Below are 57,671 nucleotides of genomic sequence, written 5' to 3'. Positions count from 1 at the left end.
GAACCTTCTGTCCAGCGCACCCGCCCGTCCTGCATTGTGGCGGATAAATGTGGCGGTTGCCAATGGCAACATCTGGATTATCAATTCCAGGTAGAAAGTAAGCAACAACAAATTATTGACGCCCTGGAGCGTATTGGTGGTTTCACCACTTTGCCCCTGGAGCCTCTATTACAGTCCCCCGCTAGCTTGGGTTATCGCAACAAAGCCACCTATCCCCTAAGTCGCTCCAAAACCGGCCAGGTGCAAGCTGGTTATTACCGCAAGGGTAGCCATCGTTTGGTAAATATTAACCAATGCCCTGTGCAGGATGATCGCCTAAATTTATTGCTGACCGAGGTGAAGAAAGATATTGAAAATCGGGGTTGGTCTATCTATGACGAAGAGAAAAAGCAGGGCAAATTACGTCACCTAAGCCTACGCATTGGCCAACGTACGGGGGAAATGTTACTGACCCTGATTTCGGCCCATAAAGGTTTACCGGATTTGGAAGAACAGGCTGGGGAATGGTTGGAGCGCTATCCCGATTTGGGCGGCATTTGTTTAAATATTCAGCCCGAACCCAACAATCGCATTTTTGGCGATGAGACCGTGGTGATTGCAGGGCGGGGTATTTGTCGAGAAAAGTTTGCTGATCTGAGCTTTAGCCTGGGGGCTAATACGTTTTTCCAAGTTAACAGCGGGGCGGCAGAGCTACTGTTAACCAGGCTTCAGCAAGCATTAAATTTGCAAGGCGCCGAATTGTTGGTGGACGCCTATGCTGGGGTGGGCACTTTCACCCTCCCCCTCGCCCGCCAAGTCCGCCAGGCGATCGCCATTGAGGTCAACCAAGATTCGGTGCACCAGGGACAGCGCAACGCTGAGATCAATCAGATTGCCAATGTGGATTTTTTGGCTGGTACCGTAGAGACCGTTTTACCCACCCTGTCAGAGATTCCCGATGTTTTACTCCTTGATCCTCCCCGTAAGGGTTGTGCACCAGAAGTGCTCAGGGAAATTATCCGACAGCGCCCCGAAAAAATTGCCTACATTAGTTGCCAGCCCCCCACCCTAGCGAGGGACTTGAAATTTCTCTGTGCCGAGGGCTTCTATGGAATTACCTGGGTTCAGGGTTGTGATTTCTTTCCCCAAACAGCCCATGTGGAGTGTGCAGTAATTCTCAAAGCGGTCAATGGTTAAGCAAAGGATTCCTCAGGGTTATGGTAGCGGCCAGCACATTCAGGCCTCCCAGGCGATCGAGTATAATGGTTGCCATCAGTACTGTTAGATTGCTACTAGTCCGGTGTGAGGTGGAGCGCTTGCTAAACATTAATTTTCCCCACAGGCAATCCCATTGGCAAAAAGTCAGTTTTTCTTCGACCCTTTACCTTTATCCCATCCTTGATCTATTACTCAACTCTGTCCCCAAACCTCTGCACAACGAGGTCAGGTTGGGTTTACAGGAAGCCTTAGTCAATGCAGCTACCCATGGCAATGCTCTCAATCCAGGGAAATGCATCACAGTGGAATACCGCCAGTCGCCCCAGGGTTATTGTTGGATCATCACCGATCAGGGTATGGGGTTTGACCGTCCCTGTCCTTGTCCCCAGGTGGTACTTGATTGCCCCAATTGTGTTAGTCCCTGGTTTCCCCCGGATGAGTCGGAAAATGGTCGAGGTTTGGGTATTCTCATGCAAGTTTTTGACCAAGTTCATTGGAATGAAGATGGCACCCGTCTCCGCCTCAGCAAGAAAATTAAGCGCCGGCCCCAGGTAGATAGTCAAAATGTAGTCAAACGCTTTTTCAGCGAAAGTTACCGTTTGCTGAGTTTGTAGAACCTAGTGGTAGCAGAATTTCCGGACCGTCATCCTGTTGTGTTAGTCCATGGCATTTACGACACCAGGGCTAAATTTGCCACCATGGTGGATTTTTTGACCAAGGGCGGCTGGTCAGTTCATTGTTTAGACCTAGTGCCCAACGATGGCAGTACTTCCCTAGCATTGTTGGCGGAGCAAGTGAAGCAATATATTGATCAAAAATTTGCGCCCCAGCAACCAGTGGATTTAATTGGTTTTAGTATGGGAGGGTTAGTAACCCGTTATTATTTACAACGACTGGGGGGGGGGGAACGGGTTAGGCGCTACATCACCATTTCAGCCCCCAACCAAGGTACTCTCCTGGGTTATAGTTTGCCCCACCAAGGAGTGAGGGAAATGGCCTGGCAGAGTGACTTTTTGAGGGATTTAAACCGAGATTGTTGTCAGTTATTAGCGGGACTCCAGGTGACGGTGATTTGGACCCCCTTCGACTTGATGATTCTGCCCCCCAGTAGTTCCCATTTAGAAATTGGACAAGAAATTATTTTGCCTGTGCTGGTCCATGCCTGGATGGTGTCGGATGCCCGTTGTTTGGCAGAGGTGGCTTCGGCTTTGGCTAAACCGTTGCCCTGAGTGGATTGGAAAGGGATTAGTCTTCAGTTTGGGGTGATCCTATTCGTACAAACACTCTTCCCCTACTTCCGCCAATTGTCTGGCGATCGCCTGGTTGGTTTCCGACTGTTGCACAAGCTTGGTAAATTCTGCCAGGGAATATTTTTGCTTGAACTTATTAATTGTGCAGTTGCACATTTCCTGAGCCGCCGCCCCCTTAATGCCAGCCTGTTCCACCCGACGCAGGCATTGCTGACGGTAATTTTCAAAACTATTTTGCCCCTGGGCTTCCACTGGAACGGCGATCGCCAAGTAGGTGAATAGCCCCAGGCAAGCAGTTAACCCCAAAGATTGTGAATAATTATTGGCAAGGAATTTAAACATCTTGGTAAATACTTCCGCAGATTAACAAAATATCTCTTTTCCCATCTAAACCCAAAAATTCCAGCCGTAACCTATGCACAAGCCAGAAATTGGCCCTGTACACTGTAATGTTTACGGACAAAAATTTGTGTATTAATGAGAGAATCCCCTGGCGGCAATGGGCCTAGCTAGCCCTCAAAACGGGATAGTAGTCCTGGCGAGTAAATTGGGTCATATCGCTGAAATAGCGCAGCTCAATGCTATGAATATCTAAAATCTCTGGGTCATGGCCAATCCAGCGGTCATTGACAGCAGCCAACTGTTCACTAACTCCGATCGAATCTGCCAACTTCTCGATCGCCGGGTCGAAGTAACCAAGGGTGATGTGGGCCGTGTAACGGTACTGTTGCTCAATGCCTAAACCAATCAGGGTGGGATTTTGGAAAATGGCCCGTCGTACCTTAAGTATCGGTTCATAATCCGCTTCCCGTTGGGGCACCAAAACCACCCCCAAGGAACGGGGTAAAACCAACAATCCCAGGACCTGCCATTGGCAGCCGGAGTATGGCCCCGACTGATGTTGGTGATCCGCAAAGGAATGTTGCAAACAGTTACAAAGTTGTTTTTCAAAGTCAGGATTATGACGACGTAGGGCCTGGTAGGGGCCATCCCAAATCAAGTCTGCTACGGTGAGGTGCAAGCTTTCCGGGGGCACCGCCACAAAACTCTCCCCCAAAATTTCTCCCACCTGGCCCTGTACAGTAGTCAGATGGCCATAAAAGCTCTGGTTAGTGGGATCATCAGCGGCAATAGGAGTTACCACACTGAAACCGGGAAAAGGCACCGGCTGTCCTTGGTCAAACTTGGGAGAACCTTGAGCATTAATCAATTGTTGCTCGTAGGCGATCGCCAAGGTTTGGGGCGCCACCCGATTGATATAGCCTTGGTAAGTATCGTCCACACTCGCCTCCCTGACACAGATTGAAAAAGTTCCTATGGCAAGTTTACTGTTTGGGTGGAGTCTCCGGACATTTAGCACCAATCTTTAGCCGGTTCTTCATTCCCTCAGTTGGGCAAACATTGGCAATTGACTGCAACTCGAAAGCCAGAACTCCAGCAAAATTAACTAACCTCCGAAACGAATTTGGCCGTGTGGCCACGCCACGATTGCGCATAATGTTTTAGAGTGCCCACGACACCAATAGCCCCGACTTTCCCTCCATGCACTCACAAAAATTGGTCACAGCCATGAAAATCTTGGTGCTAGCTTGGGAATTTCCCCCCCGCATTGTCGGCGGCATTGCTCGCCATGTGGCAGAACTCTACCCAGAATTAGTTCAACAGGGCTATGAGATCCATTTAATTACCGTGGCCACAGAGGAAAGTCCGTCCCAGGAAATGGTCGATGGCATCCACATTTACCGAGTGCCAGTGCCCCCCAGCAATGACTTTTTCCAATGGGTAGATAACATGAACCGTGCCATGGAACAGAGAGGGCAAGCCCTATTCCAGGAACAGAAAAAATTTGATGTTATCCACGCCCACGATTGGCTGGTGGGAGATGTGGCCATTAACCTTAAGCACCACGGTAAAATTCCCCTGGTGGTGACTATCCACGCCACGGAATACGGCCGCTATAACGGTCTTTACAACGATACTCAACGCTACATTGCCGGCAAAGAAGGAATTTTAATCTACAACGGTTGGCGGGTAATTGTTTGCAGCAACTACATGCGCCATGAACTGGAAAGAGCCTTTGGCACCCCCTGGGACAAAATTGACGTTATCTATAACGGCATTCGTCCGGAAAAAAAGCACCGTCGTCCAGACTTTGATTACCGTAATTTTCGCCGCAAATTTGCCGAAGATGGAGAAAAAATCGTTTACTACGTTGGTCGCATGACCTATGAAAAAGGAATTTCCGTTCTGTTAACCGCTGCCCCCCAGGTACTGGAAGCCCTCAATGATCAAGTGAAATTTGTCATTATTGGCGGAGGCAACACTGATCGCCTGAAGCAATTAGCATGGAACCTGGGAATTTGGGAACACTGTTTTTTCACCGGCTTCATGTCCGACGAAGATTTAGACAAATTCCAAACCATTGCCGACTGTGCCGTTTTTCCCAGTTTGTACGAACCCTTTGGCATTGTCGCCCTGGAAAGTTTTGCTGCCCGGGTACCCGTAGTAGTATCTAATACTGGTGGACTAGCGGAGGTGGTACGTCACCATAGCACAGGCATTGTCACCCAAACCAATAATCCCGATTCCCTAGCCCACGGCATTTTGGAAATTCTTTCTAATCCATCCCTGGCCAAACAGCTGGTGGAAGCAGCCTACAAAGATTTGGGCATCCGCTTTAATTGGTCTAAGTTGGCAAAAGAAACCGCCGCTATTTACGAAAGGGTGGTGGAGGAAAGACAAACGGTGGAGTGGTAGAAAGTAGTAGGAAAATAGTAAAAGGCTTTCAACGTCCCTTGTCCCAGGTTGTGGAGCCAAAGCCCCCATCAAATTCCCAATAAAGAGCGGGCAATGAGCAAATAAATGGCCACCCCCAACACATCCACCGCCGTGGTGATAAAAGGGGCCGACATCAAAGCTGGGTCCAACTTCATCGACTTAAACAAAAACGGTAAACCCCCTCCAGCAAAAGCCGCCAACAGGGAAATAATGAACAGGCTACTACCCACCGTGATGGCCACCAGCCAATCTCCTTGGAGAAAATAGGCCCACACCGTCACCACAATGCCCAGCATTAAACCCAATAAAGCTCCGGCTCCCCCTTCCCTAGCAATGACCGGTAACACTTGGGTGAGCCGCACATCCTCCGTATTCAAACCCCGGATCACCACAGTGGAAGACTGGGCCCCCACATTGCCCCCCGCATCGATTAACAAAGGTATGAAGGCAGCCAAAGCAATGGTTTTTTGTAGCACATCTTCCTGGGAGTGAATCACCTGACTGGTGAGGGTATTGGTGACTAAAAGAATAAATAACCACACCACCCGCTTACGGGCCACTGTCATCAAACTACTTTTGAAATAGTCATCTCCTTGGGACTGCACTCCTCCAGCGGTATAAATATCTTCCGTGGCTTCTTCCTCCAAAATGTCGATCACATCGTCCACAGTGACAATGCCCACCAATCTTTGTTCTGAATCCACCACGGGCACCGCCAAAAAATCGTAGTGCTGAATGGTGCGGGCCACTTCTTCCTGGTCTGTGTTGGTGTGGACGGATACCACATCAGGCACCATAATTTGTCCGATATATTCCTCCGGCTTGGCCATAACCAAATTACGCAGGGAAAGAGTTCCCGTTAGGCGTCGGGATTCGTTGGTAACGTAGAGGACGTAAATAGTTTCAAAGCTGGTGGCAATGTGGCGGATGTGGTCTAGGGCTTGGCTGGCGGTGTAATCTTCCTTGAGGGAAACATATTCCGTGGTCATAATCCGGCCAGCGGTTTCCGGTTTATAGCCCAACAGTAGGGAAGTAGCTTTGCGTTCTTCGTTGCTGAGGTGTTTGAATAGTTGCCGCACCACCTTGGCCGGAAGTTCGTCCAATAGCCTGACCCGGTCATCGGGGGACATTTGGTTAAAAATTTCCAGTACTTCAGGATGCTTAAAATCTTCTAGCAGGGATTCCTGCACTGGTGGAGCTAAATGCTCATAAACATCGATCGCCTCATTTTTGGAAAGTAAACGAAAGGCTAGCACCTGTAAACGACTGGGCAGAGACTCGATCACATCAGCAATATCCGCCGGTTGCACAGGGGTGAGAATGGTTTTAGCGGCATCGAATTGGGAGGTTTCTAGCAGAGTTTCAATCTGGGCCCGCACTAATTTTTGTAGCTCCTCTCGGTCGGGATTTAGTCGAACAGTCGTAGTGACCTCTGTCATGGCAACCTCCGGGGCGAAACGACACCCCCCAATATACGGTATCCCTATGCTGTTCCAACCACTTCCAGAAGGGAAAAATCGGTGCTTTATCGTTGGGATTGGCCCAAAATCGGTGGATCTCTGTCCGAAAAAATTGTGTTAGGCTGTTCCCATGGGCTAAAAATAAATTTCCCTAGCCCCCTCATACATTCTGAGCCTTGGCCGAATAAGGTTTGAACTGGAATCACTGCCGGGGGGTTTGTCCCAACGGTTGTGGCTATCACGTTAGACTGTGACTTTATTGAACAGATTCAGTTTTAGTTATTCCGTCCGGGTTCGGTTAGACATCATCACAGGAGTCGTCCTTGGTAATGGACTATTTAGAAAAACTGCTCGATAAACTCAGAGAACTGGCCCAGAAGCTGATTGAGGGTTTGCTCGGCCCCCAGGGGGAACCGGAGCCAGAACTAATTCCCATTCCCGTTAACGATCGCCGTTCCCGTCGTTAATCAGGGCTGTTTGGTTTAGTATGACAACGGTGTGGAAAGTATTGGTGCTCCACGGTCCCAATTTGAATTTGCTGGGCCAGCGGGAACCGGGTATTTATGGATCCCTAACCCTAGGGGAAATTGACGCCTGCCTGCGGGAAGATGGCGTCGATTTAGAGGCAGAGGTGAGTACTTTCCAATCCAATAGTGAAGGGCAATTGGTCACCGCCATCCATGGAGCCCTAGGAAATTACCACGGCATTGTTTTTAATGCGGCGGCCTATACTCACACTAGTATTGCCCTGCGAGATGCTTTAGCAGCTGTGCAACTACCCTGTGTGGAAGTGCATTTAAGTAATATCCATAAGCGGGAATCATTTCGGCATATTTCCCACATTGCCCCAGTGGCGATCGGACAAATTTGTGGCTTTGGGTTGAATAGTTATCGTTTGGGATTGAGGGCTTTGGTGGATTATCTCAACGGTCAGGCTGATAGTTAAAGCCCGTTTTAATACCTACAAATATTCACTAAATCCGGTAGGTTTAGCGTTTTTTCTCCCAAAATGCTCGACCAGAGGCAATGAACAAGGTCTTAGGATATTTGGTCTTTGACTACAAAATTGGGACGGATACTTAAATAAGCTAAAGCGCCAAATAGCGGAACTGTACTGCCCAAAACGAGAAGCAAAGAGGGAGAAGCTTTTTGATGCTTCAATTCCTGGGCTAATACCAGCGGAAAAGCCAGGGTCAAGCAGAGAAAATCACTGCTCATCACGGCGATGAATTGGTTTGTTTGCAATTGTTGTCCATAATCAGCCCAATCCCCCCTAAACACAGCACCGGATACACAGGCGATCGCCAACAGGAATAAAACTCGCCCTAACCAGGGAGAGCGCCAGAATTTAGTCAGTTTTGATGATCCCAAGTTCGATGGTGCGGGATCAGTTGGTGCCGTCGGTGGCCAGAAAACCAAATAGGGCAGTAGGGCAAAGGCTCCCAAAAAGAACGACCCCGCCACAAAGGGCCAAGCAGGAAATTTTCTTCCTTGGCGATCGCCTAATAGCATAGCGGCATAGGTCATGGGCCAAATACCCATCAGATTAAACAGGGCAATAATCACCGGGTTAATGTCCTGCCACTGCCCCAGGGAAAGGGATTTTATCAAAACTAAAGTTTGGGGATTGCTGGGGGGAGCAAAACCAAAGGCAAAAATTACCAATGCCAACCACAGGCAAGCCAACGCTAAACGGTTTAAGACCACAGCAACAGGCCCCAGACAAATTTGGAATCACTCAATCACAATAAAATCTACCACAGATTACAAAGTTCCCTCTAGGGACAAAGAACAGGGACAGAATCTAAATAGTTTTTTCTGACTTGCAGTAATTCCTGGGATAAAAACTGTTTATTGATCTGTCCGGAGGCTTTCGCTAACCGCCCTTGAATTTGCTCCATTACCCCGTCATTTTGGTTGAGTAAAATAATGGGAGTTTCCCTCACAGCAGAAGATTTTCGCAACAAACGGCAAAGCTCATAACCACTGATCTCCGGCATCTCAGCGTCAATTAGAATCAATTGGGGATTATGGCTGATGGCGGCCGCCAAAGCGTGGCAGGGATCGTCAATGCAAACCACTTTAAAACCCCGCTGACCTAAAATTTCTCGCACAATTTTCTGTACAGAAGGACGATTGTTGACGGAAATCACCACGGGGAAGTTGGCATCGTCAACTGAAATTTCTTGATAGGGCAACATTTTGATTTCTCCCGATTTAACCCGTGGATAAAATAACAAAGCCAACTCTAAAACACTGCTGTTAGTTTTTCGGGCCAGCTCATACAAACAAGACAAGTTTCCCAAGCCTTCCAATAAATGCTCACACCACTGTTCACTGCGGCGATAGCTCAAATTCAGCATCGTTTTCACTTCCTGCCAATCCTCCACCAAGGGACGCTGGAAAGGTGAATTGATCTGGGGATATAACTCTCCCCAATATCTAATTTTATGTTCCACCGATTGGGTGGTTTTAGCTAATTCTAAATTCAGAAATAGGTCTTTAATGCTATCTTCTTGCTCAAAGTGACATTGGGTCATAGGAATAGACAAAAAGTGCACCAATGCTTCCTGGGTAAACTGGGTTAAAATTGAGCGAGTTTGCTGAAAAGAAATCAGTTCTTGTTTCCAAAGATCACAGATATATTTATAGTCATCTGAGATTTGGGAAGGCAGGCTAATTTTATTTTCGTTCAGGTAATTACCCAGGAGATATCTGACTCTTTGCATTCCCCCTACACCACTGTTGGCAAAATTGATTTTCCCTTTGCCAAGATAGACCTGCCAGGTGACCAACTCATCGAGGGGATTGGATACCGTTAGTCTCCCGGTAGCTTTTTCCTTAATTAAGGTTTGCAGGAATTGGCCAGGAATTTGGCGGGTGATCACAGCAGTCATGGGAAACTCCTTTGCATGTTTGGAAAGATAAACTTTAACAGTGTTCGGTTAATGCTGTTGTCAGTGGGATAAGGAGACCTAGGGCCGAGTAATTCCCTTGTTTTAACTGTCAGTTGTGATTGACATGGGAGGAAATGCTCAATGCCCCAGGCATTGCTCCAAACAGTGACCCGTAGGACTGACCAGAGAAGGATTCAAGGAAGATGACTGGTGTTTGCTGCTAGTTGGGGTACCAAAAGGCATCGACTTAGCCAAGGTTTGGTGGCCAAGGGTAACTCTCGCTATCCAAGGCCTAGAAGCAAAAATGTCGGTTAGGATTCAAACCTGCAAGAACTTGCCTAAAAATAAGCGGGTAGGAGTAGGTCTAATCCTTGGCAAGGTTGGGATTTGAGCCAATGGCATTCGCAGCCCGTCGCTCACCAGCACAGTCCCATCCTAGGAAAAATTCCCAACCCTGTCCTGGTCGATTTTTGACAAACTAGTTGATTTTTGACATCGATTTTATTTTTTCGCCCGGATCTTGCTTGGAAACTGCTAGCGACTACGATATTCTTTCGGGGTAATGCCCAAGAGATTACGAAAATGGTGGTTAAGTTGACTGTGGGAACTGAAGCCGCATCTCAAAGCTACTTCGCTAATGGACAATTCTCTTTCCAGTAGTATGGCTTTGGCCCGCTCAACCCGTTGTTGGATAATAAATTGATAGGGGGAACATCCCATTTCCTTTTGGAAAAAGCGACAAAAGTAGGCTGTGCTCATGCCGATCGCCCCGGCCAGAAATTCAACGGTAATTCCTTGGTCGAGATGCTCTTCGATATAGTCCAAAGTCGGTTGCAGGCGATAATGGCCCGTTGACGTGGAGAGGGTATCTTCCTCAGGTTTTCGTTGCTGTTGATGATTGGCTATGGCGATCGCCACGGTGGATAATAGTTGTTCCCGCCGAAAAGGCTTAATCACATAGCCCTGGGGATTGGTTTTCTGGGCCCGCTCCAGGGTTTCCCCATCAGAAAAAGCTGTGAGATAAACAATGGGGATGGAGTAAAGAGATTTTATCCGTTCCGCCACCTCTATCCCGTCGATCTCTCCTTTAATACGAATATCTAGTAAAACTAGATCTGGATAAAACTCAGCAATTTTTTTCAGCGCCGTTGCTCCATCACTGGCGATCACACAAATTTCATAGCCATCACTTTTTAATAATTGGGCAATGTGTTGGGCCACTAGCCTTTCATCCTCTACAATCAGTATTTTGGTTACCATGGTTGCAGTCAAATAATGTTGATTTTCGTTGATTTTTGATGGAGCTAGCTAAAGTGAAAATTCCAACCCAAATTGAGCGCCACCGACATATTCATAGTGCAATTCTCCCTGGAGTTGTTCAGTTAGGCTGTAGATAAGTTGCATGCCCAAACTATCTGTATTTTCCAAATCTATATCCCTGGAAATTCCAACTCCGTTATCCCACACCTGTAAACTATAGTGACTGTTCATTGAAGTGAATTTAATCGAAATTTCCCCTTCCGTCGTTGGGAAAGCATGTTTTAAAGCATTGGAAACTAATTCCTGAATAATTAATCCCAAAGGAATGGACTGCTCTAAAGGAACTTTAACTTGTTCAACCAACAATTTAATTTTAATACTATCAGTATTACAGCCGTAACTTTGGCAGATATTGTGAGTCAAATTTTTAAGATATTGACTAAAATCAATATTAGCTAAGTCTTCACTACGATATAACTGCTCATGAATCAATGCCATGGATTGAATGCGATTCTGGTATTCCTCACTCAATTGCTGGATGGCTGGAGAAGCCTTACTAAATTGCAAATAAAGTAAACTAGACATAATTTGCAAATTGTTTTTAACTCGATGATGAATTTCCTTAAGCAATACTTTTTTTTGCTCTAATTCGTTGGTTAATTGTACAAAAAGCTGATTTTTAGAAGCCAATTCTTGTTGAGCCTGCTCGTACAAAGTAGCCTGTTGGATGGCAATTTCAAACTGATTAGTGATCTGCTTGAGCAGATCAATTTCTGTTTGTTCCCAAACTCTAGAACTGTCACATTGATGAATACACAATAAGCCCCACAAAATGGCATCATTAATTAGTGGTAGCACTAGGTTTGCCCTGACCTGTAGCCTGGCAAGAAAGTCAATGTGGCATTGCCTAAGATGGGACTGGTGAATATCCTCAATGACCTGAATTCTGCCCTGCTGATACCTTTGGGCATAGTTATTACTAAAACAAGTTTCTTCAATTGCACTATTAATGATTGGCTTAAATGGAGCCAATACCGACTCTGCCACAATATTACCAACGGAAAAGTCAGAGTCGGGTGAAAACTGAAAAATAACTACCCGATCTGCTTCCAAAAACTGACGAATTTCCTGCACTACTGTGTTAAAAATAGTTGGCAGATCTAAAGACTGACGGATACGCTGGGTAATTTCCCTTAATAATGATTCGCGGCGGCCTTGCTCATAAAGTCTTTGTTCCTGTTCTTTGCTATCACTAATATCCTGGGCTGTGCCCAAAACCTTAGTAACTTGCCCATAATCATCCCTAGCAAAAACCACTTCCCGAGAACGTAGCCACCGCCAAGAACCATTTTTGTGGCGCATTCGATATTCAGTGGTCAACACTTGGCCTTCCTGGGACTTTTGCCAAAAATTCTTATTTTCGTAAAGGGTTGGGATGTCATCGGGATGCACAATATTTAACAACAGCTCCGTTCCCCCATTTTTAAATTCTTCTGGAGTGTAGCCTAGGATTTCGAAGGATTGATAATTGACATAAATATTTTTCCAAGCAATGGGGTCTAAAATATAAAGAATCTGGGGAGAATAATTAGCTAATTTTTCAATAAAATATTGACTTTCCCGTAGGGCATTTTCCACATCCAATCTGGCGGTAATATCCCTAACAATTTTGGAGGCTCCCACTACATTTTTGTGTTCATCTCGAATGGGAGAAATGGTCAGGGCAACATCAATTTTAGTACCATCTTTACGCTGTCTTTGAGTTTCGTAGGTGTTAATTCTCTGACCTTGGCGGATGCATTCAGCAATAAGGTCTTCTTCCAAGATTAATTCCTCAGGAATAAGTTTGGTGATATGACTTCCAATCATTTCTTCTGCTGTGTAGCCAAATAATCTTTCCGCAGACTCGTTCCAACTGGTGATGTTACCATCTAGGGTTTTACTAATAATTGCGTCCTGGGAAGATTCGACAATAGCAGCCAATTGCGCCAATTGATCTTTATTTTTTTCTAGATCTTCTTTTGCCCGGGTTTTATCTTCAATTTCCTGTTCTAATTGTTGATTTATTTTTGCTAATTGGGTAGTGCGGTCTTCCACTCTTTTTTCAAGATTATTGTTTAACTCCTGCAATGCTATTTCCGCTGTTTGCCTTTCTTTAATTTCTTGATTTAGAGCCAGATTGAGGGTAGCTAATTCCGTGGGGGATTTTAAATTTAGGGCATTGGGTACAATTTGAATTAATTCAAACACAGTGATAATAGAGACGATCGCCATGGAGGCTTTGACTGTACCGGATATCCAATAAATAGGGTACCAAAGGGTGATAATGTCAAAAAAGTGACTGGTGCCACAGCATAAAATAAAAGTACTAAACAGGAAAATAATATTAGGAAAAGGAATATCTTGGCGCTTCCGCAAAAAGTAGAGCAGAGTTAAGGGAATAGAGTAGTAGGCGATCGCCGTGAAAAAATCAGCGCTGACGTGGAGCCAGACCAGGGGAGTTTGCCAAAGGTAGCAATGGCCGTGGGGTATATAGCTGTTGGCTTGGAAAAAATCCCCCAGGGTAAATGCGGTGATTGCCATGGACGTACCTTTAGTTAAATTACTTGAGCAGATTAGGCTGATCAAATACTAAACAATGGTGACTATTTACACCATTCAATATCTAACTAATTTATTTCAGCTTTTCTTGTCTAGGGTAAATTTGACTATTTTCCAAAATTTCTTCCGCACCATGGGCGATCGCCCGCAGTTGATCTAGTAGTTGGGGGTCAACATTGCTCCAGAGTTGTCTTTGCTCTGCTTCCAATAATCTTTCCGCCATGTCCCTTAACGCCCAAGGATTGTGCTGTTGCACAAATTTCTGCACTTCTTCATCCAGTAGGTATGCCTGAGCTATTCCCGTATACATAAAATCCTCCACACAATGGGCAGTGGCATCGTAGGCAAAGAGATAATCTAACGTGGCGGCCATTTCAAACGCCCCCTTATAGCCATGGCGCATTACCCCAGCGATCCATTTAGGATTTACCACCCGAGAACGATAAACCTTGGCAATTTCTTGGGTCAATAACTTCACTTTTGGTTGGGCAGGATTAGAATTATCACCAAAATAAACGGTGGGATTTTTCCCAGTTAATGACCGCACCGCCGCTGTTAATCCCCCCTGAAACTGATAATAATCATCGGAGTCGAGCAAGTCATGTTCTCGATTGTCTTGGTTATGTAAAACAATTTGTAAATTTTGCAGGCGCTGGGCAAATACTTCCGGTTGATTGTGGCCAACGCCCTGGCGATCGTAGGCATAGCAACTCCAATTAAGATAGGCTCGGGCTAAGTCACTATCATCTTGCCAATTTTGCGCTTCAATTAATCCTTGTAAGCCAGCACCATAGGCCCCTGGTTTAGAGCCAAAAATACGATAGGTTGCTTTAGTTACAGCTTCTTCCGTTGCTAAACCTAATTGTTGCCATTGCTCGGTTTCTTGCTTAACTTTTTCTGCTAAAGGATTCAAATTTGCCGGTTCATCCAATTGACTAACAGCGGCGATCGCCTGGTGGAGAAATTCCACCAAGTTGGGGAAACTATCCCGAAAAAATCCAGAAATTCTGATGGTCACATCCACCCGGGGACGTTTTAGTACAGTGGTGGGCAAAATTTCAAAATCAACAATGCGACGGGAAGGGCTATCCCACACTGGTTGTACTCCCAATAGGGCCAGAACCTGGGCAATGTCATCCCCGCCAGTACGCATGGTGGAAGTGCCCCAAATAGAAATAGCTAAAGTTTGGGGATATTCTCCGTGGTCTTGGGTGTACCTTTCAATCAGGGTTTCAGCGGCTCGACGGCCAATGTCCCAAGCCGTTTCTGTGGGAATGGCCCGGATATCCACCGCATAGAAATTCCGTCCCGTTGGCAGTACATCAGGGCGACCACGACTAGGTGCCCCCGCCGGCCCACTGGCAATATATTCCCCATTTAAACCCCGGAGTAAATTAGTGATTTCCTGGGGAGTTTGTTGTAGCATTGGTAAAAGAGTTTGCTCGATATAATCAAGATTAGATTTAGTTTTACTGTCGGGCTTTTGAAAGAATAAATTGACTTTTTGATCGACAATTACTATTTCAAGTAGACTTCCCACTAACTGCTTGGCAATTTCTTCTAAAATTTCAATAACCTGTCCCCCTATCCGACAGGAATTAAATAATTCAATAAATTGGGTTAATTCCCATTGTTGCAACTTCATCTGCATGGTTGACGACAATTGCCATGGTTCATTAGGATCGTCCAAAACCGGATCAAATTCTAGTTCTAAATCAAAGGCGATCGCCTGGGTTAAACCAAGTCTTTGATAGGATGGCGATCGGGCAATACTAATCGCCAAATCCCGCAACTGCTCTCCTGTGGGAGTTTGACCTAAAATATGTAGGCCGTCCCGAATTTGGGCCTCCTTTAGTTCACACAGATAACTATCCGCCGAAGTTAACAAGGGTTGTAAATCCTTCAGGGCCGGAGGGGTTAAACCTAAATCAGTTTGTAAATTGCTGGTTGCCAATAATTTACGGAGGCGATCGCCAATGGTTTTAACACGAGTTGGATCCAAGGCTTGGGCTTCATAATATTCATCAATTAAAGCCTCTAATTTTTCCAAGTCGCCATACAATTCTGCCCTGGTTAAAGGAGGGGTTAAATGATCAATAATACAAGCCTGACTACGGCGTTTAGCTTGGGTTCCTTCCCCTGGATCATTGACAATAAAGGGATAAAAATTAGGTAATGGGCCTAGGGCAATCTCTGGATGGCAATGGTCAGATAAAACAACACTTTTGCCCGGTAACCATTCCAAATTGCCATGTTTACCTAGATGAATTATTGCCTGGGCAGAAAATTCCTGGCGTAACCAAAGATAAAAAGCAAGGTAATGAAGGGTGGGTTCTAAATCCGGCGCATGGTAATTCAAACTAGGATCAAAATCATAGCCCCTAGCCGGTTGAATACCAACGAAAATATTGCCAAATTGGATGCCGCTAATGGCAAATTGATCCGGTAAATTATCCCAATTCTCCCTAACTTGCCACCGCTCTGTCATTGCCTGTTGTACAGACTGGGGCAAACTGTAAAAAAATTGCCATACTTTCTCTGTGACAATGGTTTGATTAACGGTTCGATATTGGGCTAATTCCTGGTCATTGGTTACCCCTTGGGTTAATTGTTTAATTAAAGTTTCAGTGTCTTTAGGAATGGCGGAAAGATGATAACCAGCAATTTTTAAAGCTTCTAAAATTTGTAGACAACTAGCTGGGGTATCCAACCCCACCCCATTAGCCAAACGACCATCTTTGTTAGGGTAATTGGCTAAAATTAGAGCAATTTTCCGTTGGAAAATTTCAGTTTGAGCGCAATTAATGATATTTTTAGTTAGTTCTGCTATCCACTCAACTCGATCCAGCACAGGCTCATAAATTGCCACCTCCGTTTCCAGTTGGGGATGACGGGCTGCCATCGCTTTGAAAGAAATTGCCCTGGTGATAATTCTGCCGTCCACTTCCGGCAAAGCCACATTCATGGCTAAGTCCCGTGGGTTCAGTCCCCGCAACCCTTCCTGCCATTGTTGGCGATCGCCACCACTAAGAATTACCTGGAGCACCGGGACATTTAGTTTTTGCCAGAGGGGAATCATTTCCAGATTGCCGATCTGTCTTTGTAACTTGGCGAGGGAAAAACTAGTGGTGTTTAAAATAGCTCCCAAGGGCTGGTCCAAATTTTCTAGAATAGCTAAAATTTCTGCTTGTACGTCAGGCTCCCGCAGGGAAGACACATAGATAGCAAGGGGATTTAAATTATGTTTTTCTAAAGCTTGACAAAGAGCATCAATGGGAGTTGTATTGCCAGACAAATAATGGGAACGATAAAAAATAATTGCAATAGTCGTAATAGCTTTAAATTGAGGCATCAAACGTATTTTTAACTAGGGTAATACTCTTTAATCGTAAATTGCGGTTGCTTCAATCCAGGTTGATTTTGTTTTAATATTCTGATTAAACGATTATCTAAAGTTTTCTGATTAATTAAAAAATCATGAATTATTGATGCTTGTCCAATCTGATCTCGATCTTCTTTACAAATTATTATGCCTTTGTGTTTTATTCTATTCAAATGTAATTCAATAAAATCATTTCGATTAAATGTAATTACACAACGTCCATCAGTTGTTGCATCTTTCAAAACAGATAAATCAGTAATTCTTTGGTTGGCTCTCCCTGCATCATAGGAAGTCAAAACACTGTAACCTAATTGACGTAGTTGATTAACTAAGCCCAGGGATAAATTTTCGTTGCTATAGAATTTAATCATGATAATTTTCTTGATCTTGGTAATCAATAAGATTATCAATTTCCTGCTGATGAGATTGGTAATATTCTTTGATGGTCAACAAATCAAAGGCAGTTAATCCAGGAAAATCGGCCAGTAACTCCAAATCCGTACCTCCTTGATTGATAAGAGAAATAATTGTCCAGACTGCAATTCGGGTATCCCGAATACAAGCGTGGCCACCGCATACCCCTGGTGTTTTTTTGATCATCTTTGCCATGAGGGTATTTTGAAATAAACTATAATCCTCCACTGGCAATGCAATAACTGCTTCTGCCAAAGACTCTACCAGTCTCCTATTCATAAAAATTCCTCCTAAATAACCCGATCATTGCCGCCATCTAAAGGTAATTGAGCGCCGGTAATTTTACCAAATAAAGGACTAGCCATGGCTGTTACTAATTCCGCCACATCCTGACTGGTAACCTCTACTTTTAATAAATTATTACCTTTATACTCTTCCACTGTTAAACCGTAATGTTTTGCCCTGGCTTCTAGCACTTCCTCTGTCCAAAAACCTGTATCAAATACTCCATTGGGATGAATAGTATTCAGGCGGATATTATCCTTGGCCCATTCCAAGCTTGCCACCCGCATTAATTGATTTAACGCTGCTTTTGACGCTGAATAAGCCGCCAAACCCGGGCCTGGTGCGGTCACATTTTTAGAACCAATTACCACCACTCGCCCTCCCTTAGGCGCTAACTTTAACAGGGGATAACATTCCCGCAGCAGGGTTAAATTGGCATCTAAATTAATGTTTAAAACCTTTTGCCATTCCAACGTGGATAACTCGGCGATCGCCCGGGCCACGGGAAAAATCCCAGCATTAAGCACTAGCATGTCCAAACCGCCAAATTGGGCTATGCCCTGTTCCAGAGCTTGTTTGAAAGCATTGGCATCAGTAAGGTCACATTGAATTCCTAGGAAATCAGGTCGATTGTGGAGTTCACTAATGTTAGGTTGAATATCCAGCGCAATCACCGCCGCCCCCTGTTTAAGTAATTGGGCAACGGAAGCTTTACCAATGCCGGATGCTCCGCCGGTCACCAGGGCCACTTCCCCCGCAAACATGGGAGGATTACCAGCTTGTTTTAATTTGGCCTGTTCCAAATCCCAGTATTCCACCACAAAAATATCCGACTCCGGCAGGGCTTGGTAACCCCCTAACCCCTTGGCCCGCTGAATAATTGCCATGGTGTGCTGATAAATATCCCCGGCGATCGCCGTACTTTTAGCAGAAGTTCCTAGGGTAAGCAGTCCCAGTTCCCGATCAAGGATAATGCGGGGGGCAGGGTCAAGCATGGTTTTGACTTCCCCACTTTTACCGTCGTTGCGCTGAAAATATTCCTGATACTTTTTGGCATAATCTGCCACATCTCGACCCAGTTGAGGTAAACGTTTGGTGCGGATTACATGATCCGGAGTGGCCGGGCCTTGCTGGCTAATATGGGCTAAATCCGGCCTTTGGCTAAAACTTAAACTAGCTTCATCTTGATATTGCCGCATTACCAAGGGAAAACCCGCTATTTTGCTAGCATCACAACGTAATTGGGCCAATGCCAATCTATTTTCCGTAGTTGATTTTTGCGGCTGGCCATAACTAATCTGCCATACCCCTTGATTTTTTAGATATTCCTCTGCTTCGTTCACTAAACTAATCATGCCTTCGTAGGCTTCCCGGGCGATGGCACCAAAGGAAAAAATGCCATGGTTCATTAATACCATACCCACTGTTCCCCCATGGGCTTCGGCGGCGAATTTTTCCGCACATACCCGGGCCAAGTCGAATCCCGGCATCACGTAGGGAATAATCACCAGGTGATCGCCGTAAATTTCTCGAATTCTTTCCTCCCCATTGGCCGTATTAGTAATGGTCACCACTGCATCAGCGTGGGTATGGTCCACATATTTAAACGGCAAAATAGCGTGGAGAATGGTTTCCACCGAAGGGCTGGGGGCACTGGCCAGGGTCATCTGGGTTTTCAATTCATTGACCATCTGGCGATCGGATAATTGCGTCAACTTAGACAGCTTGAGCAAATGGGGCATTCTCACTGGGGCAAACCCCGCCGCCTCAATGGTGGCCAAATCCCAACCACTACCCTTGACATAGAGAATATCTTCCTTCTCCCCCACCAAATTAGTTACCTGGCATTTCACCGAGGTATTGCCGCCGCCATGGAGCACTAGGGATGGTTCCCGGCCCAGCAAACGGGATGTATAGACCCGTTGGGGTAAATCCCCTTGGTATTGGTTGGCTTCCTGGTCATCCCATAAACTCTTCATAACGCCTCCGGTCAATTGCTGGGGTTGCTGTTGCTACCAAGGCTATTATCCCTGCTTTCGGTCTGGGACAATTGTGACTGTTTTCTTGGCAAGTCAGAGACGTTGCATATCCAGATAAAGTAATCCCCCCATGGACGTAGAGTTAGGGGGGAAATTTCCGGATAAGCTTTCGGGGAATACGCAGTCGGAGGATATCAATCTAACAAGGCTTACACCGACTCAGTTTGGCAAGAATTATTGAAAACGAAGAGTTAGGCCAATAAACCGAGGGTTTTGCCGTTGGACTTAGCTAAACGGATTAAATTTTGGCGCTGTTTGGCATCGATGCCCACCCGGTTACAAAAGTTGGTGATGGTCTGGCAGTGGAGGGCAATCGCCTTACCGCGGATCTGATTGAACTTAGCTTTGCCTAACTGTTGACGAACCAAGATAACGATGGGGGCGAACATGGCAGTGACTCCTAAATTCCTACGAGCAATCAAGAAAAACAATTATTTCTGGGGCATTGGCTTCCTTATGGGGGAAACTTTCTTTGCCTTATGTAAATAAATGTAACAGTTTTGTAAATTTTTGTAAAGCAAAGTTGACAAGGAGTTTTTTTATCGTTACTGGTCGCAATAAAAAAGGAGCCTGTTGGGGCTCCCTTGGCGTTAGATGCGGTTTGGCTTGATCAATTGTCCGACTCGGTGGAGTCCTCCGGCGGATTGAGGGCATCTTGACTGTCTTCCGGTAAATCGATGAATACCCGTTCCTTGGGCTCTAATCCCCTAAGAATTTGGGTTTTGTCATCCAATACCAGGCCAATGGTGACGGGCCTAAACTGGGGCTTATCCTCTGCATCGGGCACCATCACCCCAGTTCTTCCCCCCACGGTAACAATGGCCACGGTGGGTACAGTCAAGGCATTGGCCAACCTGTCCCCCTTGAAGACCACATCCACATTCATTTTTGAGCGCAATTGTTCCTGGCCGGTGGCTAAGCCAATGGTGACCTCAAAGGACGTGACGTTATTCTCCACAATGGCTTCAGGGGCCACCCGGATTACCCGGCCGGTAAAGGTTTCATTGGGAAAGGCATCGGCCACAATATCCACCATTTGTCCGGGACGGAGAGCGGAAATATCTACTTCCGGTACCCTGGCCACTACTTCTAGGCCCTGGGCTAGGGCCACAATGGAAGTGGACGTGGCGGAAGCTGTGCTGGAAGCGGAGGTGGTGGGAGTAACAAAGGAACCCACTGTGGCAAATTTTTGCGTGATGATGCCGTCAAAGGGAGCCACGATGAAAGTATCCTCATAGGCAATTTTGCTCCGCATTAGTTGGGCTTCGGCTTGGGAAGCGGCGGCCTGGAGGGTGGCCAATTCCGTTTCAGCGGTACCTTGTCTTTCCCTTAGTTGGGCCATTTGGGCCGCTACCCCCTGTTCTGCCTCGGCGATCGCCCCTTGGAGTTGGACAATTTCTTGCTCAATCTGTCCCACTTCGGGGGAAGCGGTAGTTCTGGCATTATTCAAGCGACTTTGGGCTTCAAACAGGCCGGCTTGGGCATTTAAAAACTCGTTGGAGAGTTCATCGTACTGATCCTGGGTAATGGCCCCTTCCTGGAGGAGGCTTTGATTACGATTGCGACGATTTTCCGCTAGCTTGAGGCGAGATTCTGCCGAAGCCACCTGGGCCCGCAATTGGTCAATGTTACTGGGAATGCGCGATTGGGCTTGTTCTAAGCGAGCTTGGGCACTGGCCAGTTGGGATTGGGCCTGGGCAATGCGGGTACGACCTTGATTCACTTGGGCCCGCAGTTGGTCAATTTCGGCGGGAATTCTGATGCGGGCCTGTTCGTAGCGGGCGATCGCCTCCCGCAAACGGGCTTCTGATTGCTTACCGTCGGCAAAAAATTCCTGATTTTCCATCACCGCAATGCGATCGCCTTTTTTGACCACATCCCCCTGCTCGACAAAAAGCCGTACCAAACGCCCGGGAGCCTTGGGGCTAATATTGACGGTTTGCTGGGGTTGCACCGTGCCGCTGGCCTTAATCTCCACCTCCAGGGGAGACTCCGTGGCCATGACCGTGTATTTATCCAATTCCGACTGGCGGGAAGGGCCATAGGCCGAACGGTAAGCAAAAATTCCCACCACCAGGATCCCTAGCCCCAACAAACTGAGCAGAATAGGCAGGGGTTTTTTCATTGATTGGACAAGGGGCATGGCCATGGGCACTAAAAAATTGGTCTGTTGATCTTTAAGGTAATTTAGGTAATCCCCCAAACCATTTGGTCAGGACAGATTAAGATTCGACTTCCGTTTCCGTCTCTGACTCAGATTGTTCTTCCCCCGCTGGCCTGATCCGCTGGAAATAACGGCCACTTTTGGGCGGTAGGGGTAGGCCTTTTTCCTGATGAAAATCCTGCTGTACTTTATAAGTTAAACGGGGGGACACTTGGCGGACAATTTCTGTCAACAGGCGATCGCCAGTGGATTGAATCAACTTCATGGGCAGTTTGTAGATATAGCCAGGGAACTGCACCGCCACATCCATTTTCAAGTCCCATTCCACCTGGGTAATGGTTTCCGGCCAGGGGATTTCCGCCTGGGCAAACTGTTTTAAACTTTTCTCCGTCAGGCGATCGCCATTGACTTGATGCAGAGTCATGTTAGAAAGAAAATCCACTTCATAACCCAGATTGGGGGTATCGGGCAAAGGAACCGTATGCATCAGGTAATTGCCATCCTGGGGCGGTTCCAGCACCACCGCAATTTTGGGCTCCACATCAAAACCCAAAGCACCAAACTTACCAATGGTCAACACATATCCATGGTCCCCCAAAGGATCGGCTTGCATAGGCTGGGCACAGCGACGGAACCAACCTTGGTGGGCCTGTAGATAGTCGTCCACTTCTTGACCGGGGGCAAACATTTCCATTCTGCCCTGGAAATGGGTTTGGAAATGTACAGGGGGAAAGCCATTGTCCTGGGGGTCAACGGGTAGGGGTTGGGAATTATGGGTCAAGGCAATGTGAATTCAATAAAAACTATTGTGAACCAGGATTTCAGGTGAGATTGTCCCAGAACCTAGCTATTTGATTCTAGACACTAGACAGATTAATCAAAATCCCCCAAAGTTTGAGGGATTAAGAAAAACCATTTAGATCAAAAATATAGTCTTGTCTGCTCTGCAAAGGGTTCAACTGAGCGATCAGGCGCCTAAATCCACCTGTACTTCTCCATTTTCCACCCGCACAGGGAACACCGGCAGGGGCTTTTCCGCCGACATTTTGCCCATCAAACCCCCCACCACAGGTGGAAAGGGACTCCATTCCTGCACAGCACCGGAACAAAGATCGAAGGCACTGCGGTGGAAAGGACAAACAATCGCCCCGTCCTTAATTTTGCCGCTTTTCATCGGTAATTTGAGATGGGGGCACTGGTTACTAACTGCGTGGATAGTACCCCCTTCATTCAGCAACAGAATAGCCTGTTGGTTTACCTTAACCACTTGACGACTACCGGGGGGAAGCTCACTTTGGGCGAGGGCTTTGGTCCAAACCATAATTTTAGTTAAATCTAAAAAATCAAAGTTAAAAAGGATTGGGAACCGGTTTACACCTACAAACCCCCCAGGTTGGCCAGAGCTTCCTTGGGGAGGGTGAGGGGCAACTTGAATTTTTGCCAACGGGCCCTGATCCAACATCCTAAAAGTTTAGGAGAAAAACCCCCGTTTGTCCTAGTAATGGGCGTTTATTGGGGAGGGGCGCTGGGCAGGGCACCAATGGTGACGGTTAAATTTTGCTGTTGGCCGTTGCGGAGAATGCCTAGTTCCACTTCGTCTCCCACCGCCAGTTTGCCCACTAGGGATTGTACCTGTTCAGCATTTTCCACTGGTTGTCCCTGGAGAGATTGGAGCACATCCCCTTGTTCCAGTTTGGCGATCGCCGCTGGAGAGTTGGGCATAACCTGCATAATCACTACACCCTTATCCACAGGAATGTTCATACCCGTTTCTTGGCGAATTTGGCTTTGTAGTTCCGGGGTCATGGTCACCATTTGAATGCCGAGGTAGGCGTGCTCCACTTTGCCCGTAGCAATTAACTGTTGAGCAATTTCCTGGGCTTTGTTGATGGGGATAGCAAAACCAATGCCCTGGGCGTTTTGAATAATGGCGGTGTTCATACCAATTACTTGCCCATCCGCATTGAGGAGAGGACCACCAGAGTTACCAGGGTTAATGGCCGCATCGGTTTGGATAAATTCCACCCGTTTGTCGGGCACACCAATATCCGCACTGCGGCGGCCTGTGGCACTCAAAATCCCTGTGGTGACCGTATTGTCCAATCCTAAAGGATTACCAATGGCGATCGCCCATTCCCCCACCTGCAGGTGATCGGAGTCCCCTAAGGCCACGGTAGGTAAATCACCAGCTTCAATTTTGACCACCGCCACATCCGTAGAGGGATCAGAACCCATCACCCGACCGGGAAAGGAACGACCATCCTTAAGAGTTACTGTCACTTCATCGGCCCCATCCACCACATGGGCATTGGTGAAAATCTTGCCATCATTACTAACAATGAAACCGGAGCCCGTTCCCCGTTGCACCCGTTCGTTGGGCATGGGGGGCATCTGGGAACCAAAAAATCTTTGCAAGAAGGGATCATTAAATGCCTGGGGCACCTGGGATTTAACCGTTTTTTGGGCATTGATACGCACCACCGCGGGGCCGGTGGATTCCACCACGTCCACGACAAAATTGCTGGGCTCTCTAGGGGATAAACGACTTTGTAAGTTCGTTGCTAAGCTCTCATTGGCAGGAGCAATGGATTGATTAGTTACTAAGGGAGAAATAACAGAATTATTTGTTAAATGATCCGCCCATTGGGGATTAGTTAAGACAAATGTCCCCCCAGCACCAATGCCCATACCCACCAGGACTAGCCCCAGGTAGGCCAAGGAAATTTTAGAAGGGGTCTGTTTGGGAGAATGGAGGGAAACGTCTTTCATGGCTTGATGACACTTATTTGCTGAACTGTTGCTTAAAACAAATCTGGGAAAAAAGTCAGCCCGGTGAGGAGCAATTGGGAAAACGGCTTGGGCTGACATTTATTAATGTAGGGGACGAGTATGACAGGGCTATGACGACGGTATGAAATTTTTGTGTCAGTTTTTCAGGACAAGGTCATTGTTTTAGAGGGCTTTTTTTTGTATTTATTCTGATTTTGGAAAAAAGTCGGGGTCTAGGATCTGAGCTTGGGTGTAGGGGGATTCTTTGGGGAAGTTGTCGGGGGTTAGTTTTGTTTCCTGGGCTGCATCCTTTCGGGCATCTTGGTAACAATCGTCTAAGACCTGTTGCAAAAAGGGCTTCAGGCTAGGGCTGTCTTGCAGGATTAGCTTGAGTTGTAAGCGTTGCTCTTTGATGGTGTAGATCCAGCTATTGCTCTGTTTTTCGGGTTGGTGTTGCCATTTCAGTAGGTGAGCCATGAGGACAATTAACCGGCTTCGTACTTCCCTTTTGTTATTCCGTCCCATGGATTCTATTTCTTCAATGAGGTTGTCCAGGTCCAAGCCCTTGATGTCACCACTTTTGAGTTGGTTGACGGTCTGCTCTATCCACAGGTTGAAGTCCGTTTCATACAGTGTTGTCATACTTTTTGCACTTCCTTTTCTTCCACTACGATATGGGGGAATTCCATCATAATGTCCTTCTGGATTTGTCCATTTTTTTCAGTCAGGGTCAATATGTCCCCCAAGGGCTTTAGCGGGCCGGTAGGTTACCACCGGAAAGTTTTAAATTAATCACTGAAAAAATGAAAATGACCAAAAATAACACTAGCCCGATCGCCGAAGCGTAATTCATTTCGAGGTCTTGAAAAGCCCGTTCATAGACATAATAAACTACCGTTTTGGAAGCGTTGAGGGGGCCGCCCTGGGTCATGATATACACCTCTTCAAAAACTTTGAGGGCGGAAATGGAAGATAAAACTCCTACTAAGAAACAATAGGGCCGCATGAGGGGAATGGTAATATCCCAATGTTGTCGCCAACCGTCCGCTCCGTCGATCGCCCCGGCTTCATAGAGTTCCTGGGGAATGGCTTGGAGTCCGGCCAGGTAAATGACCATGTAATAACCCAACCCTTTCCACACTGTCACCACCATCACACTCCACAGGGCTAAATTGGGACTGGTGAGCCAAGGAATACCATCGCTAAATCCCAGTAGGGCAAGAATTTGATTCAGGATGCCATTGGAAGCGTAGAGGGCTTTCCAGGCAATGCCTGCCACCACAATAGAGGTAATTACCGGAGTGTAATAGGCCATGCGAAACCAGGTGATGCCCCGCAGTTTTTGGTTGACCAAAATGGCTAGTCCCAGGGGCAACATGATCAGTAAGGGCACAACCCCCACCAGGTAAAGCAAAGTGTGGCGAAAGGTCAGCCAGAAAACCCTATCCCGCCAGAGCCGCTCAAAATTAGCCAGTCCTACCCAGGCCGGGGCTTTGGTCAAGTCCAGTTCGTATTGGGTAAAACTGAGGGAAAAAGCTTGTAGTGCCGGATAGAAAACCGTTGCGCCCAGCATAACCAAAGCGGGCAACAGGAATAAATAGGGGGTGGCTCCCCTAGGCCAACGGCGATCGGACCCAGAAGCAGTCATAGAAGAATCGGGTAGGACTACATCAAACTAACATAACCATTGCTGGCCCTAGGCATAAAGATCCGATTGCTGCCATGACAATGGCCGTGGATAAGCCAAAAGTTTTCGGTGTAGTTTACGGTTCCTTAGACTCTCCTTCAAACTGTTTGCGTTCTTCCTGCACCAAAGGATCTTCTTCCAAACTAGGAAAGGTGGCCAACTGGGGTTTACCTCGGAACAAATTCCTGAGTTGCACAATGCCCTGTTCTTGCCACCAACCGACAATGCCGTTGGGAAGCACAGTAACTACAATCAGGAACAAAGCCCCTTGGAAAAACAGCCAAACCTCGGGAAACTGCTCGCTCAAACTGCTCTGGGCTAGGCGCACCAACAGGGTTCCCAACACAGCCCCCACTAGGGTAGCCCTGCCGCCAACCGCAACCCAAATGACCATTTCAATGGAAAAGGCCACATCCATAATGCTCGGAGTAATAATCCCCGTTTGCACTGTGTATAGCCCCCCCGACAGACCGGCGATCGCCCCGGAAATGCCAAATACCAACACCTTGAAGCCAGTGGGATCGTAACCGGTAAATCTTACCCTGGTTTCATCGTCCCGAATGGCTACGAGGATGCGGCCAAAGCGCCCACTAGTAAGCCAACGGCAAAGAATATAAACCAATAACAGAGCCAGGACGGTGACTTCATAAAATACCAGTTGGACTCCGTCGGAACTGGCTAGGTAACCAAAAATTCTTTCTGTATCAGTTTTTAAGCCATTAGTACCGTTAATTAATTTCTGTTGCCCGTTGAAAAAGTTGTAAAACACCAACAGAGCCGCCTGGGTCAAAATCGAAAAATATACACCCTTGATGCGGTTACGAAAAATTAAATAACCCAACAGGGCGGCGATCGCCCCTGGCACCAACACCATGGCCAATACAGTAACGGGTAACGAATGGAAAGGTTGCCAAATCAGTGGCAGTTTATCCACCCCGTAGAGACCAAAAAATTCAGGTAATTGCCCTTCCGGTAACTGGAGATTGAGATACATGGCAAAGGCATAACCCCCAAGGGCAAAAAATATGCCATGACCTAAACTGAGTAACCCCGTGTAGCCCCAAATTAGGTCAATGCCCAGGGCAATAATAGCCAAAGACAGAAAACGCCCCATCAACCTGAGCCGTAGGAAAGGAAAATTATTCAACAGCCATTGACTTGGGCCTCCATCGGACAAAGATAAAACTGCGATGATCAGGGGAATACAGGCAAAAACCAACACTGACCCGAACAACGCATAGTCATTCCAACCCAACTTCTTCAGCAGTTTGGCCAGGGGAGAACCAGAAGGGGGGGCAGAATTTTGCATAGGGAAATAAAAAAGGCTGAAGCTAAATTTGGTCAGAGGTCAGGCTAGGGGGGGCGAGACAATGGGGCAAAGAAAAATTGCCATTGCCTCCGGGAAGCTACAATTCCGCCGTCCGGCCTTTGGGAGGGAAAATACCCGCTGGCTTGATTTGCAGAAAAAGGATAATCAGGGCGAAGACTAAAACCCTGGCCATACTGGTGGTGGCAAAAAAGGTAAAAAATTCGTACAGAGGTTGCAATGCTCCCTCTGGGGGGAATAAACGAATCAGGGTGCCACTACCAATCAAGTCACTGGATACACCGATCGCCAGGGAAGCAATAATGGTTCCGAGTAGGTTACCTACGCCCCCTACCACCACCACCATGAAGGTATTGATAATGTAGTTTTGACCAATGTTGGGCCCCACCGCCCCCAGAAAACTAATGGCACAGCCTGCAATGCCCGCTAGGCCAGAACCAAGGGCAAAGGTCAAAGCATCCACCTGCCCAGTGGGAATACCCAAACAAGCACTCATACCCCGGTTTTGGGTAACGGCTCGAATTCTCAGTCCCCAATTAGAACGGTAGAAAATTAGATACACCGCCAGTAAACAGAGCAGAGTCAGGAAAATTATAAAAATCCTGGTGTAGGGTACCTGGAAAGTGCCAATGGCAAGCCCCCCCCGCAACCAAGTGGGGGCACTAACATTGACGTTCCTAGCTCCAAACCAAGCCCGATTCCACAGGGGAGAATTGGCCTGGGCCACCACAAAACCACTAATGCCGGAGATCGCCGCTGAGAGAAAGAAAAGGATGACTTGGGCTTTCCCTAACCAAGGTTTGCCACCGGCCTGGCGTTTAATTAACCAGGTGCCACCGAAATATAAAAGCAAAAATATACCCACCACCAGCACCATAATCCAGTTCACACTGCGGACAAACTGTTGCAAAATCAGGCTCACCCCCCAGGTGGCCAGCAATGTTTCCAGCGGTCGGCCGTACAAGTAGCGGATAACCTGTCTTTCCAAAACTAGACCGGCGATCGCCGCCACCAGGAAAGCAACGGGCAGAGCGGCAAAAATGTAGAGGTCAAACCAAGGGTCACCGAGGCTCTGGAAGAGGTTTTGCACCACAAAGGTGCTGTAAGCGCCCAACATCATCAATTCCCCATGGGCCAGGTTAATTACCCCCATCAGACCAAAGACGATCGCCAAACCCAGGGCAGCAATCAGTAACACTGAACTTGTGCTTAAACCGTTAAAAATGCCTTCTAGGAGTACTGACACAATGTTTTCTAGAATTGGAGAAAGGTGGGCCTAATCCAGGCTCAAACCCGCTATTTCCGGGACTTAGTCCGAAAATGCCGTGGGACAAAACCAGGTTAGCCTTTATAGTTAACCCTGCTCCGTTCCATAAATTTGTTACCCGTGATACCAAGAGCGAGCTAAAACGCCAATGGTTGAAGGCGATTCAAGAACCAGAAGTTTTGGGGTTAACCAGCCAATTTCTACGGAAAAAACGAGCCAAGGAAGATTCATCTAAAGCTAAGTAGATGGGCCGACCGTGGGGGCAGGTGTGGGGATTATCACATTGTTGCCATTGCTCAATGAGTTTATTAATGGCAATGCGATCCAATTCCATACCGTTTTTAATGGCACTCCGACAGGCGATCGCCGCTTGGGCGGTGGAGAGGGAAAATACCTGACTCAATTCCCGCAAAATAGCAATGATTTCCTCCTGTCCTTGAAGAAGGGCCGGTAAACTCCGCACAGCCCAAATATCTTCCCCAAAGGGGTCTATTTCCAAGCCTAAATTTTGCAGACGTTCCACCTGTTCTGGGTTAAATCCTTGCAAGACCAGAGGTTGCTCCAGGGGTAAACATTGCCAATGCCGTTGTAACTGCTCAAACAAAACCCGTTCATGGGCCACGTGTTGCTCCACTAACCAAATGCCCTGGTCATGTTCCACCACCACATAGGTCTGGCAAACCTGGGCGATGGCCTTAAAAGCCTTGGGATAGCCCAGCACCGTTTCCGTGAGAGAACTGGCACCTTGTAGTTGATACACTCCCTTGGGTTCAGCGGCCTTGAGCAATTGATTCAGGCGAGGGGGAGCGTCATTGCCCAAAATTGCTAGGCTCTGGTGCAATAAGGTTTTTAGTTGCCCTTGCCAATGGGGTAAATCTTGCAAATAAATTTCTGTTTTTGCGGGGTGACGATGCCAATCGATGCACTGGGGCGGCAATTGCCAATGGGCAAAACACAGGGGATACCGTTGCCGGGGCAGGGTACGGTGAAAAACCGCCAAAATTGTCTGGGTTAATTCCGGCACATTCACAGGACGACCATTAATGGCAATGATTAACCAATCGGGACGGGGACGATGGCAGCGGTCAGGGTAACCAAAGGTCAAGCTTAGCTGGGCCGATGTTGCCTGATTTTCTAGATCAACGGGGAGGGACAGGGATTGTTGAGTGTAACCAAGCTGGCCCGCCTGGAGGGATTTAAGGCATTGCAACAAGATAGCTTCTGGGTTAGGACCGGGGCTAAGGCTCAACCGTAACCGTTCGTCCTGCCACAGTTGCCACGTTACTTGGGGATGGCAGAGGGCTAATTGTTGCAGATAGGTGACCATGGGCCGCCAAAACTGCTGACTTTTAGCAAAGGCCTGCCGACGTTGGGGAAAATTAGCAAACAGTTGCCGCACTTCCACCCTCGTTCCCATGGCGATCGCCACTGGCTCAATCTGTTCTGGTGAACCCTGGGGGCTGTAGGTAATGCGCCAACCACAACCCGGACTGGCCACACTGCGACTGCTAATGGTCAACCGGGCCACCTGGGCCAAACTATGGAGGGCTTCCCCCCGAAAACCTAAAGTTTTAATCCGTTGTAAATCTGCTTGGGTACTAATTTTGCTGGTGGCATGGGGCAATACGCTGGTTTTTAACTCTGTTACATCCATCCCCTGGCCGTTGTCCAACACTTCCAAACGCCACTGATCCCACCAAACACGAACCAAAATCCGATCAGCACCGGCATCCAAGGCATTTTCCACCAATTCCCGCACCACTGCCAAAGGAGAATCAATCACTTCCCCCGCCGCAATTAAATCCACCAACTGGCGATCGAGAACTTGGATCATCGACTTTTCTGCTATGCCCATAAAAAAGAGGGTAGATGATTTTTCTCCCTCTCCGCTTAAAAGCTCGTTAATGGTGTGGTTGATTTGCAAGCCAACAATCTCAAAAGATTGGCTTAACCGAAACTTACTTATTGGGTTGGGGGGTCAAACGCAAATAAGGCTTGATTTCTTCCACCCCTTTGGGGAATTTGACCTTAGCATCCTCGGTGGAAATGGAGGGCACCACCACACACTTGTCCCCATCTTGCCAGTTAGCGGGGGTAGCTACTTGGTGATAATCGGTCAACTGGAGGGAGTCAATTACCCGCAAAATTTCGTCAAAGTTCCGGCCAGTGCTGGCGGGATAGGTGAAAGTTAAGCGTAATTTTTTGGCAGGATCGATGATGAAGACAGAACGCACCGTCAAATTATTGAGGGCATTGGGGTGGATCATGCCGTACAGATCGGACACCTTTTTGTCGCCGTCGGCCAAGATTGGGTAGTTAACGGTAGTGTTTTGGGTTTCGTCAATATCACAAATCCAGCCTTTGTGGGATTCCACATCATCCACACTGAGGGCAATCACCTTAACGTTGCGCTTATCAAATTCCGGCTTAAGTTTGGCTACAGTGCCCAATTCGGTGGTACAAACCGGAGTGTAATCCGCAGGGTGAGAGAATAAAACAACCCAGCTATCGCCGGCCCACTCATGGAAAGAAATGGGGCCTTGGCTGGATTCTTGGGTAAAGTCGGGGACAACATCACCGAGTTGTAAGGCCATAACAGATAGTTCCTAATACAATGCAAAATGGGGATCTTCTTCGATCATACTGCCATATCAGATACAGAATTTGGACGAATTGTTAGAAAACGCAAAATTGTCAGGAAAAGACTGGCATTGACGCAAAAATCACTGATCTGATTGACAACACCTGGCCAGTTAGTCTGGGGTAAGGCGATCGCCTTAGGTCAAAGGCAACTAAAAATGGCCGGCCACTACTCCAGGGACAGTAATATCCTCATCTAACTCTTCCCAGCGGAGGGCATAACCATTCACTTCAACTTTGACCTTTGCCAATTGTTCATTTGTAGCTTCTTTAAGGATACGGAAACGATCGCCAGGAAAGCCAAAGATCCTTCCATCGCTGAGTTCAACGTATATCATTCGTTTCTCTGCCCATGCTTTAATTGCAGTGGGTTCAACCATGCGATTTCTGTTGGCATTTCTTGGATTTTTTAGAGGTGGTAGCATTAATAAACCTTGAGGTTAAAAATTATTAAAACAGAATCTTAAAACTATGCTGACTTCCACAACGGATATTGTTCAAGGCCGGACTATTGCTCGCTACCACGGCATTGTCACCGCCGAAGTGGTATATGGCACCAATGCCCTGCGGGATTTTTTCGCGGGTATTCGGGACTTAATTGGTGGTAGAACTGGCAGTTATGAACAAATTTTTGAAAAAGGCCACCGAGAGGCGATCGCCGAATTGACTGAACGGGCCCAAAAATTGGGAGCCAATGGGGTAATTGGGGTGGCAGTAAATACCGGAACCATCAACATTGACGACCGGGGAGCATTATTGTTAATCACCGCAACGGGGACGGCGGTAACGGTGGATTAATTTATTTAGTGGATTAATTTATTTAATGGAGATGTCCCATGGTCACCGTCTTTGGTAGCGCATGCCGGGTTCCTGGCTGACTAAACCAAGAATTTCCAATTGGAGTAATCCAGCGGAAACATCCCCAATGGCCAAGGCTGTGACGGCAACAATTTGATCCAGGGCGGTGGGTTCTTCCTGGACTGCGGCCAAGATCTTTTTTAAAGTTGGTTCCAAGTCCTCCGGTGGTTCAGTCAAAGGTTGTTTACCCCTTGCCCCGGTGGTTAAAGTAGGGACATTGGTTTGGTCTAGATAACCAATTTGGCGATCGCCTGGAAGAATTTTTTGTTCTTGCCCTTGATCCAGTAAAGGTATTGCCCCCAAGCTGGCTAGCAATTGATTTTCCGACAGAATCACCTCTGCTCCGTTGTGGATGAGATTTAAGCAACCGTGGGCTTCTTGGACATCAGGGGAATTGGGTAGGCTAAACACGTCCCGGTTAAATTCGTTGGCATACTTGGCGGTGATTAAGGCCCCGGATTTGGGGGGAGCCTCCATTACCAACACGGCCCTGCTCAGACCGGCAATGATGCGATTTCGAGCGGGAAAATTACCCCGTTCTGGTTTACTGCCCACGGGATATTCACTCAAAATCAATCCTTCGGCGGCGATTTGCTCAAACAATTGTCGATTTTGGGGCGGATAAATCAAATCTAAGCCAGTGCCTAAAACGGCGATCGTCCTTCCGTTCACCCGTAAACAACTGCTGTGGGCGTCAGCGTCAATGCCAGCGGCTAAGCCAGAAACAATGGTGAAACCAGATTTGACCAGGGCTTGGCTAATTTTCCTTGTCCAACGGCTCCCGTGGTCGGTGGGGTAACGGGTGCCCACAATGCCTACCCCTGGAATTTGTCCTTGACTTTCCCGGTGGTCAAGACGTCCCAGATAGTACAACACCGGCGGTGGACTGGGGATTTCCCACAGTAAGCGGGGATAGTCCGGGTCATCGGGGGTGAGAAATTGGGGATTTTTTTGTTGATGTTCTTCTAAAAATTGAAACGGATTGAGATTGTTTCTTTGCCCAATAATTTTCTCAATCATTTTATGGCCAAAACCCTCCACTTCTCCCAGGGCGATCGGTCTCGCTTTCCAGGCATTTTCCAATAATTCAAAGTGTTGGGCCAGTCGCTTGAGCAACACTGGCCCTACTCCCTTAACCTGACTCCAGGCTAACCAATAGGCCTGTTCAGAATTCGCCATGGTTAATCAAAAATTTGTGAATAAAATCTATGACCCAGTGCCCCCAGAAATAGTTTGTATTTGATTAAGAATATTATTTTCTTTGGTACTATATTTGAGAGAGCGGGCCAAGGATAACGCCTGTTGATAGGCGGTTAAAGCTGCGCTGGTTTGCTGGGCATCTATGTAAAGTTGGGCAATTTTTTCGTAGGTAATCATCATGCCGTAATAGTTATAGGACTGTTGTTGTACCTGCAAAAGTTGTTTATAAATTTGTAGAGCATAGTTGGGTTGTTCACTGAACAGATACAAATCCCCCAGTTTATCCAAGGCGATCGCCGCTGTGCTCAATTGTTTAATAGACCAAGCTAGGGTGTAGGCCTTTTGATAGGCTTGGCTGGCATTTTCTGGCTGTTCCAGTTCTAGGTAATGGTCCCCAATGGCAATCTGGATATCGGGCACCAATTCCGGTTTACCGTCCTGCAATCTTCTTTGCACCAGTTGCTCTTTGATACGAATAGCATTGTCGGGCTGGGCAGACTGTTGATAAATTTCCCCTAGTTTTTGCAAGTAAATGCCTTCGTAATAACTGTTACGGGCATTGGTGGCCCTGGCTAGAAGGGTTTCATAAACCTCAGCGGCGGCGGGGTAGTTAAATTTAGCTAGATACAGTTCCCCCAACATGGAGAGGGCTTGGTTTTCCCGGCGGTAATCCCCCTGTTGCTGGGCTTCCCGACGCATTTGCTGATAAACGGCGATCGCCGAGTCGAGACTGTGGAGCTGGCCATAGGCTTTGGCAAAGGCTGTTAACAGTTCCGGGCTCATGGCCTTGTCCTTGGTCAGGGAAAGTTGTAAATCTTCCAAACGCTGACCGATGGCCATTACATCTTGGTTACGGCCTTGTTCCCAGGCGATCGCCCCAATGCGTCCCAGGGCCTCAACCTCGGCCAAATCCCCCAACCGTTGTCGCCCCCGTAAACTGCGGTAACGTACCTCAAAAGCCTGGTCCCCCTGTCCTGCCTGATCCAACACCAAAGCCTCAGCTTCTAACGCATCTAGGGCTTCGATTAGTCGTCGCCGTTGCAAAGGCGTGAGGGTTTCCCCAGAAGGAATCAGGGGATCCGTGGGAAAAAGGCTGGGGTCAAAGGGATTTTCGCTGGGGCTAAGGGGAGGCGGGGTAATGGGCGGGGGAATATAGGGAGTGCCCTGGGCCTGCACCGGATTAATATTCAAGACCCCACCAATTAGGGCAGGGAAAACCATCAGCCAGAGCAGAGGTAAGCTAGATTTTACTCCCAGGAAATATTGCCGATGGCCCGGGGACGAGGATGGATACATAGGGGAAAATGATGGGGACAGAGAAAACCTAATTGTGATCAAAATCTTCAAATTGATCGAAGCGGTCGTCCTGGCGATCGCCAACGGGCCAATCTTCGTTGATTCCCCCCACAATTAAACGGCGAATGGGCACGTAATCGAGGGAAAGTTGGTACAGTGCGTTGATCAACACATCTAGGGCAATGAGGTCGCTGGTGCCCAAATCAAACCAACAACGGCCCCAATGGTCTTGGTATTGGAAGTCTGCCATATTGTGCATGGGGGACATCATGGAACTAGAAAGATTGGCACTGTCATAGTCCAAATAGCTTAGGTCAATGCCCGTATCCTGTACCTGGAGATTTTCTGCATTAAAACCCCCTAGTTTGCCGAGATAAAACCAGGAAGCAAATAACTCTTCCACATATTGTTGTTCCGCCGGGGCAGGATTGGTCTCGAATTCTAGCCAAATCCAAAAATCGAAGGGATTTACTTCCCGAAATTGCACTTCCATAAGTTGGGGAGATAGTTAATTTTTAAACGTCATTAATTTTCAAGCGCAACGAGTCGGAGACAAATCAGCGCAATTGCTCAGGCGACAACCGAAAAATCCCGAAAGTTTCTCACAATTCGACCTAATAAAAAACCCAATAAAAATAAATAGGATTCAAATATAGGGCGTGATGTCCTCTTGGCAGTCATCGGCCAGGTAGGAAAGGGCCCGGAACCTCAGACCAATTAACTGTTCATACAGAGGATTTAGTTTGCACAGAGGGGGAATATGAACAATTTTGCGCCCAAACAGTTTAACATCCCGCTCGAAGGGACATTGGGGGGGCACCAGATGACAAATGAAATGGGCCAAACGAGGATCGTGGATGGCCATGCCGTCCAGCCAATCCTTGACGGGGTGAAGTAAATCGGGATGGGGATGTTCCTCCATTTCGGTTCGATCGCCGTTGGGATCACAGATGGTATGTTCTAATGACTCCAAAGCGTCAATTTTTATCCCCAGGGCTTGACTAAATTCCCGCAATAGCTCTCCTTCCACCGGGGAATAAAGGCCATCGGCGATCGCCACCAACACCGCTGTGCGGAGAAAGTTTTCCGCCGTTTCCTTGTCGTCCCCCAAGCCTTCTAGTAATTCCGCCGGGGTAATGGTCTTGAATAGAACCTCATCTTCCTTGTTGCCAAAACCCATCTCCTGGGTGAGGCCGGTGATCATTTGTTGCTCCGATTCATCAAAGTCCCCATCACTCCAGGCAATGGTCAGCAGTCCCCTCAACCAAGTGGCAATTTGGACATCGGTGTAACGACTTTGGGTACGATTGGCCATGATTTTTCCCTGGGCAACTATGCGGTCATCAGATATTTAAATCAAACTCTAACTGAAGTGTAGCTTAGAATACGGAGCCCCTTCTCCTCCCTTTCTAAGCTAAAGGAGACGGCTTTGCATCCTCACCACTCCCCTTGACCCCATGCCCCCCCTGCAACTACTCCGATCCCTTTCTGCCCTACCGGACATTAATCCAGTGGTGGATTTTCCGGCTCCCAATCCGGCCCCAAAATCAACAGTAGCGGGGGACGCTTTTCCCAGTGTTTATTCCACCTTAGCTCCCCATGCCCTAACCAATTTGGTGTTTAAGCATTACGACATTGAAGTGCCCAAAGGCTGTCGATTTTGGCATCGGGGTTTGAGCGATGTGTACTTGGTGGAGACCCTAGCGGACGATTACATTTTGCGTATTTCCCACCAACATTGGCGCACCGAAAGTGAAATTCAGTTTGAGTTGGAGTTGCTCAATTTTTTAGCGGACCGGGATGTGCCGGTGGCGGCCCCCCTCAGGCATCGGGATGGGGGTTATGCCCTGGAGATTAATGCCCCAGAAGGTAAGCGCTATGCCAGTTTGTTTCCCTATGCTCCCGGGGGGGTGGCGATCGGGGATTTGAGCAAAACTCAAGGCTTTTTGTTGGGGGAAATGTTAGCTCAACTGCACCAAACAGCCCAACGGTTCAAGCCTTCTGCCCACCGTCCTCCCCTCACCCTCAGCTATCTGTTGGATGATTCTCTCCATACCATTGCCCCTTTTCTGCACCACCGGCTGGAAGAATGGCGTTGTCTGATCGACATTTCCATGGCGATTAAAACCCAGCTCACATCCATTCCCACCCACACCCCCTATTGGACTATTTGTTGGGGGGACCCCCACAGCGGCAATGTCCATTTCACTGCTGAAGACCAGATGATGCTGTTTGATTTTGACCAGTGTGGCATGGGTTGGCGAGCCTTCGACATTGCTAAATTTCTACAGGTTTCCATGCAATCGGGCCTGGGACGTAATATTCGGGATGCTTTTTTAAGCGGTTATAACTCCATTGCTCCTTTGACAGTTCTGGAGGAAAACTCCTTGCAGGCCTTGACCCAAACGGCTTTCATCTGGTCTTGGGCCATCCATGTACAAACCCTGAAGCTATCGGATTACAGTCGGCTCCACGGCAGTTACTTCAAACGTCGGTTAGAGAATTTGCAACAATTGGGCTCAACGGATTGGCAACTGTTTTAAAAGGGGAAACTTGTCCCCCATGTATCCTCGTCCAGTGCAAAGTACCCTTGCCAACGCCCTCTACCTGCATTAGTCCCTGGGCAGTTTCCGGCCAATGGCGATCGCCAAGCGTCGTATATTAGGCATATATTGAGCCGCTGGGCCTTGCCACTGTCAGGATTGGGAGGGCCTGGATTACCCCGTCCCCAACCTCCATGGTTTATGTCAAGCGCATCGAACTATCCCATTTCAAATCCTTTGGGGGAACCACCGCCATTCCTTTTTTGCCGGGGTTTACGGTGGTGTCTGGGCCCAATGGTTCGGGCAAGTCAAATATCCTCGATGCATTGCTATTTTGTTTGGGGTTAGCCACTTCCAAGGGCATGCGGGCTGAACGACTACCGGATTTGGTCAATAACACTTTCAAGGGGAACCGGGGCAGTTCCGAAGCTAGTGTGTCAGTCACCTTTGAATTGCATGATGGGGAAAACCTATCCGAGCCAGGGGCTAACCATAATGGCAACGGCAACGGAGCAAAAATTTCTAAGGAATGGACTGTTACCCGTCGCCTGAAGGTGACCAAAGGGGGCAATTATTCCTCCAACTATTACATCAATGGGGAGACAGCCACCGTCACGGAACTCCATGAACAATTAAATGAACTGCGCATTTACCCAGAGGGCTACAACATTGTGCTCCAGGGGGATGTGACCCGCATTATCACCATGAACTCCAAGGAGCGCCGGGAAATCATCGATGAGTTGGCGGGGGTAGCGGAATTTGACCGCAAAATTGTTAAAACCAAGGAGACTTTGACGGAGGTGCAAGACCGGGAAGAACGCTGTCAAATTATTGCGACGGAGTTGGAGCGCACTTTGGAACGGTTGGCGGCCGATCGCCAGAAGGCAGAAAAATACCAGGCCCTGCGGCAACAGGTACAGGAAAAGCAAGGGTGGGCCAAGGTTATTCAGTACAAAGCAGTGGAGCAACAACGGCAAAAGCTATGGGGACAATTGGAGCGGGATCGAGAACAATCCCAGCAAATTCAGCAAGCCCTAGACCAACGCAGTCAAGCCATTCAAACTCAGCAAACAGAGTTGGAAAAGCTCAATGCCCAGGTCAAGGCCCTGGGGGAAGAGGAACAATTGGCCGTGGCGGCCCAGTTGGCCACCCAAAAAGCCCAACGGGACCAACTCCAGCAACGTTATAACGACGGCGATCGCCAAATTACCAATCACCAACAACAGGTGGGGCAAATCCAGGCGGAAATTAGCCAGAGTCAACAGCAGTTTTTGCACATTCAACAGGAAAAATCCTTCCATAACACCCAAACCCTGCCCCAGCTAGAAGCCGCAGTGCAGACCAGTCAGCAACAGTTGGAGCAACTCCGGCACCAGGCCCAGGCGATCGCCTCCGCTTCCGAAGCATGGGTACAGGAACAAACCCAACTCAGCCGCACTGTCAACCAATTACAAGACGAGTTAATCCCCCAACGCAGTCAGTTGGCCCAGCTAGAGGAACGCCAACAACAATTGCTAACCAATTTGGCTGAATTAACCCCTCTGCTCACAAAGGTTTCTGTTGAGTTGGAAGAAAAACAGTTTGCCCAAGGGCAGTTCAACTTCCAGGGAGAAGCACTAACCAGTCAGATTCAAACTCTGGCCAGCGATTTGGCCCAACTGGAACAGGAACGGAGTTTGCTACAGGAAACCCAAACCCGCCTGCTCAAAGAACAACAGGAAAAACAACGGCAATTGGACAAATTAGAAGCGGCTAGTCAAGCTCAGCAGGAAGTGCAGGGCACCTACGCCACCAAAGTGATTTTGCAGTCGGATTTACCCGGGGTCTGCGGTTTAGTGGCCCAATTGGGTCAGGTGGAGCCCCAATATCAACTGGCTCTGGAAATTGCGGCCGGGGGCCGTTTGGGTTTTCTTGTTGTGGAAGATGATGGTGTGGCGGCGGCGGGCATTGAAATCCTCAAACAGGCCAAAGCAGGACGGGCCACTTTTTTACCCCTGAATAAAATTCGTCCTCCCAAGGGTCAAAATCCCAACCTTAGTTATGCCCATGGTTACATTGACCTGGCAGTGAATTTAATCGACGGCGATCGCCGTTACGCCGACATTTTTGCTTTTATCTTTGGCAATACCATCGTTTTTGACACCTTAGTTAACGCCCGCAACCACCTGGGCAAGCATCGCATTGTCACCCTAGAGGGAGATTTACTAGAAGCCAGTGGAGCCATGAGTGGCGGCAGTCGCAACCAACGCTCAGGACTACGGTTCGGCACCATGGTCAGTGAAGATACGGCAGAAGTGAAACAGTTGCGTCAACGGTTACAGGACATTCAGCAAGTCCAAGGCCGTAACGAAGAGTTATTGCTAGAAAGAACAGTTCGTAGTAGGCAGTTAACTCAACAGTTGATGGAAATGCGGCAACAACAACGGGAAGCACAACTTCACGGAGAACAAACGGAACGAGACATAGCACGCCTCAGTCAACAGCAAACACAAATTAATCAACAACAAATTAATCAACAGCAAAAACTAGCAGAGTTACAACAAAATTTAGCTTTGTTGCAGCAATCTTTGCCGCCCTTGGAACAACAGTTAGCCTCCGCTCAGCAACAATTAACTGCCTTGGAAACTTCCCAAACCCATCAACAATGGCAAACTATCCAGATCCAAATTCGTACCGTGGAAGCGGAGTACCAACGCCAATTGCAAGCCCTACGCCAGGGGGAGGATCACCTCAAGGATTTGCAGAATAGTAGCCAACGCCTAGAGGAAAAAATTGCCCAAGCCCAGGAAAAAATTGCCCAACATCAAGCTCAGGATCTCACCCTAGCCCAGGAACAGGAGCAGTTAAAAATAGCTTTGGCGGAAATGAATGGGGCTATCCAAACCACGGAAGCTCAGTTGGCGAAACTGTCGGAAAAATTGGGTAGTACTAAGCAAGAAAGGGATCGTCTAGAAACTCAGCTTAACCAGCTCCGTAGTCAACAACAGGAACAGCAATGGCAATGGGAAAAGTTACAAACTAATCAACAGGAATACCAGGAAAATTTAACTCAACTGCAAACTCAATTGGAAGCATTAGAACAGGATTTGCCCGATCCCTGGCCGGAAATTCCCCTGCTCCAAGACCGGGACGAAGCAAACTTGGATTTTGCCAATATTTTGGAGGAATTAGAGCGATCCATTCGCAATGGTCAAAAACGTTTGGAAGCCATGGAACCGGTGAATATGCTGGCGTTACAAGAATATGAAAAAACTGAAGCTCGCCTAGGGGAATTGTCAGAAAAGTTGCAAACCATTGCCGGGGAACGGACCGAGTTACTCCTCAGGATTGAAAATTTTACTACCCTGCGTCGTCGTTCTTTCCAAGATGCTTTTGATGCAGTCAATAAAAACTTTCAGATTATTTTTGCAGAACTTTCTGATGGGGACGGCTACTTACAATTAGACGATGCGGAAGATCCTTTTAATGGGGGTTTAAACCTAGTGGCCCACCCCAAAGGTAAACCGGTGCGTCGCCTCAGTTCCATGTCCGGTGGAGAGAAATCCTTAACTGCGCTAAGCTTCATTTTTGCCCTCCAACGCTACCGCCCCTCCCCTTTTTATGGCTTTGATGAAGTGGATATGTTTTTGGACGGTGCCAATGTGGAAAAACTGTCCAAAATGGTCCGCAAACAGGCCCAACAAGCCCAATTTATTGTGGTGAGCCTCCGTCGTCCCATGATTGAAGCGGCGGAACGCACCATTGGAGTAACCCAAGCCCGGGGAGCCCATACCCAGGTTTTGGGCATTAAGTTGTAGCTTCGCCTAGATATAGTACAAGAGTCATTATTCAAACAATCTGGCAAAACCATTGAGTTGGATTTACTGAACAAAACCTACGTCAATTTGTTGCGCCAATGGGTAGATTGAGGGGAACACTAACGTCGGCGATCGCCATGAATCAAACTTCCCTGAACCTAGAGCAACTCCGCCAGAGTTTACGCAGCAGTCAACGACCTCTGGCGGATTGGCATGGGGGAGAGATGGCCGTTTCCGCCGTGCCCGGGGCTGGCAAATCCCATAGTCTTTCTGTGGCGGCGGCGATCGCCATTGCCCACCATGGTTTACATAACCAGGAAAAATTGCTGATTGTGACCTACACCCGTTCAGCGGCGGCGGCCATCAAAGGCAAGGTTAATCAACGTTTACGGGCCTTGGGCTTACCCAGTTTGGGATTTACGGTGCAGACCCTCCACGGTTTAGCCCTCAGCATTGCCCTACGCCATCCGGAAGTATCGGGGCTAGACCCGGAGCAACAGACCCTGGTTTCGCCCCAAAAAGGCCATCGCTTGATCAAAGATGCGGTGGAACAATGGCGGCGGGAAAATCCTAAAACCTATCAAACCCTGGTGGAAGCGGGTAATTTTGACGGGGAGACAACGGAAACCCTGCGGCGGCAGGCGGTGCTGAGCACGGAAGTTTTACCTGAATTAACCAAAACTGTGGTGGCAGAAGCAAAAAGTTCTGGCCTCTCTCCCCAGGCTGTGGCGGACATGGGTCGCATTGCCCCCGGTAGCGAACTCCTGCTGATGGGAGCCGGTTTGTTCAAACATTACCAAGCCCTGATGGAGGCGAAAAATTGGATCGACTATAACGACATGATTTTGGCCGCCCTGCGGGTGCTAGAAGATCCCCACCTTTGCCGCCAGTGGCAGGAACAATTTTTTGGTGTTTTTGAAGATGAAGCCCAGGACTCTAGCCCTCTGCAGGAAAAGTTACTGACCAAGCTGGCCCAAAACGCCGATGGTACCATTCGTTTAATTCGGGTGGGGGACCCCAATCAAGCCATTAACTCTAGCTTTACCCCCGCTGACCCCGTATATTTCGATCAATTTTGCCAACGGTGCCAGGCTTTGGGCAGTTTCGCCACCATGGACCAGGCGGGGCGCAGTAATTTACAGGTAATTGCGGCGGCCAACTTCTTGCTGGAATGGGTTAACCAAGATTGGCAAGCACGGTTTAATAGTGGTCCCAAAGGGGATGCGACCTTACCCTTCCGCCCCCAGGCAATTCGTCCAGTGGAACCGGGGGACCCCCAACCCAATCCTCCGGCCACCGATGGGGGAGTGGAAATTCGTTTTCCCCAAGATATCAATGAAGAAGTAGAACAAATTCGCCATCGGCTAGTGCCCCTGTTGTTGGCCAATCCTCACCACAATGCTGCCATTTTAGTACGGGAAAATCGCCAGGGAAGGTTCGTGGCCGATCGCCTGAAGGATGTGGAAAAAGATGGTGGACTGAAGGTTTTGGACGTGGGGGACCAGGATCGTAATTCCCGCATACCAGGGGAAATCCTTAGTCTTTTACAATTTATCGACCGCCCCCATTCCCCCGATCTCCTCAAAGCCACCTTAACAGTGTTGCAGGAGCGCCAACTAATTCCCACTCAAGATTTAAATGCTTTGGCGGCGGTGCCGGAACAATTTCTCTACCCCACTCCCCTGATGCCTCCCCTGGCCTCCCCGGCGGTTTCTGCCCAGGGCCTATGTCGTAGTTTGCTCAAAGCCCGCCTGGAACTGCCCGCCTATCAATTGATTGCTTTTTTGGGTCTGGCCCTCAACTATGACAGCTCAGATTTAGCCACCTTACAAAAGTTGTCGGAACGTTTACAGGTACAAACCCAACCCGAACGCTCATTAAAAAATTTGCTCAGCGAACTCCACACCATTGCCAACGATGAACAATTTGAGGCGATCGCCAGCGATAGTGATGAAAAATACACCAGACCGGGGCAAATCACCATTATCACCATGCACAAGGCCAAGGGATTGGATTGGGACTATGTGTTTTTACCCTTTTTGCACCAGGACACCCTCCCTGGCGATTTATGGGTACCCAAGGGAGGGCAATTTTTGGGGCAGTTTACCCTAGCGGAGGTGGCCAGGGCCCAAATTCGCACCGTGGTACACCATCGCCAACAGCAAAAGCCCCAGGCGATCGCCCTGCCGGTCACGGCCACCGCTTGGCAAGAAGCCCGCCGCCTCAAGGAAGCAGAGGAATACCGACTACTCTACGTCGCTATGACCAGGGCCAAGCGTTTATTGTGGCTATCCGCCGCCCAGGAAGGGCCCTTTGCCTGGAACCAAATGCAAGCCCGCAAATCCCCCCGACTACAACCCAAACAACCATCCCAGGCCCTATTGGCCCTACAAAAGCGTTTTGGTTCCTAGGGGAAGGACTATAATCGGATCCAAGGGCATCAGTGGCCGTGGCGATCGGCCCAAAGCCTCACTCCACAACGGTCTTGGTAAATTTTTGTCTAGATTTTTGGTTCGCTTGACAGTGCTATTTTTGTGCAACTTGCTTTGGCTAGGGATCGCAAGATCTCCCACTTTGGCCGAATCACTGCCTGACCGATGGGAAGCCTATCCCCAGTGGTCTAATTTGCCCACCCTAGAGCAAAGAAAGGGAGAAATTCGTTATCCTGAATGGTTTGCCGGCACATGGCAGGTCACCAGTACTCTTGTCGAACAACTAGCCCCCCTGGCCCCGGATATCGTCAGCCCCGGCTTTGCTAAGAATGCCGCCTATCTGGAGCAACCAATAGAATTTCCCGTCAGATTCATCGACCAAACCCCCCTGCCGGAATTTAACTGGGCCCTATCGGATTTGGTCAACAATGAACCAGTTATTGTGCCCGATCGCCGTTTTAACGCTGAAGCCATCACCCAGGCTTATTTGGGTAAGGACGGAGAAGAAATAAATGTTACTGTCCAGGTTAAAGAACAACCCAGTCCCCGCCTAGTCACCGTTTTTCCCCAACATCAACGACTAGTTTCCACTGTCCTAGGTTACAGCCAAAGGAGTCCCGACCCGGAGCACTTTCTCGCCACGGAGCTGACCAACCAACAATTTATTGCTGGCAGTACCCAATACCTCAACCAGGTGGAAACTACCACTGACTATCACCATGTTGGCCCGGGAAAAATCAGCGCCAGTCAAGTTACCGCCGTATACTTGTCCCCCACGGACCCCGATTATTTCGCCGCTGGCCACCAACCCATTGCCCTATATCGCTATGAACTTACCCTAGAAGCTGTGCCAGAACTATGACTTTTGCCGCCACTCCCAGGGAAGTCACCGCCAGCGCCATTCAATGGGCCTGTCTTTGTTTGCCAGGAGAATTGAGTGCGGCAGAGGCCCTTAACCGCTGGCATCGCCATGGCCAACGTTCCTGGGAGCCCCCGGCAGAGGCTAAGGCTTTTCCCCCCTGGGCTTTGGTGCTAGATAACGACGGTCAACTGTTGGGTTTATTACCGGATTGGCAATTGGCCGCCGCCCTGTGGACTGAACATTTTTCCCCGGCGATCGCCTTGGCGGAACTGTGTTTGCCTTGCTCCCTGCGGCTAGACCTAGAAAAGTTGCCTAGTTTAGGGGAAGTTATGCAGATTTTTGCCACCTGGGGCTACGGCTGGGACGTAATCCCTGTGGCGGATCGACAACACCAAACCTGGGGTCTGCTGAGCATTGGCAATCTCATCCGCTCAGTAAATCTTTGTCAATTGTGGCAGAATCTTCCCCTCCAGGTTACGGCCTCTCCTCCCCTTTGCCTTGGGACAGAAACAACTTTGGGGGAATTGGTCCACCATTGTTTTGAGCGCCAAATTTCTAGTTTTCCGGTGGTCTATTCCTCCCCCCTACTGCCCGCCGCCGCCCCCCGCATTCCCCTGGGTAATGTCAGCCTCAGCAACTATTTTAAGGGTCCCAACTATGGCTCCCTCGGCTTGGATAATCCCATTGGCCCAGACCTCAGCCCAACTTTTCCCCTCTGCACCATTAACCAAACCTATTGCCACGCCAGGGAATTACTCCGCCGACAGAACGATGATTATGTGATCATTACCAACATCAGTGGTGCTTTTGTTGGTTGGGTCGGCCCTCAACAATGGCTGGCCACGGTCCAACCGGATGTGTTGCTAGAGGCCCTGCAACGGGAAGTGGAAATGCCCCGCATCGTCCAGCATTTAGAAGCCCGCATTGTTTGGCAACAGCAACAACAACAACGGAACCAACATTTAATTCAAAAGTTACTCAGCCGTAATCCAAACCTGATTTATCTCTACGATCTGGTCAAAAATGAAATCGTCTATCTCAATATCCCCGGCAGTTTGCTAGAAGGCGGTTCCGGCGGGGCACCAATCCCCAACCCCATGGTCGAGACTGACCCGCGGCAGGATCTATTGCTTCCCCCAAGGTACTTTGGGCTGGAAGAATTGGCGGCGCTCCAAGCCCACGAAAAAAAGGAGTTTAACTTTGAATTTACCGATGGCGGGCAATCAGTACACTACTTTGTGGTGGAAATTTCGGCCTTTGAAATTGATGGTAGCGGACAAACCAGCAAAATCCTCTGTTTAGCCCAGGACGTTAGCCATGGCAAACGAGCCGAAGCGGCGCTCCATACCAAGGAGCAACAATTACAAACCTTGGTGAATACCATTGCCGATGGCATTGTCATTTTAGACAACCATGACAAGGTAATCTACGCTAACCCCATGGCTTGCCAAATGTTTGGCCTCAGCAAAGAAGAGTTTTTACAATCCCAACTGGGGTTGTCCAACCGAGGACAGACGGAAATTGGCATCAATGTCTCCCCCGAGGAGGAAGGGATAGGGGAAATTAAGGCTGTGCCCATCCATTGGCAGGGGGAAGATTGCCGCTTGGTAACGGTGCGGGATGTGACCGATCGCCAACGGGTATTGAAGAAACTGCGGGACAGCGAACAAATTCACCGCAGCTTGTTAGAGGCATTGCCCAATCTGGTTTGGCGACTTTCCTCCGCTGGGGACGTGTGGGAGTGCAATCAACGGACATTGGCCTATTTTGGTCGCCGGGGTCGAAAAATTCTCGGCAACACTTGGCAGCAATTTATTGAGCCAGGGGAAAGGGAAAATGTGCAAAGACAGTGGCGTCAGGGCATCGCCGCCCAGGAATTCTTCCAGTTGGAGTGTCGTCTGTGGAGGAGTGATGGTCAGTACCGTTGGCACCTGTTGCAGGTCTTGCCCCTGGAGGACCGGTTTGGCAGTATCAATGGTTGGCTAGCCAGTAGTACGGACATCGATGATTTAAAAGAAGCGGAAAAGGCACTGCGCAACCAGGCCCAACAGGAAAAACTGTTATCTTCCATCAGCCAAAGAATTCGGGAGTCCCTCAAGCTAGAAACGATTTTGCGCACCACTGTGACGGAAGTACGCCGCACTATCCACGCGGACCGGGTGTTAATTCACCACATCCAAGAGGACGGTCTGGGCACCACGATCGCCGAATCAGTGGTTAATGGCCAACCCTCAGTGATGCAGATGGATCTTAGTCCTGAAAGCTTTCCGCCGGAGTGCTATCAGCGTTACCTCAACGGTTACATCTACGCTTCCCGTGACCAATTGCCGGATTGTGCCATCAATTGTGCAGTGCAATGTTTCACCGTGGCGGAATCCCAGTCCAGAATAGTTGCCCCCATTGTTTTTGACCATAGCCTTTGGGGCCTGCTGATTGTGCACCAATGCTCCAGTTCCCGCACTTGGCAAACGGCAGAAATCCAACTGATGCAAAGCCTTGGTAACCAATTGGCGATCGCCATTCAACAATCATTACTGTACGAACGTTTGCAGGAGGAGTTATCGGAAAGGCAAAGGGCCGAACAAAAACTGTTGGAAGTGAACCAACTGCAAAAAGGCATTTTTGATGTGGCCAACTACATGATTATTTCCACCGACAGGAGGGGGATTATCAGTACCTTTAATCGCACTGCGGAGGAAATTTTGGGCTATACAGCGGCGGAACTGATTGGCCAGCAAACCCCGTTAATTTTCCACGATCAGGAAGAAATGGCCAGCGAAGCCGTCCAGCTTTCCCAACAGTTGCAGCAAACCATCCGGCCCAATTCCATCGATATGTTCGCCATTCCCGCCATCCAATGGGGAGTTTACGAAAGGGAATGGACCTACATCACCAAAACCGGAGATCGCCTGCCGGTGTATGTTTCCATCACCGCCCTGAGGGATGACCAGGGTAAAGTAGACGGCTTAGTAGGGGTAATCACCGACCTACGCCGACAAAAGCAAATTGAAAGAGAGCGGCAAAACCTGGATTTTGTGGTCAAAAATAGTACCGAGTTAATCGTCATCACCGACCTAGAGCAAAAGGTGACTTTCCTCAACCAGGCCGGGCAATCCTTAATTGGCCTGGAAAATCCGGAAACCGCCCAAACCACCTATCTGAGTGAACATATTAGCCCCGAATACCTCAATTTTTGGCAAATGGAAATCATTCCCCAGGTGTTTCGCTCCGGTGCTTGGGAGGGAGAATTTAGCCTGCAACACTACCAAACTGCCGTCGAAATTCCCGTCACTGCTTCTGTGTTTCTTCTTCAGGGCGTCAACGGCCAACACCCGGCTAATCTAGTGGCGATCGTCCACGACATCACCCATATAAAAAATGCTGAAAAACGTATTTTGGCCGCTTTGGAAGCGGAAAAGGAATTGGGGGAATTGCGTTCCCGGTTTATTTCCACCACATCCCATGAATTTCGTACCCCCCTGGCAATTATCAGTTCCTCCACTGGCATTTTGAAAAAATATTGGCCTAAGTTAGATGGCCAAAGACGTGGCCAACATCTGGAGCGCATCGAGGAAAGTGTTCACCACATGGTGGAACTATTAGACGATGTACTCACCATTAACCGGGCGGAAACTAAATATTTACCGTTTGAGCCTCAACCCCTAGATTTAGTCAGCTTTTGTCGGGGCATCACCGATGAACTCCAGAGCAGTACGGAATACCATGGCCTATTATTCAGCTATGATGGCCTCGGCCCCGGAGAAATTGTCGCCTTTGACCCCAAATTATTAAGACAAATTTTGACCAATCTCCTCGGCAATGCGATCAAATACTCTCCTTCTGGCCAGCCAGTGGAATTTCATCTCCAGCGCCGGGGGGACGTTGGCATTTTTTCTGTCCAGGACCATGGTATTGGCATTGGCCCTGAGGACATTCCCAACTTGTTTGATAGTTTTTACCGGGGCACCAATGTTGGTTCTATCCCTGGAACCGGTCTGGGACTGCCCATTGTCAAAAAATGCGCCGAACTCCACGGTGGTATGATTACCGTAACCAGCCAGTTGGGCCAAGGTAGTCGCTTTGAAGTGGAACTACCCCTCTGGTACAGTTAGGTGACCATTGTCGTGGCGTCCCCAAACTGTTAGAATAACAATTCTGATCTTTATGAACCCGCCCTTTTTACAGTTACGTACCCTAGAGAGCAACCGTGGCTAATATCAAGTCCGCCCTGAAGCGCATCGAAATTGCTGAACGCAACCGACTCCAAAACAAAAGCTATAAGTCGGCCATCAAAACCCTGATGAAAAAAACCTTTCAATCGGTGGAGGCCTACGCCAGTGACCCCAATCCGGAAAAACTCGACACGATCAACACCAGTATGGCCGCCGCTTTTAGCAAAATTGATAAGGCGGTGAAGTGCAAAGTAATCCACAAGAACAATGCGGCCCGCAAAAAGGCTCGCTTAGCCAAAGCCCTCCAAAGCGCCTTGCCTGCTGCCTAGGCACCGTCCTTTCCCTTGGGAAGGCCAAATGGTTGCAATATTTTTGGTCAACTGTATTGATCAACTGGTATTCTAGCTGGGGAAAACCTCTGGTTTTTGGTTACTTTGGAGATCGCCCACGGCATTAGGGGAACCATGCATTTAGTTGATACCCATGTCCACATTAACTTTGATGTTTTTGCGGCGGATTTAGACCAGTTACAGCATCGCTGGCGGCAAGCTGGGGTGGTGCAACTGGTTCATTCCTGCGTTAAGCCCCAGGAGTTTGATCAAATACAGTCTCTGGCGGACCGTTTTCCTGAACTATTTTTCGCCGTGGGACTCCATCCTTTGGATGCCGAAGATTGGCAAGACAATACTGCTGGGCAAATCCTTGCCTATGCCAAGGCGGATGACCGGGTGGTAGCCATTGGTGAAATGGGTTTGGATTTTTTCAAAGCCGATAACCGTGACCATCAAATTGAGGTTTTCCGGGCCCAGTTGGCGATCGCCAGGGAATTAAACAAGCCAGTGATTATCCATTGTCGGGATGCCGCCCAGACCATGCGCCAGGTATTGACTGATTTCCAAGCAGAATCGGGGCCCGTGGCTGGGGTAATGCACTGTTGGGGTGGCACTCCTGAAGAAACCCAATGGTTTTTGGACCTGGGGTTTTACATCAGTTTTAGCGGCACAGTTACCTTCAAAAAAGCTGAAGGGATCCAAGCCAGTGCCCAGATGGTCCCCCCCGATCGCCTGTTGGTGGAAACCGATTGTCCCTTTTTGGCGCCAGTGCCCCAACGGGGTAAACGCAATGAACCAGCCTTTGTCCGCCATGTGGCCGAGGCGATCGCTGCCCTGCGCCATGTCCCCCTAGAAACCCTTGCCCAACAAACCACTACTAATGCCCGCAACCTTTTTAAACTACCGGTGCCTGCCTAATCTGGGGGTATCGCCCCCCTGGTAACCTCTCCCCGGCCTTCCCTAACCCCAACCACCGCAAATTTCCGGAGACTTCTGAGCCACCATGACAAACCTTGCCACCACGATGTTGCCCGATTTAATTGAAATCCAACACGCTAGTTTCCACTGGTTTTTGGAGGAAGGTTTAATCGAGGAATTGAATAGTTTTTCGCCGATTTCTGACTACACAGGCAAGCTGGAACTCCACTTTTTGGGCAAAGATTACAAGCTCAAACAACCCAAGTATGATGTTGATGAATCCAAGCGACGGGATGCTAGTTATTCGGTGCAGATGTATGTGCCGACCCGTCTGATTAACAAAGAAACCGGGGAAATTAAGGAGCAGGAAGTCTTCATCGGCGATCTCCCCCTAATGACAGAGCGGGGAACCTTCATCATCAATGGTGCGGAGCGGGTCATCGTTAACCAAATTGTGCGATCGCCAGGGGTTTACTACAAAAAAGAATTAGATAAAAACGGTCGCCGCACCTATTCCGCTTCCCTGATCCCCAACCGGGGGGCCTGGCTGAAATTTGAAACTGACAAAAATGGTCTAGTCTATGTCCGCATCGACAAGACCCGTAAATTGTCGGCTCAAGTGCTCCTAAAGGCGATCGGTCTGAGCGATAACGAAATTCTCGACTCCCTCAGCCACCCAGAGTTTTATCAAAAAACCCTCGACAAAGAAGGCAATCCCACCGAAGAGGAAGCTTTGGTGGAACTGTACAAAAAACTTCGCCCCGGTGAGCCCCCCACCGTTAGTGGTGGTCAACAGTTATTGGAGTCCCGCTTCTTCGACCCCAAACGCTATGACCTTGGTCGAGTGGGACGATACAAACTCAATAAAAAACTCCGGCTCAATGAAGCGGACACCACCCGGGTGCTTACCCCCCAAGACATCCTGGCCGCCATCAACTATCTGATTAATCTGGAATTTGACGTCGGCACCACCGATGACATCGACCACTTGGGCAATCGACGGGTACGTTCCGTTGGAGAACTATTGCAGAACCAAATTCGGGTTGGCTTAAATCGCCTGGAACGGATTATTAGGGAACGCATGACCGTTAGCGAATCCGATGCCCTTACCCCTGCTTCCTTGGTGAATCCCAAGCCTCTAGTGGCGGCCATCAAGGAATTCTTTGGTTCCTCCCAACTGTCCCAGTTCATGGACCAAACCAATCCCCTGGCGGAGTTGACCCACAAACGGCGTATTTCTGCCCTCGGCCCTGGGGGTCTAACCCGGGAGCGGGCCGGTTTTGCGGTGCGGGATATTCACCCTTCCCACCACGGCCGTATTTGCCCAGTGGAAACGCCGGAAGGCCCCAATGCCGGTTTGATCGGTTCCTTAGCTACCTGTGCCCGGGTCAATGATTACGGTTTCATTGAAACCCCCTATTTTCGGGTGGAGAGTGGTCGAGTCAGGAAAGATTTAGACCCCGTTTACCTCACCGCCGACGAAGAAGACGACATGCGGGTGGCCCCCGGGGACATTCCCACAGACGAAGAGGGCAACATCATTGGCGAGTCGGTACCTATTCGCTACCGCCAGGAATTTTCCACCACCAGCCCAGAACAAGTTGACTATGTAGCCGTTTCCCCGGTGCAAATTATTTCCGTTGCCACCTCCATGATCCCCTTCCTGGAGCATGACGATGCTAACCGGGCCCTAATGGGCTCCAACATGCAACGGCAGGCAGTGCCCCTGTTGCGTCCTGAACGGCCCTTGGTCGGTACAGGCTTGGAAGCCCAAGCTGCTCGCGACTCCGGCATGGTAATTGTTTCCCGTACCCATGGCATTGTCACCTATGTGGACGCCACCGAAATTCGGGTGCAGCCCCACTCCCCCGATAACCCTGCGGAGAAAGGGGAAGAAATCGTTTACCCAATCCAAAAATACCAACGGTCTAACCAAGATACCTGTTTAAACCAACGGCCCCTTGTTTATGCCGGGGAAGATGTGGTGCCTGGTCAAGTGCTAGCGGACGGTTCCGCCACGGAAGGGGGAGAGCTGGCCCTGGGCCAAAACATTCTCGTAGCCTATATGCCCTGGGAGGGTTACAACTACGAAGACGCCATTCTGATCAGTGAAAGGTTAGTCTATGACGATGTTTACACCAGTATCCACATCGAAAAATTTGAAATTGAAGCCCGTCAAACCAAGCTAGGACCCGAAGAAATCACCAGGGAAATCCCCAACGTCGGGGAAGATGCCCTGCGAAATCTGGATGAACATGGCATTATCCGCATCGGTGCTTGGGTGGAATCCGGCGATATCCTGGTGGGTAAAGTCACTCCCAAAGGGGAAGCAGATCAACCCCCCGAAGAAAAACTGCTGCGGGCTATTTTCGGTGAAAAAGCTCGGGACGTGCGGGACAACTCGCTACGGGTACCCAACGGTGAAAAAGGTCGGGTAGTGGATGTGCGAGTGTTCACCCGGGAAAAAGGAGACGAATTACCCCCCGGTGCCAATATGGTGGTGCGGATTTACGTAGCCCAAAAACGGAAAATCCAAGTGGGAGACAAAATGGCCGGTCGCCACGGCAATAAAGGGATTATTTCCCGCATTTTGCCCATCGAAGATATGCCCTATCTCCCTGATGGTCGCCCCATTGACATTGCCCTTAATCCCCTGGGGGTTCCTTCCCGGATGAACGTAGGTCAGGTGTTCGAATGCTTGCTGGGTTGGGCTGGGGAAAACCTTGGTGTGCGCTTCAAAATTACCCCCTTCGATGAGATGTACGGGGAAGAAGCGTCCCGGGATACGGTCCATGGCTTGTTGGAAGAAGCCTCCCAACGGCCGAACAAAGACTGGGTATTTAACGAAAACCACCCCGGCAAAATCCAAGTGTTCGACGGCCGCACCGGGGAACCCTTTGACCGTCCGATTACCGTTGGGCAAGCTTATATGCTCAAACTGGTGCATTTGGTGGACGATAAAATCCACGCCCGTTCCACCGGGCCCTACTCCTTGGTTACCCAACAGCCTTTGGGGGGTAAAGCCCAACAGGGGGGACAGCGGTTCGGAGAAATGGAAGTGTGGGCCCTGGAAGCCTACGGCGCCGCCTACATTTTGCAGGAACTACTCACCGTTAAATCCGATGACATGCAGGGTCGTAACGAAGCCCTCAATGCCATTGTTAAAGGCAAGAGTATTCCCCGGCCCGGTACCCCAGAATCCTTCAAGGTGTTGATGCGGGAACTACAATCCCTTGGTTTGGACATTGCCGCCCACAAAGTACAACTGTCCGAAGATGGTGAAAGCGCCGATGCAGAAGTAGATTTGATGATCGACAGCCAGCGTCGGGCCCCCAATCGTCCCACCTATGAGTCCCTCCACACCGAGGAGGATTTGGAAGAAGAAGAAGTGTAGTCCCAACCATTTTTCCCGTTAGTTTTTCAGGAGGATGGCGATCGCCTAGGGTCTAATCCTCCTGCCCCCTTAATTGCCTTGCCCCCTAATCTCAATCTTGGAGCGTTATGACGTTTTATAACTACACCATCGACAAAGGCCGCCTGAAAAAACTCATTGCCCTTGCCTACCGTCGTTACGGTTCTGCCCGCTGTTCACAGTTGGCTGATGAACTGAAGGAACTGGGGTTTCGTTTTGCCACCAAAGCGGGGGTTTCCATTAGTGTAGATGACCTAACTATTCCTCCAGAGAAAAAGCAAATGCTGGAGGCGGCGGAAAAGGAAATTCGCACCACGGAGGAACGCTATGCTCGGGGGGAAATCACCGAGGTAGAACGGTTCCAAAAGGTAATTGATACCTGGAACGGTACTTCGGAGGAGTTGAAGGATCAGGTGGTGGTTAACTTCCGCAAAACCGATCCTCTCAACTCCGTCTATATGATGGCTTTCTCCGGTGCCCGGGGGAACATGAGCCAGGTGCGGCAATTGGTGGGGATGCGGGGCTTGATGGCGGATCCCCAGGGGGAAATTATCGACTTGCCCATTAAAACCAATTTCCGGGAAGGACTGACGGTTACTGAGTATGTAATTTCTTCCTATGGTGCCCGCAAGGGTCTGGTGGACACGGCTCTGCGGACGGCGGATTCTGGTTACCTCACCCGGCGTTTGGTGGACGTTTCCCAGGACGTAATTGTGCGGGAACAGGATTGTGGCACCGAGCGCAGTCTACGGGTCACCGCCATGACCGATGGGGACCAGGTAAAAATCAGCTTGGCCGATCGCCTGTTTGGTCGTTTGCTGGCTAAGGATGTGGTGGGCCCGGACGGAGAAATTATTGCCAAACGGAACGATGAAATTGACGAAGCCTTGGCAAACCGCATTGCCGCCGTCACCGATGAGGTTTATGTACGATCGCCGTTGACCTGTGAAGCGGCCCGGTCCGTGTGCCAAAACTGCTACGGCTGGAGCTTGGCCCATGGTCACAAAGTTGACCTAGGGGAAGCGGTAGGCATTATCGCCGCCCAATCGATCGGGGAACCCGGCACCCAGTTGACCATGCGGACTTTCCACACTGGGGGGGTATTCACCGGGGAAGTGGCCCGCCAAGAGAAAGCGCCCGAAGACGGCACCGTCAAATGGGGTAAAGGTTTAAGCACCCGTAAAGTCCGTACCCGCCACGGGGAAGATGCGGAGCAGGTGGAAATTGCCGGGGATTTAATCTGGAAAGGGGAAGGCAAAAAAGCTGCCACCCAAACCTACTCCCTCACCCCCGGTTCCCTACTGTTTGTGCAGGATGGACAGACGGTGACAGCGGGGCAGTTGATGACGGAAATTTCCCTCTCCAAAACCCAACGTTCCACGGAGCGGGCCACCAAGGACGTAGCTGGGGATCTGGCCGGAGAAGTGCTGTTCGATCGCCTGGTGCCGGAGGAAAAAACTGACCGTCAGGGGAACACCACCCGCATCGCCCAACGGGGTGGTCTAGTCTGGATCCTTTCCGGGGAAGTATATAACTTACCGCCTGGGGCAGAACCCGTGGTGAAAAATGACGAGCAGGTGGAAGTAGGCAGCATCATGGCCGAAACCAAGCTGGTCACCAACGACGGTGGGGTGGTGCGCCTTGTGAGTAACCGGGAAATTGAAATCATCACCGCCTCTGTGCTGTTAGATCAAGCCCAGGTCAAGCTGGAAAGTAGTGGCGGCCGGGAACAATACGTTATCTACACGGCCGATAAGCAACGCTTCCTGCTCAAAGCCGCTCCCGGTACCAAAGTGCAGAACCACAGCATTGTGGCGGAATTAATCGACGACCGTTACCGTACCACCACCGGGGGCATGATTCGCTATGCCGGCGTGGAAGTGGCTAAGGGCGGCCGCAAACAAGGCTATGAAGTCACTAAAGGGGGTACCCTGCTCTGGATTCCCGAAGAAACCCACGAAATTAACAAAGATATTTCCCTGTTAATTGTGGAAGATGGCCAGTATGTGGAAGCGGGCACGGAAGTGGTCAAGGACATTTTCTGCCAATCCAGCGGCATCGTTGAAGTGGTGCAGAAAAACGATATTCTGCGGGAAATTATTATCAAACCCGGTGACTTCTACCAAGATGTGGACCCCGGTTCGGTGAAAATTGAAAGCGGCCAGTTGCTGCAACCAGGGCAGGATGTTTTCCCCGGTGTTACCGTTAGCACCCTCAGCCAGGCCGAATGGATTGAAAGTCCCGAAGGCAATGGTTTGCTGCTACGCCCCGTGGAAGAGTACAAAGTATTTGATGAGCCCGCCGCCCCCTCCCAGGGTTCCCAAAACGAAGAAGGGGGCCGCCAGATTGAATTGCGCTCAGTGCAACGTCTATTCTATAAAGACGGCGATCGGGTTAAATCCGTCGAAGGGGCCCCCCTGCTCAGCACCCAATTGGTGTTGGAAATTTATGGCAGTGGTAACGAAGGTATTTCCCACCTTTCCGCCGATATTGAACTCCAGGACGACGAAGAGGAAGATTGCCAGCGCTTACAGTTGGTGATTTTAGAATCTTTGGTACTACGCCGGGACCAGGAATCCGATCCCCTCGGCGGAGCCTCCAAAACCCGCTTACTGGTGCAAGATGGCGACCAAATTCCCCCCGGAGCGGTGGTGGCTCGTACCGAAATTCAATGTAAGGAAGCGGGCACTGTGCGGGGTATCAAGGAAGGACAGGAATCCATCCGCCGGGTGTTACTGGAACGGGCAGCAGATCGCCTGGTGGTGGATCTGCCAAGTGCCCCGGAAGTCAAACCAGGACAACTCTTGGTGGCAGGGCAGGAATTGGTGCCCGGGGTCAAACTGGAGGAGTCCGGCAAAGTCCTGGAAATCAACGGCAAAGGGGACAACTATCAGTTAGTGTTACGCCGAGCCCGACCCTATCGGGTTTCCCCTGGGGCAGTGCTCCACATCGAAGACGGCGACCTGGTGCAACGGGGGGATAACCTCGTGCTGCTGGTGTTTGAGCGGGCTAAAACCGGGGATATCGTCCAGGGTTTACCCCGGATTGAAGAACTGTTGGAAGCCCGTAAACCTAAAGAAGCCTGCGTCCTGGCCCGGGCCCCTGGGGTCTGTCAGGTGGAATACCTGGAAGATGAGAGTGTCGACATCAAAGTGGTGGAAGACGACGGCACCGTGAGCGAATATCCCCTGTTACCGGGACAAAACGCCATGGTCACCGACGGACAACGCATTGACGTAGGCCACGCCCTCACCGATGGCTACAACAATCCCCACGAAATTTTGGATGTGTTCTTCAGCTACTACGTGGACAAGGACGGTTGTTACCAAGCGGCCCTGAGAGGACTGCAAGCGGCGCAAAAATTCCTCGTCAATGAAGTGCAAACGGTTTATCAATCCCAAGGGGTGGATATTTCTGACAAACACATTGAGGTAATTGTGCGGCAGATGACCGCCAAAGTCCGCATTGATGATGGGGGAGACACCACCATGCTCCCAGGGGAATTGGTGGAATTACGCCAAGTGGAACAGGTTAATGAAGCCATGGGCATCACTGGTAGTGCTCCGGCCCGCTATACTCCTGTATTGCTTGGTATCACCAAAGCTTCTTTGAATACCGATAGTTTCATCAGTGCGGCTTCCTTCCAAGAAACCACTCGGGTGCTTACCGAAGCGGCAATCGAAGGCAAGTCCGATTGGTTACGGGGCCTGAAGGAGAACGTGATCATTGGTCGTCTTATTCCTGCGGGTACTGGCTTCAGTAGCCATGAGGAAGTGTTGGGATTGATTGAAACCCAGGACGATATTCAAGGCTATATGATTGAGCCAATTGAATTACCAACGACGAAGAAAAAGGCTAGCGCCACCAAGGTGAAAACTAAAAAAGTTGAAGCCGATGACGACCTTTTGGACGACACTAGGGCCCGGGCCTATGCCGGCACTCAACTCAGTCAGGATGACGAAGAGTTTGAAGAAACCTACGACACCGATGAGGATGATTTCGATATGGATGACGATGACGATTTTGGGGATGATGAGGATTAAGGGTAATCTCCTATGCCCCGAGCTTGCGGACGTTCAGCATCCCTATTTTTATATTTCTAGATATTTCTAGCTAGTCAGTATCCCTTCCCTTCTCCGGGCGGGGATTATTTTTTTTGCGGGCTGCTATGAGCTCATTTATAAAGTCTTGTAATGGATAGCAAGTAGGAGAAGAAAAAAAGGAAAACTAAGAGTAAGAGCAGAAGGAGACAAAGAGCATGAAAAGTCTGACAGCCTATGAAACAGACCTGAGCGATGCAGAATGGGCAATACTTGAACCAATGATTCCTCCCGCAAAGCCCGGAGGACACCCACGAACCACAGATATGCGAGCGGTTTGTAATGGTATTTACTACCAACTAAAAACGGGTTGTCAATGGGCAATGTTACCC

Annotated in this window: 44 protein-coding genes (1 of these 44 running past the window's edge); 17 read left to right on the top strand and 27 right to left on the bottom strand. The window is 49.0% G+C overall.

What is annotated here, in order from left to right:
- The 3 genes from rlmD to H6G46_RS13655 form a co-directional block, all read left to right on the top strand.
- A protein-coding gene (rlmD, locus tag H6G46_RS13665) for a 23S rRNA (uracil(1939)-C(5))-methyltransferase RlmD (RefSeq protein WP_010872035.1) crosses the window boundary here: on the top strand, positions 1-1,176 show its 3' portion. Its footprint begins 216 nt before the window's first position; 1,176 of the gene's 1,392 nt are visible here — the last part of the coding sequence; the start codon falls outside the window, past its left edge; the stop codon is at positions 1,174-1,176.
- A gap of 119 nt (positions 1,177-1,295) precedes the next feature.
- Positions 1,296-1,811: an anti-sigma regulatory factor gene (locus tag H6G46_RS13660; RefSeq protein WP_014407171.1), complete on the top strand. Its 516-nt coding sequence runs from the start codon at positions 1,296-1,298 to the stop codon at positions 1,809-1,811.
- Between the two features lie 6 nt (positions 1,812-1,817).
- Positions 1,818-2,426: a triacylglycerol lipase gene (locus H6G46_RS13655; RefSeq protein WP_010872033.1), complete on the top strand. Its 609-nt coding sequence runs from the start codon at positions 1,818-1,820 to the stop codon at positions 2,424-2,426.
- Positions 2,427-2,465: 39 nt separating this feature from the next.
- On the opposite strand, the gene H6G46_RS13650 is transcribed toward H6G46_RS13655, so the two are convergent.
- Positions 2,466-2,789 (bottom strand): hypothetical protein, encoded by a 324-nt coding sequence (locus H6G46_RS13650; RefSeq protein WP_010872032.1) that lies wholly within the window; start codon positions 2,787-2,789, stop codon positions 2,466-2,468.
- 163 nt (positions 2,790-2,952) lie between these two features.
- Positions 2,953-3,729, bottom strand: a complete 777-nt coding sequence (locus H6G46_RS13645) for a DUF1868 domain-containing protein (RefSeq protein ID WP_020861549.1) — start codon at positions 3,727-3,729, stop codon at positions 2,953-2,955.
- A 287-nt stretch (positions 3,730-4,016) separates the two neighbouring features.
- On the opposite strand from H6G46_RS13645, the gene H6G46_RS13640 reads away from it, so the two are divergent.
- Entirely contained in the window at positions 4,017-5,204 is a 1,188-nt protein-coding gene (locus tag H6G46_RS13640; RefSeq protein WP_041425932.1) for a glycosyltransferase family 4 protein, read from the top strand.
- A 68-nt stretch (positions 5,205-5,272) separates the two neighbouring features.
- On the opposite strand, the gene mgtE is transcribed toward H6G46_RS13640, so the two are convergent.
- Complete coding sequence (mgtE, locus tag H6G46_RS13635) at positions 5,273-6,664, bottom strand: magnesium transporter (protein WP_010872029.1); 1,392 nt, start codon at positions 6,662-6,664, stop codon at positions 5,273-5,275.
- A 350-nt stretch (positions 6,665-7,014) separates the two neighbouring features.
- On the opposite strand from mgtE, the gene H6G46_RS13630 reads away from it, so the two are divergent.
- Positions 7,015-7,152 (top strand): hypothetical protein, encoded by a 138-nt coding sequence (locus H6G46_RS13630; protein WP_020861548.1) that lies wholly within the window; start codon positions 7,015-7,017, stop codon positions 7,150-7,152.
- Positions 7,153-7,172: 20 nt separating this feature from the next.
- Entirely contained in the window at positions 7,173-7,631 is a 459-nt protein-coding gene (gene aroQ, locus H6G46_RS13625; protein ID WP_010872028.1) for a type II 3-dehydroquinate dehydratase, read from the top strand.
- Between the two features lie 92 nt (positions 7,632-7,723).
- Here the strand turns inward: aroQ and H6G46_RS13620 are convergent, their stop codons facing one another.
- From H6G46_RS13620 to H6G46_RS13525, 20 genes are all read right to left on the bottom strand, one after another.
- Complete coding sequence (locus H6G46_RS13620) at positions 7,724-8,392, bottom strand: hypothetical protein (protein WP_010872027.1); 669 nt, start codon at positions 8,390-8,392, stop codon at positions 7,724-7,726.
- A 71-nt stretch (positions 8,393-8,463) separates the two neighbouring features.
- Positions 8,464-9,582 (bottom strand): response regulator, encoded by a 1,119-nt coding sequence (locus H6G46_RS13615; RefSeq protein ID WP_010872026.1) that lies wholly within the window; start codon positions 9,580-9,582, stop codon positions 8,464-8,466.
- A 534-nt stretch (positions 9,583-10,116) separates the two neighbouring features.
- Complete coding sequence (locus H6G46_RS13610) at positions 10,117-10,842, bottom strand: response regulator transcription factor (protein WP_010872025.1); 726 nt, start codon at positions 10,840-10,842, stop codon at positions 10,117-10,119.
- A gap of 48 nt (positions 10,843-10,890) precedes the next feature.
- Complete coding sequence (locus tag H6G46_RS13605; RefSeq protein WP_010872024.1) at positions 10,891-13,425, bottom strand: PAS domain S-box protein; 2,535 nt, start codon at positions 13,423-13,425, stop codon at positions 10,891-10,893.
- Positions 13,426-13,516: 91 nt separating this feature from the next.
- Entirely contained in the window at positions 13,517-16,795 is a 3,279-nt protein-coding gene (gene cobN, locus H6G46_RS13600; RefSeq protein WP_010872023.1) for a cobaltochelatase subunit CobN, read from the bottom strand.
- An 11-nt stretch (positions 16,796-16,806) separates the two neighbouring features.
- The gene (locus H6G46_RS13595) at positions 16,807-17,196 is read right to left on the bottom strand and encodes a DUF5615 family PIN-like protein (protein ID WP_010872022.1); all 390 of its coding nucleotides are present in this window, start codon (positions 17,194-17,196) and stop codon (positions 16,807-16,809) included.
- Positions 17,189-17,494: a DUF433 domain-containing protein gene (locus H6G46_RS13590; RefSeq protein ID WP_228670069.1), complete on the bottom strand. Its 306-nt coding sequence runs from the start codon at positions 17,492-17,494 to the stop codon at positions 17,189-17,191. Before H6G46_RS13590 ends, H6G46_RS13595 begins: the two co-directional genes overlap by 8 nt.
- 35 nt (positions 17,495-17,529) lie before the next feature.
- Positions 17,530-19,503, bottom strand: a complete 1,974-nt coding sequence (locus H6G46_RS13585; RefSeq protein WP_010872020.1) for a bifunctional aldolase/short-chain dehydrogenase — start codon at positions 19,501-19,503, stop codon at positions 17,530-17,532.
- 251 nt (positions 19,504-19,754) lie between these two features.
- A complete protein-coding gene (locus H6G46_RS13580; protein ID WP_010872019.1) occupies positions 19,755-19,952 on the bottom strand; it encodes a hypothetical protein in 198 nt (65 codons plus the stop codon).
- 221 nt (positions 19,953-20,173) lie between these two features.
- Entirely contained in the window at positions 20,174-21,712 is a 1,539-nt protein-coding gene (locus tag H6G46_RS13575) for an efflux RND transporter periplasmic adaptor subunit (RefSeq protein WP_048908424.1), read from the bottom strand.
- Between the two features lie 73 nt (positions 21,713-21,785).
- Positions 21,786-22,508 (bottom strand): DUF1997 domain-containing protein, encoded by a 723-nt coding sequence (locus tag H6G46_RS13570; protein ID WP_020861545.1) that lies wholly within the window; start codon positions 22,506-22,508, stop codon positions 21,786-21,788.
- 186 nt (positions 22,509-22,694) lie between these two features.
- Positions 22,695-23,048, bottom strand: coding sequence for a Rieske (2Fe-2S) protein (locus H6G46_RS13565; RefSeq protein ID WP_014407084.1), 354 nt, complete (start codon positions 23,046-23,048; stop codon positions 22,695-22,697).
- 188 nt (positions 23,049-23,236) lie between these two features.
- Positions 23,237-24,496: an HhoA/HhoB/HtrA family serine endopeptidase gene (locus tag H6G46_RS13560; protein WP_014407083.1), complete on the bottom strand. Its 1,260-nt coding sequence runs from the start codon at positions 24,494-24,496 to the stop codon at positions 23,237-23,239.
- Between the two features lie 204 nt (positions 24,497-24,700).
- On the bottom strand, positions 24,701-25,138 hold the full coding sequence (locus H6G46_RS13555) for a DUF29 domain-containing protein (protein WP_010872014.1): 438 nt from the start codon (positions 25,136-25,138) through the stop codon (positions 24,701-24,703).
- Between the two features lie 109 nt (positions 25,139-25,247).
- Positions 25,248-26,144 (bottom strand): sugar ABC transporter permease, encoded by an 897-nt coding sequence (locus H6G46_RS13550; protein WP_010872013.1) that lies wholly within the window; start codon positions 26,142-26,144, stop codon positions 25,248-25,250.
- A 115-nt stretch (positions 26,145-26,259) separates the two neighbouring features.
- A complete protein-coding gene (urtC, locus tag H6G46_RS13545) occupies positions 26,260-27,492 on the bottom strand; it encodes an urea ABC transporter permease subunit UrtC (protein ID WP_010872012.1) in 1,233 nt (410 codons plus the stop codon).
- 97 nt (positions 27,493-27,589) lie between these two features.
- Positions 27,590-28,756: a branched-chain amino acid ABC transporter permease gene (locus H6G46_RS13540; RefSeq protein ID WP_010872011.1), complete on the bottom strand. Its 1,167-nt coding sequence runs from the start codon at positions 28,754-28,756 to the stop codon at positions 27,590-27,592.
- 184 nt (positions 28,757-28,940) lie between these two features.
- Positions 28,941-30,701: a DNA mismatch repair endonuclease MutL gene (gene mutL, locus H6G46_RS13535; protein WP_020861544.1), complete on the bottom strand. Its 1,761-nt coding sequence runs from the start codon at positions 30,699-30,701 to the stop codon at positions 28,941-28,943.
- A gap of 34 nt (positions 30,702-30,735) precedes the next feature.
- Complete coding sequence (locus H6G46_RS13530) at positions 30,736-31,371, bottom strand: peroxiredoxin (protein ID WP_010872009.1); 636 nt, start codon at positions 31,369-31,371, stop codon at positions 30,736-30,738.
- A 198-nt stretch (positions 31,372-31,569) separates the two neighbouring features.
- A complete protein-coding gene (locus tag H6G46_RS13525) occupies positions 31,570-31,797 on the bottom strand; it encodes a DUF2442 domain-containing protein (RefSeq protein WP_223211346.1) in 228 nt (75 codons plus the stop codon).
- A gap of 91 nt (positions 31,798-31,888) precedes the next feature.
- On the opposite strand from H6G46_RS13525, the gene H6G46_RS13520 reads away from it, so the two are divergent.
- Complete coding sequence (locus tag H6G46_RS13520) at positions 31,889-32,215, top strand: YbjQ family protein (protein ID WP_010872007.1); 327 nt, start codon at positions 31,889-31,891, stop codon at positions 32,213-32,215.
- Between the two features lie 42 nt (positions 32,216-32,257).
- Here the strand turns inward: H6G46_RS13520 and dprA are convergent, their stop codons facing one another.
- The 4 genes from dprA to H6G46_RS13500 all read right to left on the bottom strand — a co-directional run bounded on the left by dprA (position 32,258) and on the right by H6G46_RS13500 (position 36,086).
- Positions 32,258-33,454: a DNA-processing protein DprA gene (dprA, locus tag H6G46_RS13515; protein WP_010872006.1), complete on the bottom strand. Its 1,197-nt coding sequence runs from the start codon at positions 33,452-33,454 to the stop codon at positions 32,258-32,260.
- A gap of 27 nt (positions 33,455-33,481) precedes the next feature.
- Positions 33,482-34,771: a hypothetical protein gene (locus H6G46_RS13510; RefSeq protein ID WP_010872005.1), complete on the bottom strand. Its 1,290-nt coding sequence runs from the start codon at positions 34,769-34,771 to the stop codon at positions 33,482-33,484.
- Between the two features lie 28 nt (positions 34,772-34,799).
- On the bottom strand, positions 34,800-35,264 hold the full coding sequence (locus H6G46_RS13505; protein WP_010872004.1) for a DUF3531 family protein: 465 nt from the start codon (positions 35,262-35,264) through the stop codon (positions 34,800-34,802).
- 153 nt (positions 35,265-35,417) lie between these two features.
- Entirely contained in the window at positions 35,418-36,086 is a 669-nt protein-coding gene (locus tag H6G46_RS13500) for a DUF533 domain-containing protein (RefSeq protein WP_010872003.1), read from the bottom strand.
- 142 nt (positions 36,087-36,228) lie between these two features.
- On the opposite strand from H6G46_RS13500, the gene H6G46_RS13495 reads away from it, so the two are divergent.
- The 10 genes from H6G46_RS13495 to H6G46_RS13450 form a co-directional block, all read left to right on the top strand.
- Positions 36,229-37,314 (top strand): phosphotransferase enzyme family protein, encoded by a 1,086-nt coding sequence (locus H6G46_RS13495; protein ID WP_010872002.1) that lies wholly within the window; start codon positions 36,229-36,231, stop codon positions 37,312-37,314.
- A gap of 194 nt (positions 37,315-37,508) precedes the next feature.
- The gene (gene smc / locus H6G46_RS13490; RefSeq protein ID WP_010872001.1) at positions 37,509-41,111 is read left to right on the top strand and encodes a chromosome segregation protein SMC; all 3,603 of its coding nucleotides are present in this window, start codon (positions 37,509-37,511) and stop codon (positions 41,109-41,111) included.
- A 98-nt stretch (positions 41,112-41,209) separates the two neighbouring features.
- Positions 41,210-43,522, top strand: a complete 2,313-nt coding sequence (locus H6G46_RS13485; RefSeq protein ID WP_010872000.1) for an ATP-dependent helicase — start codon at positions 41,210-41,212, stop codon at positions 43,520-43,522.
- Positions 43,523-43,685: 163 nt separating this feature from the next.
- Positions 43,686-44,405, top strand: coding sequence for a DUF6816 family protein (locus H6G46_RS13480; RefSeq protein ID WP_223211345.1), 720 nt, complete (start codon positions 43,686-43,688; stop codon positions 44,403-44,405).
- Positions 44,402-48,517 (top strand): PAS domain S-box protein, encoded by a 4,116-nt coding sequence (locus tag H6G46_RS13475; protein WP_010871998.1) that lies wholly within the window; start codon positions 44,402-44,404, stop codon positions 48,515-48,517. The genes H6G46_RS13480 and H6G46_RS13475 overlap by 4 nt, the downstream gene beginning before the upstream one ends.
- A 95-nt stretch (positions 48,518-48,612) precedes the next feature.
- Positions 48,613-48,906 carry a 30S ribosomal protein S20 gene (gene rpsT / locus H6G46_RS13470; protein ID WP_010871997.1) on the top strand — a complete coding sequence of 98 codons (294 nt, stop codon included), beginning with the start codon at positions 48,613-48,615 and terminating at the stop codon, positions 48,904-48,906.
- A gap of 135 nt (positions 48,907-49,041) precedes the next feature.
- Positions 49,042-49,827: a TatD family hydrolase gene (locus H6G46_RS13465; protein WP_010871996.1), complete on the top strand. Its 786-nt coding sequence runs from the start codon at positions 49,042-49,044 to the stop codon at positions 49,825-49,827.
- Between the two features lie 85 nt (positions 49,828-49,912).
- Positions 49,913-53,221: a DNA-directed RNA polymerase subunit beta gene (rpoB, locus tag H6G46_RS13460; RefSeq protein ID WP_010871995.1), complete on the top strand. Its 3,309-nt coding sequence runs from the start codon at positions 49,913-49,915 to the stop codon at positions 53,219-53,221.
- Between the two features lie 107 nt (positions 53,222-53,328).
- The gene (locus tag H6G46_RS13455; protein WP_010871994.1) at positions 53,329-57,282 is read left to right on the top strand and encodes a DNA-directed RNA polymerase subunit beta''; all 3,954 of its coding nucleotides are present in this window, start codon (positions 53,329-53,331) and stop codon (positions 57,280-57,282) included.
- Between the two features lie 215 nt (positions 57,283-57,497).
- Positions 57,498-57,671: transposase (locus tag H6G46_RS13450; protein WP_190759872.1), on the top strand; the 174-nt coding region annotated here is incomplete at its 3' end.

The organism is Synechocystis sp. FACHB-908 (assembly GCF_014698595.1).
In the GTDB taxonomy this organism is placed as follows: Bacteria; Cyanobacteriota; Cyanobacteriia; order Cyanobacteriales; family Microcystaceae; genus Synechocystis.
This window is presented reverse-complemented; position numbering and strand designations above follow the sequence as displayed.

Coding starts and splice junctions, on each gene's coding strand:
- H6G46_RS13630 (WP_020861548.1), top strand. CDS start 7,015: ATGGACTATTTAGAAAAACTGCTCGATAAACTCAGAGAACTGGCCCAG.
- aroQ (WP_010872028.1), top strand. CDS start 7,173: ATGACAACGGTGTGGAAAGTATTGGTGCTCCACGGTCCCAATTTGAAT.
- H6G46_RS13530 (WP_010872009.1), bottom strand. CDS start 31,371: ATGGCCTTACAACTCGGTGATGTTGTCCCCGACTTTACCCAAGAATCC.
- H6G46_RS13565 (WP_014407084.1), bottom strand. CDS start 23,048: ATGGTTTGGACCAAAGCCCTCGCCCAAAGTGAGCTTCCCCCCGGTAGT.
- H6G46_RS13555 (WP_010872014.1), bottom strand. CDS start 25,138: ATGACAACACTGTATGAAACGGACTTCAACCTGTGGATAGAGCAGACC.
- H6G46_RS13465 (WP_010871996.1), top strand. CDS start 49,042: ATGCATTTAGTTGATACCCATGTCCACATTAACTTTGATGTTTTTGCG.
- H6G46_RS13475 (WP_010871998.1), top strand. CDS start 44,402: ATGACTTTTGCCGCCACTCCCAGGGAAGTCACCGCCAGCGCCATTCAA.
- H6G46_RS13500 (WP_010872003.1), bottom strand. CDS start 36,086: ATGGCCAATCGTACCCAAAGTCGTTACACCGATGTCCAAATTGCCACT.
- H6G46_RS13575 (WP_048908424.1), bottom strand. CDS start 21,712: ATGGCCATGCCCCTTGTCCAATCAATGAAAAAACCCCTGCCTATTCTG.
- H6G46_RS13520 (WP_010872007.1), top strand. CDS start 31,889: ATGCTGACTTCCACAACGGATATTGTTCAAGGCCGGACTATTGCTCGC.
- smc (WP_010872001.1), top strand. CDS start 37,509: ATGGTTTATGTCAAGCGCATCGAACTATCCCATTTCAAATCCTTTGGG.
- H6G46_RS13560 (WP_014407083.1), bottom strand. CDS start 24,496: ATGAAAGACGTTTCCCTCCATTCTCCCAAACAGACCCCTTCTAAAATT.
- mgtE (WP_010872029.1), bottom strand. CDS start 6,664: ATGACAGAGGTCACTACGACTGTTCGACTAAATCCCGACCGAGAGGAG.
- H6G46_RS13595 (WP_010872022.1), bottom strand. CDS start 17,196: ATGATTAAATTCTATAGCAACGAAAATTTATCCCTGGGCTTAGTTAAT.
- H6G46_RS13650 (WP_010872032.1), bottom strand. CDS start 2,789: ATGTTTAAATTCCTTGCCAATAATTATTCACAATCTTTGGGGTTAACT.
- H6G46_RS13640 (WP_041425932.1), top strand. CDS start 4,017: ATGAAAATCTTGGTGCTAGCTTGGGAATTTCCCCCCCGCATTGTCGGC.
- H6G46_RS13505 (WP_010872004.1), bottom strand. CDS start 35,264: ATGGAAGTGCAATTTCGGGAAGTAAATCCCTTCGATTTTTGGATTTGG.
- cobN (WP_010872023.1), bottom strand. CDS start 16,795: ATGCCTCAATTTAAAGCTATTACGACTATTGCAATTATTTTTTATCGT.
- urtC (WP_010872012.1), bottom strand. CDS start 27,492: ATGCAAAATTCTGCCCCCCCTTCTGGTTCTCCCCTGGCCAAACTGCTG.
- H6G46_RS13580 (WP_010872019.1), bottom strand. CDS start 19,952: ATGTTCGCCCCCATCGTTATCTTGGTTCGTCAACAGTTAGGCAAAGCT.
- H6G46_RS13525 (WP_223211346.1), bottom strand. CDS start 31,797: ATGGTTGAACCCACTGCAATTAAAGCATGGGCAGAGAAACGAATGATA.
- H6G46_RS13455 (WP_010871994.1), top strand. CDS start 53,329: ATGACGTTTTATAACTACACCATCGACAAAGGCCGCCTGAAAAAACTC.
- H6G46_RS13610 (WP_010872025.1), bottom strand. CDS start 10,842: ATGGTAACCAAAATACTGATTGTAGAGGATGAAAGGCTAGTGGCCCAA.
- H6G46_RS13495 (WP_010872002.1), top strand. CDS start 36,229: ATGCCCCCCCTGCAACTACTCCGATCCCTTTCTGCCCTACCGGACATT.
- H6G46_RS13485 (WP_010872000.1), top strand. CDS start 41,210: ATGGGTAGATTGAGGGGAACACTAACGTCGGCGATCGCCATGAATCAA.
- H6G46_RS13550 (WP_010872013.1), bottom strand. CDS start 26,144: ATGACTGCTTCTGGGTCCGATCGCCGTTGGCCTAGGGGAGCCACCCCC.
- H6G46_RS13615 (WP_010872026.1), bottom strand. CDS start 9,582: ATGACTGCTGTGATCACCCGCCAAATTCCTGGCCAATTCCTGCAAACC.
- H6G46_RS13605 (WP_010872024.1), bottom strand. CDS start 13,425: ATGGCAATCACCGCATTTACCCTGGGGGATTTTTTCCAAGCCAACAGC.
- dprA (WP_010872006.1), bottom strand. CDS start 33,454: ATGGCGAATTCTGAACAGGCCTATTGGTTAGCCTGGAGTCAGGTTAAG.
- H6G46_RS13585 (WP_010872020.1), bottom strand. CDS start 19,503: ATGAAGAGTTTATGGGATGACCAGGAAGCCAACCAATACCAAGGGGAT.
- H6G46_RS13510 (WP_010872005.1), bottom strand. CDS start 34,771: ATGTATCCATCCTCGTCCCCGGGCCATCGGCAATATTTCCTGGGAGTA.
- rpoB (WP_010871995.1), top strand. CDS start 49,913: ATGACAAACCTTGCCACCACGATGTTGCCCGATTTAATTGAAATCCAA.